Source organism: Streptomyces sp. NBC_00996 (genome assembly GCF_045162675.1).
In the GTDB taxonomy this organism is placed as follows: Bacteria; Actinomycetota; Actinomycetes; order Streptomycetales; family Streptomycetaceae; genus Streptomyces.
This window is the reverse complement of record NZ_CP108723.1, coordinates 173,015-228,987: the sequence shown is the minus strand read 5'-3', so window position 1 is coordinate 228,987 and position 55,973 is coordinate 173,015. Positions and strand designations below refer to the sequence as shown.

General features: G+C 68.5%; 53 protein-coding genes and 10 pseudogenes (2 of these 63 running past the window's edge). 25 read left to right on the top strand and 38 right to left on the bottom strand.

Annotation, left to right across the window (positions count from 1 at the left end):
- From OG390_RS01120 to OG390_RS01110, 3 genes and pseudogenes are all read left to right on the top strand, one after another.
- Window positions 1–831: pseudogene (locus OG390_RS01120) on the top strand (ISAzo13 family transposase); its annotated part reaches 126 nt to the left of the window's first position; the annotation flags it as partial.
- 87 nt (window positions 832–918) lie between these two features.
- A complete protein-coding gene (locus OG390_RS01115; RefSeq protein ID WP_406164561.1) occupies window positions 919–2,259 on the top strand; it encodes an IS4 family transposase in 1,341 nt (446 codons plus the stop codon).
- A gap of 17 nt (window positions 2,260–2,276) precedes the next feature.
- Window positions 2,277–2,552 (top strand): annotated as a pseudogene (locus OG390_RS01110) (ISAzo13-like element transposase-related protein); the annotation flags it as partial.
- Here the strand turns inward: OG390_RS01110 and OG390_RS01105 are convergent.
- A complete protein-coding gene (locus OG390_RS01105) occupies window positions 2,549–5,002 on the bottom strand; it encodes a SpoIIE family protein phosphatase (RefSeq protein WP_406164560.1) in 2,454 nt (817 codons plus the stop codon). The pseudogene OG390_RS01110 and the gene OG390_RS01105 overlap by 4 nt on opposite strands.
- A gap of 534 nt (window positions 5,003–5,536) precedes the next feature.
- Between OG390_RS01105 and OG390_RS01100 the strand changes: the two genes are divergently transcribed.
- Window positions 5,537–5,767, top strand: a complete 231-nt coding sequence (locus OG390_RS01100) for a response regulator transcription factor (RefSeq protein ID WP_406164559.1) — start codon at window positions 5,537–5,539, stop codon at window positions 5,765–5,767.
- 262 nt (window positions 5,768–6,029) lie between these two features.
- Here the strand turns inward: OG390_RS01100 and OG390_RS01095 are convergent.
- Window positions 6,030–6,172, bottom strand: a pseudogene (locus tag OG390_RS01095) (IS5/IS1182 family transposase); the annotation flags it as partial.
- Between the two features lies 1 nt (window position 6,173).
- Here OG390_RS01095 and OG390_RS01090 point away from each other — a divergent pair.
- Window positions 6,174–6,293 (top strand): annotated as a pseudogene (locus OG390_RS01090) (IS5/IS1182 family transposase); the annotation flags it as partial.
- 8 nt (window positions 6,294–6,301) lie between these two features.
- Here OG390_RS01090 and OG390_RS01085 read toward each other — a convergent pair.
- On the bottom strand, window positions 6,302–6,877 hold the full coding sequence (locus tag OG390_RS01085; protein ID WP_406177441.1) for a TetR/AcrR family transcriptional regulator: 576 nt from the start codon (window positions 6,875–6,877) through the stop codon (window positions 6,302–6,304).
- A 185-nt stretch (window positions 6,878–7,062) separates the two neighbouring features.
- Between OG390_RS01085 and OG390_RS01080 the strand changes: the two genes are divergently transcribed.
- Window positions 7,063–8,211 (top strand): FAD-dependent oxidoreductase, encoded by a 1,149-nt coding sequence (locus tag OG390_RS01080; protein ID WP_406164558.1) that lies wholly within the window; start codon window positions 7,063–7,065, stop codon window positions 8,209–8,211.
- A 400-nt stretch (window positions 8,212–8,611) separates the two neighbouring features.
- Here the strand turns inward: OG390_RS01080 and OG390_RS01075 are convergent, their stop codons facing one another.
- On the bottom strand, window positions 8,612–10,120 hold the full coding sequence (locus OG390_RS01075; protein ID WP_406164557.1) for a MauE/DoxX family redox-associated membrane protein: 1,509 nt from the start codon (window positions 10,118–10,120) through the stop codon (window positions 8,612–8,614).
- A 190-nt stretch (window positions 10,121–10,310) separates the two neighbouring features.
- On the opposite strand from OG390_RS01075, the gene OG390_RS01070 reads away from it, so the two are divergent.
- Window positions 10,311–10,439 (top strand): hypothetical protein, encoded by a 129-nt coding sequence (locus OG390_RS01070; protein ID WP_406164556.1) that lies wholly within the window; start codon window positions 10,311–10,313, stop codon window positions 10,437–10,439.
- A gap of 149 nt (window positions 10,440–10,588) precedes the next feature.
- Window positions 10,589–10,801 carry a hypothetical protein gene (locus tag OG390_RS01065; protein ID WP_406164555.1) on the top strand — a complete coding sequence of 71 codons (213 nt, stop codon included), beginning with the start codon at window positions 10,589–10,591 and terminating at the stop codon, window positions 10,799–10,801.
- A 153-nt stretch (window positions 10,802–10,954) separates the two neighbouring features.
- Here OG390_RS01065 and OG390_RS01060 read toward each other — a convergent pair.
- A pseudogene (locus OG390_RS01060) lies at window positions 10,955–11,628 on the bottom strand (lactate utilization protein C).
- Window positions 11,629–12,353: 725 nt separating this feature from the next.
- On the opposite strand from OG390_RS01060, the pseudogene OG390_RS01055 reads away from it, so the two are divergent.
- Window positions 12,354–12,548: pseudogene (locus tag OG390_RS01055) on the top strand (transposase); the annotation flags it as partial.
- A gap of 98 nt (window positions 12,549–12,646) precedes the next feature.
- On the opposite strand, the gene OG390_RS01050 reads toward OG390_RS01055, so the two are convergent.
- Entirely contained in the window at window positions 12,647–13,270 is a 624-nt protein-coding gene (locus OG390_RS01050) for a BlaI/MecI/CopY family transcriptional regulator (protein WP_406164554.1), read from the bottom strand.
- A gap of 586 nt (window positions 13,271–13,856) precedes the next feature.
- Entirely contained in the window at window positions 13,857–14,435 is a 579-nt protein-coding gene (locus tag OG390_RS01045; protein WP_406164553.1) for a lamin tail domain-containing protein, read from the bottom strand.
- Window positions 14,436–15,093: 658 nt separating this feature from the next.
- On the opposite strand from OG390_RS01045, the gene OG390_RS01040 reads away from it, so the two are divergent.
- The gene (locus OG390_RS01040; RefSeq protein ID WP_406164552.1) at window positions 15,094–15,291 is read left to right on the top strand and encodes a hypothetical protein; all 198 of its coding nucleotides are present in this window, start codon (window positions 15,094–15,096) and stop codon (window positions 15,289–15,291) included.
- Between the two features lie 81 nt (window positions 15,292–15,372).
- Here OG390_RS01040 and OG390_RS01035 read toward each other — a convergent pair whose 3' ends face one another.
- Window positions 15,373–15,699: a hypothetical protein gene (locus OG390_RS01035; protein ID WP_406164551.1), complete on the bottom strand. Its 327-nt coding sequence runs from the start codon at window positions 15,697–15,699 to the stop codon at window positions 15,373–15,375.
- A gap of 305 nt (window positions 15,700–16,004) precedes the next feature.
- Window positions 16,005–16,910: pseudogene (locus OG390_RS01030) on the bottom strand (IS256 family transposase); the annotation flags it as partial.
- Between the two features lie 398 nt (window positions 16,911–17,308).
- On the opposite strand from OG390_RS01030, the pseudogene OG390_RS01025 reads away from it, so the two are divergent.
- Window positions 17,309–18,558, top strand: a pseudogene (locus tag OG390_RS01025) (IS110 family transposase).
- Between the two features lie 34 nt (window positions 18,559–18,592).
- On the opposite strand, the pseudogene OG390_RS01020 reads toward OG390_RS01025, so the two are convergent.
- The 3 genes and pseudogenes from OG390_RS01020 to OG390_RS01010 all read right to left on the bottom strand — a co-directional run.
- Window positions 18,593–18,892, bottom strand: a pseudogene (locus OG390_RS01020) (transposase); the annotation flags it as partial.
- 362 nt (window positions 18,893–19,254) lie between these two features.
- Window positions 19,255–22,002 (bottom strand): protein kinase domain-containing protein, encoded by a 2,748-nt coding sequence (locus OG390_RS01015; RefSeq protein ID WP_406164550.1) that lies wholly within the window; start codon window positions 22,000–22,002, stop codon window positions 19,255–19,257.
- Window positions 22,003–22,155: 153 nt separating this feature from the next.
- Window positions 22,156–22,602, bottom strand: a complete 447-nt coding sequence (locus OG390_RS01010; RefSeq protein WP_406164549.1) for a hypothetical protein — start codon at window positions 22,600–22,602, stop codon at window positions 22,156–22,158.
- Window positions 22,603–22,675: 73 nt separating this feature from the next.
- On the opposite strand from OG390_RS01010, the gene OG390_RS01005 reads away from it, so the two are divergent.
- A complete protein-coding gene (locus OG390_RS01005; protein ID WP_406164548.1) occupies window positions 22,676–23,227 on the top strand; it encodes an AAA family ATPase in 552 nt (183 codons plus the stop codon).
- Window positions 23,228–23,423: 196 nt separating this feature from the next.
- On the opposite strand, the gene OG390_RS01000 is transcribed toward OG390_RS01005, so the two are convergent.
- The 3 genes from OG390_RS01000 to OG390_RS00990 form a co-directional block, all read right to left on the bottom strand.
- Complete coding sequence (locus OG390_RS01000) at window positions 23,424–23,891, bottom strand: hypothetical protein (RefSeq protein WP_406164547.1); 468 nt, start codon at window positions 23,889–23,891, stop codon at window positions 23,424–23,426.
- A gap of 736 nt (window positions 23,892–24,627) precedes the next feature.
- The gene (locus OG390_RS00995; RefSeq protein ID WP_406164546.1) at window positions 24,628–25,650 is read right to left on the bottom strand and encodes a DUF6215 domain-containing protein; all 1,023 of its coding nucleotides are present in this window, start codon (window positions 25,648–25,650) and stop codon (window positions 24,628–24,630) included.
- A gap of 880 nt (window positions 25,651–26,530) precedes the next feature.
- The gene (locus OG390_RS00990; RefSeq protein WP_406164545.1) at window positions 26,531–26,968 is read right to left on the bottom strand and encodes a hypothetical protein; all 438 of its coding nucleotides are present in this window, start codon (window positions 26,966–26,968) and stop codon (window positions 26,531–26,533) included.
- Window positions 26,969–27,300: 332 nt separating this feature from the next.
- Between OG390_RS00990 and OG390_RS00985 the strand changes: the two genes are divergently transcribed.
- Both OG390_RS00985 and OG390_RS00980 read left to right on the top strand, forming a co-directional pair.
- Entirely contained in the window at window positions 27,301–28,158 is an 858-nt protein-coding gene (locus OG390_RS00985) for a DUF6417 family protein (RefSeq protein ID WP_406164544.1), read from the top strand.
- Window positions 28,159–28,168: 10 nt separating this feature from the next.
- On the top strand, window positions 28,169–28,525 hold the full coding sequence (locus tag OG390_RS00980) for a hypothetical protein (protein WP_406164543.1): 357 nt from the start codon (window positions 28,169–28,171) through the stop codon (window positions 28,523–28,525).
- Between the two features lie 533 nt (window positions 28,526–29,058).
- Here the strand turns inward: OG390_RS00980 and OG390_RS00975 are convergent.
- The gene (locus OG390_RS00975) at window positions 29,059–29,280 is read right to left on the bottom strand and encodes a hypothetical protein (protein WP_406164542.1); all 222 of its coding nucleotides are present in this window, start codon (window positions 29,278–29,280) and stop codon (window positions 29,059–29,061) included.
- A 165-nt stretch (window positions 29,281–29,445) separates the two neighbouring features.
- Here OG390_RS00975 and OG390_RS00970 point away from each other — a divergent pair, with 165 nt between their 5' ends.
- Window positions 29,446–30,276 carry a hypothetical protein gene (locus OG390_RS00970; RefSeq protein WP_406164541.1) on the top strand — a complete coding sequence of 277 codons (831 nt, stop codon included), beginning with the start codon at window positions 29,446–29,448 and terminating at the stop codon, window positions 30,274–30,276.
- A 204-nt stretch (window positions 30,277–30,480) separates the two neighbouring features.
- Here the strand turns inward: OG390_RS00970 and OG390_RS00965 are convergent, their stop codons facing one another.
- Together OG390_RS00965 and OG390_RS00960 are read right to left on the bottom strand one after the other, a co-directional pair.
- Window positions 30,481–30,939 (bottom strand): hypothetical protein, encoded by a 459-nt coding sequence (locus OG390_RS00965; RefSeq protein WP_406164540.1) that lies wholly within the window; start codon window positions 30,937–30,939, stop codon window positions 30,481–30,483.
- Between the two features lie 241 nt (window positions 30,940–31,180).
- Complete coding sequence (locus OG390_RS00960) at window positions 31,181–31,975, bottom strand: protein NO VEIN domain-containing protein (protein ID WP_406164539.1); 795 nt, start codon at window positions 31,973–31,975, stop codon at window positions 31,181–31,183.
- 256 nt (window positions 31,976–32,231) lie between these two features.
- Here OG390_RS00960 and OG390_RS00955 point away from each other — a divergent pair, with 256 nt between their 5' ends.
- On the top strand, window positions 32,232–33,062 hold the full coding sequence (locus OG390_RS00955) for an IS5 family transposase (protein WP_406164538.1): 831 nt from the start codon (window positions 32,232–32,234) through the stop codon (window positions 33,060–33,062).
- Here OG390_RS00955 and OG390_RS00950 read toward each other — a convergent pair.
- The gene (locus OG390_RS00950) at window positions 32,980–33,546 is read right to left on the bottom strand and encodes a hypothetical protein (RefSeq protein ID WP_406164537.1); all 567 of its coding nucleotides are present in this window, start codon (window positions 33,544–33,546) and stop codon (window positions 32,980–32,982) included. The genes OG390_RS00955 and OG390_RS00950 overlap by 83 nt on opposite strands.
- A 791-nt stretch (window positions 33,547–34,337) precedes the next feature.
- On the opposite strand from OG390_RS00950, the gene OG390_RS00945 reads away from it, so the two are divergent.
- Window positions 34,338–35,255, top strand: a complete 918-nt coding sequence (locus OG390_RS00945) for an IS5 family transposase (protein ID WP_406164417.1) — start codon at window positions 34,338–34,340, stop codon at window positions 35,253–35,255.
- Here the strand turns inward: OG390_RS00945 and OG390_RS00940 are convergent.
- Window positions 35,212–35,748: a hypothetical protein gene (locus tag OG390_RS00940; RefSeq protein ID WP_406164418.1), complete on the bottom strand. Its 537-nt coding sequence runs from the start codon at window positions 35,746–35,748 to the stop codon at window positions 35,212–35,214. The genes OG390_RS00945 and OG390_RS00940 overlap by 44 nt on opposite strands.
- A gap of 237 nt (window positions 35,749–35,985) precedes the next feature.
- Between OG390_RS00940 and OG390_RS00935 the strand changes: the two genes are divergently transcribed.
- The 4 genes from OG390_RS00935 to OG390_RS00920 all read left to right on the top strand — a co-directional run bounded on the left by OG390_RS00935 (window position 35,986) and on the right by OG390_RS00920 (window position 38,348).
- Complete coding sequence (locus OG390_RS00935; protein WP_406164536.1) at window positions 35,986–36,522, top strand: hypothetical protein; 537 nt, start codon at window positions 35,986–35,988, stop codon at window positions 36,520–36,522.
- Window positions 36,523–36,668: 146 nt separating this feature from the next.
- Complete coding sequence (locus tag OG390_RS00930) at window positions 36,669–37,121, top strand: hypothetical protein (RefSeq protein WP_406164535.1); 453 nt, start codon at window positions 36,669–36,671, stop codon at window positions 37,119–37,121.
- Between the two features lie 32 nt (window positions 37,122–37,153).
- Entirely contained in the window at window positions 37,154–37,933 is a 780-nt protein-coding gene (locus tag OG390_RS00925; protein WP_406164534.1) for a hypothetical protein, read from the top strand.
- Entirely contained in the window at window positions 37,911–38,348 is a 438-nt protein-coding gene (locus OG390_RS00920) for a tetratricopeptide repeat protein (RefSeq protein WP_406164533.1), read from the top strand. Before OG390_RS00925 ends, OG390_RS00920 begins: the two co-directional genes overlap by 23 nt.
- A 774-nt stretch (window positions 38,349–39,122) precedes the next feature.
- Here the strand turns inward: OG390_RS00920 and OG390_RS00915 are convergent.
- The 7 genes from OG390_RS00915 to OG390_RS00885 form a co-directional block, all read right to left on the bottom strand.
- On the bottom strand, window positions 39,123–39,482 hold the full coding sequence (locus OG390_RS00915) for an ArsR/SmtB family transcription factor (RefSeq protein ID WP_406164532.1): 360 nt from the start codon (window positions 39,480–39,482) through the stop codon (window positions 39,123–39,125).
- 208 nt (window positions 39,483–39,690) lie between these two features.
- The gene (locus OG390_RS00910; protein WP_406164531.1) at window positions 39,691–40,065 is read right to left on the bottom strand and encodes a hypothetical protein; all 375 of its coding nucleotides are present in this window, start codon (window positions 40,063–40,065) and stop codon (window positions 39,691–39,693) included.
- 527 nt (window positions 40,066–40,592) lie between these two features.
- The gene (locus OG390_RS00905) at window positions 40,593–40,751 is read right to left on the bottom strand and encodes a hypothetical protein (RefSeq protein ID WP_406164530.1); all 159 of its coding nucleotides are present in this window, start codon (window positions 40,749–40,751) and stop codon (window positions 40,593–40,595) included.
- A 293-nt stretch (window positions 40,752–41,044) separates the two neighbouring features.
- Window positions 41,045–43,396 carry an IS110 family transposase gene (locus OG390_RS00900; RefSeq protein WP_406164529.1) on the bottom strand — a complete coding sequence of 784 codons (2,352 nt, stop codon included), beginning with the start codon at window positions 43,394–43,396 and terminating at the stop codon, window positions 41,045–41,047.
- 51 nt (window positions 43,397–43,447) lie between these two features.
- Window positions 43,448–43,750 carry a hypothetical protein gene (locus OG390_RS00895; protein WP_406164528.1) on the bottom strand — a complete coding sequence of 101 codons (303 nt, stop codon included), beginning with the start codon at window positions 43,748–43,750 and terminating at the stop codon, window positions 43,448–43,450.
- Window positions 43,747–44,031 (bottom strand): tyrosine-type recombinase/integrase, encoded by a 285-nt coding sequence (locus OG390_RS00890; protein WP_406164527.1) that lies wholly within the window; start codon window positions 44,029–44,031, stop codon window positions 43,747–43,749. The genes OG390_RS00895 and OG390_RS00890 overlap by 4 nt, the downstream gene beginning before the upstream one ends.
- A 135-nt stretch (window positions 44,032–44,166) precedes the next feature.
- Complete coding sequence (locus tag OG390_RS00885; RefSeq protein WP_406164526.1) at window positions 44,167–44,796, bottom strand: hypothetical protein; 630 nt, start codon at window positions 44,794–44,796, stop codon at window positions 44,167–44,169.
- Window positions 44,797–45,058: 262 nt separating this feature from the next.
- On the opposite strand from OG390_RS00885, the gene OG390_RS00880 reads away from it, so the two are divergent.
- From OG390_RS00880 to OG390_RS00870, 3 genes are read left to right on the top strand one after another with little or no spacing between them, the layout of a single operon-like run.
- Window positions 45,059–45,415, top strand: coding sequence for a DUF6192 family protein (locus OG390_RS00880; RefSeq protein WP_406164525.1), 357 nt, complete (start codon window positions 45,059–45,061; stop codon window positions 45,413–45,415).
- Window positions 45,416–45,422: 7 nt separating this feature from the next.
- The gene (locus OG390_RS00875) at window positions 45,423–45,833 is read left to right on the top strand and encodes a RacP protein (protein WP_406164524.1); all 411 of its coding nucleotides are present in this window, start codon (window positions 45,423–45,425) and stop codon (window positions 45,831–45,833) included.
- Window positions 45,834–45,873: 40 nt separating this feature from the next.
- Window positions 45,874–46,518: an IS5 family transposase gene (locus OG390_RS00870; protein ID WP_406164523.1), complete on the top strand. Its 645-nt coding sequence runs from the start codon at window positions 45,874–45,876 to the stop codon at window positions 46,516–46,518.
- 275 nt (window positions 46,519–46,793) lie between these two features.
- Here the strand turns inward: OG390_RS00870 and OG390_RS00865 are convergent.
- From OG390_RS00865 to OG390_RS00840, 6 genes and pseudogenes are all read right to left on the bottom strand, one after another.
- Window positions 46,794–47,036 (bottom strand): annotated as a pseudogene (locus OG390_RS00865) (hypothetical protein); the annotation flags it as partial.
- Window positions 47,037–47,043: 7 nt separating this feature from the next.
- Window positions 47,044–47,913, bottom strand: a complete 870-nt coding sequence (locus tag OG390_RS00860; protein WP_406177440.1) for an IS256 family transposase — start codon at window positions 47,911–47,913, stop codon at window positions 47,044–47,046.
- The gene (locus tag OG390_RS00855) at window positions 47,838–48,278 is read right to left on the bottom strand and encodes a hypothetical protein (protein WP_406164522.1); all 441 of its coding nucleotides are present in this window, start codon (window positions 48,276–48,278) and stop codon (window positions 47,838–47,840) included. The genes OG390_RS00860 and OG390_RS00855 overlap by 76 nt, the downstream gene beginning before the upstream one ends.
- A gap of 412 nt (window positions 48,279–48,690) precedes the next feature.
- The gene (locus tag OG390_RS00850; RefSeq protein WP_406164521.1) at window positions 48,691–49,131 is read right to left on the bottom strand and encodes a hypothetical protein; all 441 of its coding nucleotides are present in this window, start codon (window positions 49,129–49,131) and stop codon (window positions 48,691–48,693) included.
- Between the two features lie 345 nt (window positions 49,132–49,476).
- Window positions 49,477–49,911 (bottom strand): PRC-barrel domain-containing protein, encoded by a 435-nt coding sequence (locus OG390_RS00845; RefSeq protein ID WP_406164520.1) that lies wholly within the window; start codon window positions 49,909–49,911, stop codon window positions 49,477–49,479.
- Window positions 49,911–50,480, bottom strand: a complete 570-nt coding sequence (locus OG390_RS00840; RefSeq protein ID WP_406164519.1) for a PRC-barrel domain-containing protein — start codon at window positions 50,478–50,480, stop codon at window positions 49,911–49,913. Before OG390_RS00840 ends, OG390_RS00845 begins: the two co-directional genes overlap by 1 nt.
- A gap of 385 nt (window positions 50,481–50,865) precedes the next feature.
- Here OG390_RS00840 and OG390_RS00835 point away from each other — a divergent pair, with 385 nt between their 5' ends.
- The gene (locus tag OG390_RS00835; protein ID WP_406164518.1) at window positions 50,866–51,750 is read left to right on the top strand and encodes a YihY/virulence factor BrkB family protein; all 885 of its coding nucleotides are present in this window, start codon (window positions 50,866–50,868) and stop codon (window positions 51,748–51,750) included.
- Window positions 51,751–52,404: 654 nt separating this feature from the next.
- Here OG390_RS00835 and OG390_RS00830 read toward each other — a convergent pair.
- The 5 genes from OG390_RS00830 to OG390_RS00810 form a co-directional block, all read right to left on the bottom strand.
- Window positions 52,405–52,611, bottom strand: coding sequence for a DUF397 domain-containing protein (locus tag OG390_RS00830; protein ID WP_406164517.1), 207 nt, complete (start codon window positions 52,609–52,611; stop codon window positions 52,405–52,407).
- Between the two features lie 334 nt (window positions 52,612–52,945).
- The gene (locus tag OG390_RS00825) at window positions 52,946–53,731 is read right to left on the bottom strand and encodes a hypothetical protein (RefSeq protein WP_406164516.1); all 786 of its coding nucleotides are present in this window, start codon (window positions 53,729–53,731) and stop codon (window positions 52,946–52,948) included.
- Between the two features lie 106 nt (window positions 53,732–53,837).
- Window positions 53,838–54,701, bottom strand: a complete 864-nt coding sequence (locus OG390_RS00820) for a helix-turn-helix domain-containing protein (RefSeq protein ID WP_406164515.1) — start codon at window positions 54,699–54,701, stop codon at window positions 53,838–53,840.
- Between the two features lie 725 nt (window positions 54,702–55,426).
- Window positions 55,427–55,681: a DNA/RNA helicase domain-containing protein gene (locus tag OG390_RS00815; RefSeq protein ID WP_406177438.1), complete on the bottom strand. Its 255-nt coding sequence runs from the start codon at window positions 55,679–55,681 to the stop codon at window positions 55,427–55,429.
- Window positions 55,682–55,785: 104 nt separating this feature from the next.
- On the bottom strand, window positions 55,786–55,973 hold the 3' end of the coding sequence (locus OG390_RS00810) for a DUF6545 domain-containing protein (protein ID WP_406164514.1). It continues 1,072 nt past the right edge of the window; 188 of the gene's 1,260 nt are visible here — the last part of the coding sequence; the start codon falls outside the window, past its right edge; the stop codon is at window positions 55,786–55,788.

Below are 55,973 nucleotides of genomic sequence, written 5' to 3'. Positions count from 1 at the left end.
GTCCGGGCCGTCGCGCGTGCCGCAGGGGTGAGCGAGACGACGGTGCGGAAGGGGGTCTTCGAGTTGGAGGGCGGTGAGGACCCACTGCCCGATGGCCGGGTCCGCCGGGACGGCGGCGGTCGCAAGAGCGCCGAGGAACTTGACCCGCTGCTCGTTCCGGCGTTGCTGGCGCTGGTCGAGCCGGATGAGCGGGGCGATCCGATGTCGCCGCTGCGGTGGACGACCAAGTCGCTGCGGTCTCTGGCCGGGGAGCTGACGCGGCAGGGCCATGCCGCCTCGGCGCCGACCGTGGGCAGGCTGCTGCGGGAGAACGGTTTCAGTCTGCAGGCCAATGCCAAGACCCTTGAAGGGGCTCAACACCCCGACCGGGACGCGCAGTTCCGGTACATCAACGACCAGGTCAAGGACTATCAGGCGGACAGCGAGCCGGTGGTCAGTGTGGACACGAAAAAGAAGGAAGTCGTCGGGGAGTTCAAGAATGCGGGACGTCAATGGCGGCCGGCCGGTGAACGCGTGCGGGTTGACGTCCATGACTTCCCCGGTGATGCACTGGGCAAGGCCCTGCCCTACGGCATCTACGACCTGGCGGCGGACACCGGCTGGGTGAACGTCGGTACGGATCACGACACCGCAGCCTTCGCGGTCGAATCGATCCGCCGTTGGTGGAACGGGCGCGGACGTCTCGACTATCCGCAGGCCAGACGTCTGCTGATCACCGCCGATGCCGGCGGCTCCAACGGCTACCGCACCCGGGCCTTCAAGACCGAGCTGGCTGCGTTCGCGGCCCGGACCGGTCTGGCCGTCACGGTCTGCCATATGCCGCCGGGCACACAATGCCGTTGCTTGAACTCGTCAAGCAGTTCGCAGTGACGCCGGAGGGGCGCGGTCGTTGGGCCCGGCATGCATCCTTGGGTGGGGTTGTCCGATCATGTGCGACTGGGGGTGGTGACCTGGTGGGTGACTCCGGAACTGGTCGCCGAGGTGCTGGAGAAGTGCCGGGTCCGGGACAAGAAGCCCGGCGCGCTGCCGGCCGGGTTCATGGTCTACTTCACGCTTGCCCTGGCGCTGTTCCAGCAGGACTCCTATGACGATGTGGCGGAGCAACTGGTGGGCGCTAACGGGGAGTTGAGCGGGAGCATCCCGAACAAGTCCTCGTTCACGCGGGCGCGCAGGCGTCTGGGAACGCTGGTCCTGGAGGCCGTCTTCCGTGAGCTGGCCGACCCGTTGGCCCCCGTCGGCCTGGAGGGCTCCTTCTACCGCGGGATGCGGCTGGCCGCGGTGGACGGGTTCGTGCTGGACGCGCCGGACACACCGGCCAACCGGGCCGCGTTCGGTGGGCCGGTCAAGAACGGCCAGCCGGCGGGATTCCCTCAAGTGCGGGTGGTGACACTGGCCGAGTGTGGCACGCACGCGCAGATCGACGCGGCGGTGGGCGGATTCAACGGCGGTGAGCGGGAGTTGGCGATCACTCTGGCGACCTCGGCGAGCAAGATGCTCGTCATCATGGACCGGGGCCTGCCCGGGGTCGAGTTATGGAAGGCCTATCTCGGATTCGGGGCCCATCTGCTGATCCGGGCTCGCTCGCCGGTGGCGCACCGGCCGGTTGAGTATCTGCCCGACGGGACGTACCTGGGGAGGATGAACCTGGGCGGGCAGAAGGGCGCGCATCCTGGCGGGGTGCTGGTCCGGGTGATCGAGTACCGCGTCGACGGCGGCGAGGTGGTCAGGCTGTTGACTGATCTGTTGGACCCGGTTGCGTATCCGGCGGCGGAGTTGGCAGGGCTCTACCATGCCAGGTGGGAGGCGGAGTCGGCGTTCCGGCAGATCAAGACGTTCCAGCGCGGGCCGGTCGAGGTCCTGCGCTCGGGAGACCCGGATCTGGTGCGGCAGGAGGTCTGGGCGCACCTGGTCGTGCACCACTGCCTCACGCGGGTCATCATGTGTCTGGCCGACGACAACGGCATCAACCCGGACCGGGTCTCGTTCGTCAAGGTCCTCAAGCACACGCGGCGCAGCGTGGTCCGACAGCGCGCGGATACACCCAAGAAGATCAAGAAGTTCCTGGCCGTGCTGGCGGCGAAGGTGCGCCGGAAGCTCGACAACGGCGCCAGGCGCCTGCGCGAGGCGGACCGGCACCTCAAACGGCCGGACTCGAAGTACTCCTCGAAACTCTCCTACCGGATCAACACCCGAGACCGGCAACCGACACGGCGGATCACAGCCAAGGCCATCACGTTGCACACCGCGATAGTCCAGTAATCAAGCAACGGCATTGGCCGGGCACATCGAAGTGGAACAAGGTGGAGCATCGGCTGTTCTCCGCGATCACGATGAACTGGCGCGGCAGACCGCTGAGCAGCCACGAGGTCGTCGTGCAGTCCATCGCCGCGACCACCACCCGCACCGGTCTCACCGTCCACGCCGAACTCGACACCGGCGCCTATCCCACCGGTGTGAAGGTCAGCGATGCCGAGCTGAACGCAGTGCCGGTCACCGGACATGCTTGGGCTTGGCAGGGGGCGGCGCTCTGCGTGGGTGGTGTTTGTTTTTAGTTTGTGGTGAGGGTTTGTTCGGCCCAGACGGTTTTGCCGGTGGGGGCGGGGCGGGTGCCCCAGCGGTGGGCGAGTTGGCCGACGAGGAGGAGGCCGCGTCCGCCTTCGTCGTAGGTGCGGGCGCGTCGCATGTGGGGGGCGGTGTTGCTGGAGTCGAAGACTTCGCTGATGAGGGTGTTGTTTTCGTGGATGAGTCTGAGCTGGATGGGTGGGCGGCCGTAGCGGATGGCGTTGGTGACCAGTTCGCTGACGACGAGTTCGGTGATGAAGGCGGCGTCGTCGAGTCCCCAGGTGGTGAGTTGGGTGGTGGCGTATTGGCGTGCCTGGGCGACGATGGCGGGGTCGAAGGCGAGGTTCCAGGCGGCGACGCGGTCGGTGTCGAGGGCGCGGGTGCGGGCGATGAGCAGGGCGATGTCGTCGTCGGGGCGGTGGGTGAGCATGGAGGTGAGGATTCGGTCGCAGACGGTGTCGAGGGTTTGGGCGGGGCGGGCGAGGGCGGCGAACATTTTGTCCAGGGCGTCGTCGATGTCGTGGTCGCGGGCTTCGAGGAGGCCGTCGGTGTAGAGGACGAGGATGCTGTGTTCGGGCAGTTGGGTGTCGAATGTTTCGAAGGGCAGGCCGCCCAGGCCGAGCGGGGGGCCGGCGGGGACGTCGAGGAAGGAGACGGTGCCGTCGGGGGTGACCAGGGCGGGCGGGGGGTGGCCGGCGCGGGCGAGGGTGCAGTGGCGGGAGATGGGGTCGTAGACCGCGTACAGGCAGGTGGTGCCGATGCCTCCGGCGGTTTCGGTGCTGTCGCTTGTGCCGCTGCTTTCTTCGGCGGACAGGTGCAGGACGAGGTCGTCGAGGTGGGTGAGGAGTTCGTCGGGTGGCAGGTCGACGTCGGCCAGGGTGCGGACCGCGGTGCGGACCCGGCCCATGGTGGCCGAGGCGCGGATGCCGTGGCCGACGACGTCGCCGACGACCAGGGCGACGCGTGCGCCGGACAGCGGGATCACGTCGAACCAGTCGCCGCCGACGCCGGCCTGGGTGCCGGCGGGCAGGTAGCGGGTGGCGATGTCCAGGGCTTTTTGGTCGGGCAGGGTCTGCGGGAGCAGGCTGCGCTGCAGGGTCATGGTGGTGGTGTGCTGGCGGGGGGTGTGGCGGGCGGTGTGGATGCTGACGGCGGCTCTGGCGGTGAGTTCCTCGGCCAGCCACAGGTCGTCGGTCTCGAAGGGTTCGGGGCGCTGGTGGCGGGCGAACAGGGCGACGCCGAGGGTGGTGCCGGCGGCGCGCATCGGCACCACCAGTACCGAGTGGGTGCCGCTCGCGCGGATCCAGGCGGCCTGGGGGTCCGTGGCCGCCCACCGCACGAGGGCGGGATCGCTCCCCTCGTACAGGGCGCCGTGGCCCTGGGCCAGGCACTGGGCCACCGGGGAGTCTTCCGGGTAGCGGGACTGCTCTGGTGCCGCGGGCGGGGAGGGCGAGCTGTTGCCGGGCAGTGAGCGCACCGCGGTGCGGCTCATGGTCAAGGGTCCCGGCCCGGCGGGCACCGGGCCGCCGTGGTGGGGGGCGTCCAGCAGGTCGACGGCGGCGAAGTCCGCGAGGCCGGGGACGGCGACGTCGGCCAGTTCCTGTGCGGTGCGCCGGAGGTCGGAGGTGGTGCCGATGCGGGTCGAGGCGTCGTTGAGCAGCAGCATCCGCTGGCGGGCGAGGTGCTCCTGCAGCGTGTGGTGGGCCGCCAGGCACACCGTGCGCACCCGGCCGTCGGAGTCTTTCAGCGGGGCCAGCGAGGTCGACCAGCCGTGCTCCGCGCTGATGCCGGTGGGGCGGATGCAGGCCTCCATGTGCTGCGGCTCGCCGCTTTCCAGCGCCCGGCGCATCTTCGCTTCGGCCTCCTGGCTCACGGCATGCGGCGCGATGTCGACCAGGCGCAGCCCGTGCATCTGCTCCTCGCTCAGCGACAGCGCGTGCTCCATGCCGGCATTCGCCCGCACCAGCCGCAGGTCCGTATCGAAGACCGCCAGGATGCAGGGAGACTGACGGAACACCCGCTCGCTCAGCGTCTGGTCCCCGGCCGTGCGCGGTGCGCCCGCCACGGCGGACACCACCAGCCACTCGGCGACCGCCCCGCCGGCCCCGCCGGCCCCGCCGGGGCTCTGGCGGTGCGCGAGCAGGGGCCGTTGCAGCACACGGCCGTCCCGGTGGCGCAGCGCCACGGTGCCGCTGAGCCGCCGGCGCCCGGCCGCATCCCGACACACCGCCTCGCCCACGTCACCGGCGTCACCGGCGAGCAGACGCGCGGCCCGCTGCCCCACGATCTGCGAGGACGTATAGCCCAGCAGCCGCCGCGCCCCCTCACTCCACCCCGTCACGATGCCCTGCTCATCGACCCTGGCGGTGGCCGTCAAGGCCGAGCCGGGCACGGCGTTTGCCTGCGCCTGCTCACCGAAAGGGGTGGGAAGTCGCTCCATCGCCGCTCATCTCGCCCTTCGGGAACCTGCACGGCCGGGGCCCTCCACACAAGCATGATCCCGCCCGGCACCGAGCACCAACCCGGCGCCGTCACACCGCCCCCCCCGCCCCGGTCCGGCACAGGACAGGCCCCAGGACGCGGCCGGCGGGGGCAGAGACAAACGGGCGATGCGGCGCCCGTCAGCGGTCTGCAGTGCCTTGGGAGCCGGTGATATCCCGCCTTGGCCACGTACTCGGCAGGGGGAGATAGTGATGCCAACTCCGAGGGCCGGCCGCCCTGTTGCAGGGCTGCGAGGACGGTGATGGGGGAGGGGGAGACCATCTTTGCAGCCGGTACGGCTCGTGCCGGTGAGCGCGCGTCCGGCGTGGGCGCGGATGTGGCCTGTGACACGCCTGTGACAGTCGGCGGACACCGTCATGACGTCGCCCCGGCAGTCTTTTCGAAACGGACAAATCGCAGCAATCGGGCATTTGTTCCCTGCTTCCGAGGGTGTGAGCAGTGATGACCGAGACGATCCGTCGGAGGAAATCCCATGAGCCTCACCCTCACCGCACCGCAGACCCAGGCCCCCGCACCTGCGCTGGCCCCGCGTGAACGGGAGACGCTGCGCCATATCGCCGCCGGGCGCACCTACCTGCAGGCAGCCCGCCAGATGGGGCTGTCCAAGCACACCGTCGACGCCTACCTCCGCCGTATCCGGGCCAAGCTCAACATCAACAGCACCGCCGAACTCACCCGGCTGGCCATCTCCCTGGGCCTGTGACGGACCTGTCCCGCCGCCCCCGGCCGGGGAGAGCGGGCCGGAGGGCGGTCCGGCGCCCGTGCACCTGCCCGGCACGCCCCGCGCGGCGCCGCCGCTGCTGACCGGGCCGGGCCGAGTTCCCCTTCCTCGGCCCGGCCCCCTCAGCAGCGGCACGCCCAAGACGCCGTTCCTTATGGCGTGATCGTTAGTTAAACCGTGCATGACGGATCTGGTTGAGCGGTGAGTGCCGGACGAGTTATGGGTGCTGTTCCGGCACGTGGTGGCTCAGCGACAGGGGCAGTCCGTTCAGGTCTGCGCTCAGGTGGATTTTCGATCCCGGCTTGCCACGGTCGGTCGGATTCGGTCCGGTCGGCGGCCCCCTCTTGCCGCCCGCACGCTGACGGAGTCGATCGCGCACCGCGACCACATCTCCGGTGCCAACGTGCACGACGGTCTCGGTCTGAAGCCGCTGGTCCGCGGGATCCCGCTCATCCGTACCCGGCGCGGTCCGCGTCGCCGACGTCCCGCCAGGCTCCATGCAGACAAGGTGTGCGCTCAGGCGCTGGGGTTGATGCTGTTCCAGCCGCGTCCGAGGAGGTCGAAGGCACGGCTCACCCTCTCATGGCGGTCGGCGTGGCCTCGGGCGGTGCGGGGTGCTTCCAGGACGAAATGGGCGAGTGCCGCGCAGTGCGGATCGTCGGCGGGAACTCCGGTTGCCTCGGCGATGGCGTGCGCGAGCGCGGTTTCGTGGCGCAGCCACATGTTCTGGGCGTAGTCGCGCAGGGCGGGGGTGCTCTCCACGAGTGCGGCGAAGGCCGCGAAGTCCGCCTCGCCGTCCGCAGCCTCGACCCGGTAACGGAGGGCGTGCTCGCGCAGGGCGGTCAGGACGGACTGGCCTTGGTGCCGCTCGCGCACGGCGGCCAGCAGCCGCGATTCCTGTTCCGCGTCCTCGTCGAAGACGAGCGCCTCTTTCACGGGGAAGTGCTTGAACAGCGTGGTGGTGGACACGTCCGCGGCATCAGCGATGTCCCGGATGCCGACTTGGTCGTAGCCACGTTCGAGGAAGAGGCACAGCGCGGCATCGGCCAGGGACTGCCGGGTGGCGGCCTTCTTGCGTTCGCGGCGCCCCATCGGTTCGTGCCCCGCAGTTGTCTCGTTCACGCCTCAACCCTACTCTTTTGGTTGCACAACTTCAAAAGTTGAGTTGTTGCACTTTTGGGCTGGGGGTGCTCTTCTGGAAGCGCCGGCCGTCGGCGCGGCCCGACCGAGGGCCGGCCCTTCCTCCTGTTGAGCGCACCCATGAGCGGAGCATCACCATGTACGCCTCCACCGCACCCCGCATCGCGATCATCGGCGCCGGCCTCGGCGGCCTGACCTGCGCCCGCATCCTCCAGCAGCACGGCATCGCCGCCACTGTCCACGACCTGGACGCCTCCGATACGGCCCGCAACCAGGGCGGCACCCTCGACATGCACCCCGACTCCGGCCGGCACGCCCTGCGCGAAGCCGGACTGCTGGACAAGTTCCTGGCGTTGGCCCGCCCCGAAGGCCGGCAGATGCGCCTGGTCGGCCGCGACGGACGCGTCCTGTTCGACGCCGTCCCGCCAGAGGCCGACACGGACGGCAACCCGGAAATCGACCGGGGCCAGTTGCGCGACCTCCTGCTGAACTCCCTCACGCCGGACACCGTCCGCTGGAGCCACAAACTCACGCACGCCGAACCCGTCACCGACGGCGTCCACCGACTGCACTTCGCCGACGGCACCACGACCGAGGCCGATCTCGTCGTCGGAGCCGACGGCGCCTGGTCGAAAGTCCGCCGCCTGCTCTCCGACGCGATGCCCCTCTACACCGGTGTCACGTTCGTCGAAACCGGCCTCGACAACGCGGACACCCGCCACCGCGCACTCGCCTCACTCACCGGCGACGGCACGATGATGGCCCTCGACAACAACCACGGCTTCGTCGCCCAGCGCAACAGCCACCAGCACATACGCGTCTACATCGGCATACGCACCGACGAGCACTGGCACCACAACGCCGGCGTCGACCTGTCCGATGACCGCGCCGTTCGCGAAGCACTCCTCAAGGAGTTCACCGGCTGGAACTCCGACCTGCTCGGCTTCATCACCGACACCGACAGCGGGTATATCAACCGGCCCCTGTACTCCCTGCCGGTGCCCCACACCTGGCAGCACAAGCCCGGCATCACCCTCCTGGGCGACGCCGCGCACCTGATGTCCCCCTTCTCCGGCATGGGCGCCAACCTCGCCATGCTCGACGGCGCCGACCTCGCCCGGGCCCTCATCACCCACAGCACCACCGACGAGGCCGTCCGCGCCTACGAGGCCCTGATGCTGCCCCGCTCCACGGAAGCAGCCGAAGGCGCCGCCGAGGGAATCGACAGCGCCTTCGCACCCGACAGCGCCACCCAAGTCCTCGACCACATGACGCAGAACCACTGACATTGACACTCGTACGCAGGTTCCGGTGGTCGTGGCTCTACCACTGGCTGACGTCCTGTTGGGCTGTCTACCCGTGGTGCCGTCCGGCTGACGGGGCCCGTTCTCATGGCTCCGGCCGGTGGAACATGACCTGATAGGCCTCCTCACCGGTGAGGCCGAGACATGGCCGTGCTGCCGTCTGTGCAGGGCCGGGGGACACCTCACAAGGCCAGGCGGGCGGCTGCGGCTATAGATGGCCGTCGGGTTCCTGGGCGCCCGCCGTTCCCCGAAGAACGTCTGCGCCCTGGTCGGCGAAGGCCTTGGCGGCGGCTTCCTCCCGGGCGTTCTTGGCGTGAGCTTCCGCGACGGCTCGGGCAGCACCCAGAACGCCTTGACGCTCGGGGAAACGTTCGGCACACACCTACCGCTGGGGGGAACCGCTGGGACACGACTCGGGGAACGTGACAGGATGACCAATGCTCTTCATGGCGCTCTTGTACTCGGCGACGCCTGGCAACTGCTTGGTTGCCGCTGACCAGATCACCGTGGTGCAGGTCTTGGTGTCGCAGTTGCCGCCGAACGTCAAGAAATTCTCGCTCTCCACCGACTGGCAACGGCACAGGGCCTGACGGGGGTTGTGGGGATCGATCTCGCAGACCACATCCAGGCAGTTCGCCCATCGGGCGCGGGTGGTGCAGGTCATGGTATGCGTCCGGCTGGTGGTGTTCTGCACCGAGAACGTGGAAACCAGCCTGTCCTGCGCCGGCGCGCGCTCGGCACACGAGGCGAACCCGAACGAGTAGCCGTCCTGGACCACGCAGTGGCAGATGACGATGCCCGGATCGTTCGGTGACGGCTCGCACGCGGCTGAGGTGCACAGTGCGTAACGCTGATCGCACAGCCATCCGCGGCCCGCCGCGAGCTGTTTCGGCGGCCGCTTGGAGGGGGTGATGCCGCTGACGCCGCGGCCCACCGCGCAGGCCGAGGCGAGAGCAGGAACCAGCGTGGCCGACGCGAACAACACCGCCCGCCGTGCGATCGTCGACCTGTCAAGGGGCTGGAGGGCCTTGGAGACGAGGTCGCTGATCTCCGCCGCGCCGACCGCTGGCACGGCCGCGATGATCCGCTCGGCGTCGATCAGCACCGCGCTGGGCGTGGCCGTGACCCCGTAGGCCGCAAGCACATGGCGGTCAGGGTCCGCCAGCAGCCGTCGCAGCCCGGCTTCGCCCGCTCCGACGAGGGGCACCGGGCGGGCGCCCCCGCTCACGACGGCAATGGTCACGCGCTCGTCGTGATCCTGCTGCCACCGGGCCACCTGCGGGAGCAGTGAACTGCAGGCGCCGCACGCGCGATCGCTGAAAACAAGGAGAAGCGGACGGCCCCCCACCAGCAAGTCCCTCATGGTCCACGTCCGCCCTGCTTCATCCGGCAGCGAGAAGTCGGGTGCCGGCATGCCCGGCCGCACCTTCCCGCCTTGTTTCGCCCATAGGGTGATCCAGAGCGCCGACACGATGGCTGCGAGTCCCGCGAAGAGCCAGGGGAGGTGTCCGCCGGCGGCGACGAATCCCGCGAGGGTGGCGAGGAGCACGTTGCGGGCGACGGTCGACCACCCGACCGGAGCGGCGTGCAGCCGTCCGAAACAGTGACAGGCGGGGGCCCGCCCGCGTGACACGTTCAGCGCGATGACCCCGCTGAAAACGATCAACAACACAAGCGCCCCCAGTGCACCGTCGCGCGCCGACGGACGTACCACGAGAGCCAGAGCGATGACGAACTCGCCCATCACGAGGAGCCGTCCGAGGGGCACCGCGGCCCGGGTGGGCACCCCGAAGTCGACCATGGTGCGACGCAACCCGTCGCGGTCGGTCAGCTTGGCGACCGCCGCGACCCCGAAGACCGCGGCAAGCGCAATCGCCGCCGCCAGGGCCATACCGTCCACCACAACACCTCCCTCTCGGCTGCTACGGCAGGGGACGCGAGGACCCGCGGTACGGGTCGCGCCGCATCGCCTGCGACTCACTCGTACCGACATCCGGGCAGAACAGCCCTCCACCCCTGCAACACCCCCCAGAAGGACGAGCCATGCGGTTCGGAAGGCCCGCGGGCGCAAGGCGACGGCGATGACCCTTGTGTGCCCCTGCAACGGAGCACCTCCGGCTGAGGCGCCATCCGCTTTCCTCACCGCTTGGCAGGGCGCCCCGTCCGAGGTCGCGGACCTGCTCTCGTACTACCTGGGCGCCGACACCTGAGCACTCCGCCGGAAGTCCGGTGCGTGACGGCCGCACCGGACCTGCTCAGCGAGCCGCCCGCACCGGCGCCACCCCTCGCGCGGCGCCGCATCCAACAGCCCCCGCGTATCAGGGTGTTCGGGCGTGCTGAGCACCCAGTCGGTTGACCCGTGCTCGACCACGCGACCCCGCCGCATGACGATGACCTCGTCCGTGACCTGCTGGGCGACCGCCAGGTCATGGGTGATGAACACGTACGACACGGTGAGCTGCTCGCGCAGATCCGCGAGGGGGCGGCGCCGCGGGTCAACCTGTCCATGGCGTTCCGTCCCCACGCGCGCGGCCATGAGGCGATGGCCGGTTTGGCGGAGGACCACTTGTAGCAGGATGCGTCAGGCCGGTGCGGTTCGACGAGGAAAGCCTCGTCGGCCGCATCGGGCCGCGCATCTTGAGCAGCGACACCGTATGGACACGGAGGTGCTGTCGCCTCGGTGGCGCACTTGACGATGAGCCTGAAACGTCATGGCGAACTCTCGTCACGCGGTGATCAGCACCACGTGCAGGATACGGGGCCCGTGCACCCCCTCGACCCGGTCCAGCTCGATGTCGCTGGTCGCGGACGGTCCTGAGATTCACGTCAGCCGGTGTGAGGGATCGAGGCGAGAGAGAGCTTGCGGGACCGAAGGCGACGATCTGGTCCGGGCCCTGTATGACGCAGATGTGCAGGTCCGGGACGAGGGTGAAAGCCCGGCGGCCCTGACCCGGGCCGCCGTCCAGGACGATCGTGCCGGTCTCCGCGATGGCCAGCGCGCGGGTGGTGATCACGGCGTCGGTGGAGTCGAGGTCGTACGGCGTCAGGGCCGCGCCGGTGGAGGCATCCTGGTCGGTGCGCTGTTCCACGGCCGAGTCGGGCAGCCAGTTGCCAGAAGGGCCGGGTGGAACGACGACAGTGCGGGAGCCGTGCTGGGTCAGCAACGTCGCGATGAGGGAGGGGAGTTCGCTCTCGACGGCGCGGTGCACGACCGCTCTGTAGTCGGCCATGTTCTCGTGGAGCAGGTCGAGGACAGCTTCCGAGCTGTCGGCAGTGTGGGTTGTGGAGTAGGCGCGGGTGGCCGCTGGCACCGGGGGTGCATCGGCGAGGGCGGTAGCGTACGCGGGCCAGGATCTGCTCGGGCGACGAGGACCTCGTGCTGGAAACGGGAGCGGTCATGAGCGGTTCTTCTTCCACCAATGACGGAAGGTCTCGGCGGGCCTCTCGGGTGGCTCGCGACTGTTCGTCCACTTGCTCGCGCCCAGACCGGGGAGCTTCTTCAGGTGCAGGTTGCGCGTCTTCGACGCGACGCGTTCGCCCGCGGCGAGGACACCTCTTTGCGTCCGATCCGGACGGGGTCATGTCTTTGGGGAGCACTGTCACGGTCCAGTCGTTCTTCGCCGTCCATGGCGGTGTACTTCATCCGGTTCTGCTGTGTCCGAGCCGGTTCCTTGAACTGGCCGTATACGCCGGCGAAGTCGATTTCCGAATACGGGGCATCGCCGGAGACGGGAAGGCAGGAGGCGCCAACGGACGTGAGGTTCTTGCCCCGGCTGGCTATGCACCCATCGTCGGCGCCGATTTTTACGGTGAGGTCGGTGCCGTGCCTGTAGCGGTCGTTGGCCAGCGTCGGGAGTAGTTCAAGCTTGTATGCGGCCGGGGGAAGGAGTTGTCCGGCGGGATGTCGGGGCGGGTGAGCCCATACGCGGTGACCCCCGCGGCGCAGGCCGCCACCAGCACACCGGTCACGATGGCCGCGTTCCGGCGGGTGCGCTTCTTCCTCTGTGCGGGTGGGGAGCCGTGATGTCCAAAGGGCTGCTCAGGCCCGCGCGCCTGAGTGGTCTGCACGGGGGAAACCGGCGGTGCCGCGGCGGCGTTGGCCACCGTCGTCGTGCGGGGCATGCTCGACGAACCCGCGGCATGAGCGCCGCGACCGTGCCCGCCTCGCCCACGCGCAGCGGGCGCTTGCCCGCAAAGCCAGGGGAGAGGGGGCCAATCGAGCCAAGGCCCGGCGCCGGGTCGCCAGGATCCATGCCCGGATCGGCGACCGCCGCAGGGATCATCTGCACAAGCTGAGCACTCGACTCGTGCGTGAAAACTGTGATCGGGCCCGCATCCGCACGGCGGCCGGGTGCTTGGCACCGTCCCCGTCCCCGTGCCCGTCCCGGCGGCGGTGCGAGGGCACGGGTGGGGGAGTTCAGTCGGCTACTGCCTCCTGCTGCGGCTCGGCTGCGGCAGGCTTTTCCGCGGCCGTCGCGGTGTAGTAGACGGATGAGCCCTGCTTGGTGCGGTGGGCGTGGCTCTTGGCGACCAGGTTTTCCAGGGTGGTGCGCACGACGGTGGTCTTGATGTTGCGGTCGGGGTGGGCCTGGGTGAGTGCGGCGCAGATTTCGGCGGCGGAACGCGGCTCGCTCTGTTGTCCGAGGTGGTCGCGGATCAGGTCGACGAGGGTCGGCTTGGCGGCTGTCGTGGATGCCTGCGCGGGCGAGGCGCCGGTGCCGGTCTTTTTGGGCGCCTTCTTCTTCGTACCCGTGGCGGCGGCCTTCTTCGGCTTGCTCTGCCTGGGTGCGGCGGATGCCTGGTGCGGCACGGCCGGCGCGGCTGTGGTGTCCGTCTTGGTGGCGGGGCGCGCGTCGCCGAGTGCCTGCTGCATGTTCACCAGCACGGTGTGGTCGTGCTGCAGGGCACCCAACTGCTCCTGCAGGGCCTCGATGTCCGCAGCGATACGTTCCTGCTCCTTGGTATTGCTCTCAAGGTCGCCCGTCACCTGGGCGAGGTACTGCGAGGTCAACTCGGTGGTGTGGGTCTGGCTTTCAGACATGACGTGGGCCTTTCTTTTGTGGTCCGCGGGCACGGCGGTGAAAGCAGGGGTGTGTCCGCGAACGGATGGAGCCGGATGGAGAGTGTGTCTTGTCGGTGATGGCCGGTCCACCCGCAGGACACAACTGCACGCGGGTCAGGACTCGCCGGCCCCGGTGAACGCGGCGATGAAGGACTGTCAGGCGATGCTGTTGACCGAGCGGGGCAGGCCCCCGGGTGGTGAGATGGATCAGCAAAGGCCACGCATGCGAGGTGAGAACTGTCGTGCCCTCTCGGGCCTCGGGCGGGCGGCGGTCGACGACACACACTCATGCACGCCAGGACACGCTCCCACACAGTCAATGAGCAGCAGCTGCCGACCTCACGTGCGCCGCCCGTATGTGGTGCGGGGACAGGGCCCGTTCCGGCATGAGAGGCCACCGGCGAGGGGCGCCTGTCGTTGTCATGCCGGCGTGTTCTCGCCTTTCGGCCGGTCCGAACAAATGGGCGTGCCCCAGGCAGTGGCCTGGGGCACGCCCCTCGTGGACGCGGGCAAGTGGCTACTTCATCGCCTGGGCCTGCCCGTGGCCGTGGCGGCCGTGGTGGCCCTAACGCCCCTCGTGACGGCTCTCGCGCCCTTCGAGACGGCCCTCGCGCTCGTCGTGGCCGCGGCGGTCGTTGCTCCAGGAGGGGGCGTGGCGGTCGTTGCCCCGGGAGGGGGCGTGGCGGTCGTTGCCCCAGGAGGCGGTGTCGATGATGCGGCCGTGGTCGTTGGCGAGAGTGGCGGTGTCGGAGTGGCGGTCCCACACCGAGGTGCGGCGGTCCTGGTAGAGGTCGGTGCCGCTGTCGCGGCCGACGCCGGTGTGGACGCGGACGGTGGAGCGGCCCTCCAGGCGGTAGTGGCGGAAGGTGTAGGTGCGGCCGTCCTCGTCGGACAGCGTCCAGCCGTCGAGGTTCACGCTGCGGTGGGAGGTGTTGGTGACGTCGACCCACTCCATGTTCAACGAGCGGTTGCTGCGGTTGTCGTGGCCAAGGGAGTGCTGCACGTCGCTGATCTCCACCTGCGCGCGGTGCAGGCGCGTGCCGTTGTCGGCGGAGGCCGATGCCGCGGCGGCGCCGGCCAGGGCGCCGGCCGTCAGGACGGCAGCGGCCAGGCGGCGGGCGGTGACAGACAGGGAAGCGGACAAGGTTGCCCCTCGTTTCGTTGCGGCAGACCCGTGTCCCGGCACGTGCGTGCCGCGGGTCCGGTGTGCCGGGTCCCGGCCGGGTGGCCGAGTGCCCGCAATCTGCCGCCCCCGCCTGCCGATGTGGACGAGGCGTGAAGGGTGTTACGAATTGCCCATATTTCTGTCACTCTCGGTTGTAACGTCCATGTATGTAGTGAACGTACCAGCCGGGGCGCCGACGACCTGCCTCGACCGCTTCAGCACTGACCGCACCCCTCCCTCCGCCCGCACGCGCCACCCCACCACCGGCCACCTGCACACCCGAAAGTGCGTAACAACACCGAAGTCCCGGCGAGGCGTTCACGCCCTCGGGGCTGCCCACGGCACCCGCTCCTGCGCGGCCCGATGCTGCGGGCACGCAGCGCGCGCCCGCCAGCTTTCGCCTCGCTCGGCCGGCTCGACCCGTCGGCCGCGGCCGACGTCGTCGGTCTCCTGCTCGACCTCCTCCGCTGAGCCGACGCGGCGGCTCTACGCTCCGCCCCGTGGGACAGACCACCGCACAGAAGGCCGCGAAAGCCGGCGGGCTGACCTGGTCCTAACAGCCCCACCCCCGGCCGACACCACCACCACGGCGGCGGCGACGGCGCCGGCGAACCCGGCCGCGGACGACGACCAGGCGGTGGGGCTGCGCACAGCTCACGGACACCACCTGCCGGACATCACCCTCGCCGCCCTGCGCTACGCCCGTGCCAACGACCCCAGCTTCCCGGCCTCGGTCGCCAGGCGTGGCGTCGAACTCCTCTACCGCGTCGGCAACCGCAAGTGCTGGGCACGCAACCGACCCCGCGCCACCGTCGGCACCACCGACCTGGACTGACCAGCCCGGCCACTGGAGTTCGCAGCCTGGGCCCTGTCCGATCCGGCCACCACGATGACCCCGACCCGGAGAACGCTCGGCTCACCAGGCCCTCCACCACTGGAAGGAGCACCGCACCACGACGAAGACGGCGACGCTCCCGGACCTGCTCCGCCTCGCCGACCCCGTGCTGGCGTCCCGACTCTGCGGAGTGCGCGGGATCCCCTTGCTCGGCCATGCCCAGATGAAAAGACCGCTGGTGTGGTTGGCGAAGGCGACGACGTGGTTGGCCAGTTCCTCGCTGGCCTTCTCTTCCGAGCCGTAGTGGGCCTGTTGGTAGTCCAGGTCCTGGCCTTCGGCGGCGTCTTGGTTGCCGATCAGGTCGGTGAGCAGCAACAGCACCGCGTCCCTGATTGAGCAGATGTTCAAGGAAGACCAGCGAGATCATCCGCGATGACCTCTACGAGCTTCAGGAGGACCGCGCGGTGAAGAGGGCCGGCGGGGATGAGCACGTTGCTCGACGCTTCGAAGAACTCCTCGACTTGGTCGACGCCTGACGCGGCAGCCCTCCTGCGGTGTCGGCTTCGATAACGCGTCGTACTCCGATGTCTCGTCAGCGCCTTCGCTCATGCCGCTCGGCCTGTTCGCCGCCCGGGATGCCGGCGCGGGCTAAAGAACGTGCGGCAGCCCAAGCCGGGTGTGTCAATTTAACGGCTGATCTTGGTTGTTGAGGTTCAGTTGTTGGCCGGGGTGAGCCGGCCTTCGAAGGCGATCTGGAAGGCGTTCAGTGGTGCCTTCCAGCGCATGGTCCACCTCTTGCGGCCCTTGCCGGTCGGGTCGAGGCTCATCAGCGCCATGTAGACGCACTTGAGGGCAGCGGTCTCCGACGGGAAGTGGCCGCGAGCGCGAACGGCCTTGCGTATCCGCACGTTGACGCTCTCAATCGCGTTCGTGCTGCAGATGACCTTGCGGATCTCGACGTCGAAGGAGAGGAAGGGCACGAACTCGGCCCAGGCGTCCGACCACAGCTTCACGATCGCCGGATACTTCCGGCCCCATGCCTCCTGGAACTCCAGGAACCGCTCAGTCGCCGCGTCCTCGCTGGGGGCGGTGTAGACGGGCTTGAGCGCTTTGGCGACCTTGTCCCAGTCCTGGCGGGCTGCGTAACGGAAGCTGTTCCGGAGCAGGTGAACGACACAGGTTTGAACAATCGTGCGAGGCCAGACGGTCTCCACCGCCTCGGGCAGGCCCTTGAGCCCGTCGCAGACCAGCATCAGCACGTCGTCCAGGCCGCGGTTCTTCAGCTCGGTGAAGATGTGCAGCCAGTACTTCGCGCCCTCACCGCCGTCCCCGGCCCAGATGCCGAGGATGTCGCGGGTGCCCTCGGCCGTGACGGCCATGACAACGTAGATCGGCCTGTTCGCGACCTGGCCATCCCGGATCTTGACGTTGATGGCATCCACGAACAGGACCGGATAGACGCGGTCCAGCGGACGGTTCTGCCATTCGGCCATGCCCTCCATGACCTTGTCGGTGATCGTGGAGATGGTCTGCTTGGACACCTCGGCCCCATACACCTCGGCCAGATGTGCGGAGATCTCTCCGTGCGTGAGTCCCTTCGCGGACAGCGACAGCACCATCTAATAGCTCACTGGTGGACCTGAGCCAGAGGTGGCAAGGGCCCACCACCCCCGCGTGATGCAGGCCTGCCGCCGTTCCGGGATGAGATCCCTCATGGTCAGACCGGCCGCGTCCACGGTGGCGTCGCCTGGCGGAGGCCTAAGGACCATTCGGGACGAGATCCCCGAGACGAGACAGGCCCCGTCCGGCGCCGCCGGCCACAACAGCTTTCATGTCCTCAGCCCGCCGGCAGGGGCCGACCTCTCAGAAGATCGCGAGCCATGAGCTCTCCAGCAGACCGAGGTCCCTGCCGGTCGCTGGAGACACGAACGGCTCATGAGATGGCGTGCCTGGAGCACTTCTATTAGAGCGCCGCGTGCTCCGCAGGGAGTTGACCTGCGCATACGAGCCCTGACTGATTCAAGGAGACACGGTGACCCGCTTGTTCTGCGGCATCGACTGGGCGGAGAGCCACCACGACATAGCCCTCGTTGACCACGATGGTGACCAGGTTGCCAAGCTGCGGATCAGCGATGACTACCCGGGGCTCTGCGCCCTGCTGGAGTTGCTGGCCCGCCACGGCGACAGCCCTGACGCTCCGATCCCCGTCGCCATCGAGACGCCGCGCGGCCTGCTGGTCGCAGCCCTGCGCGCGACCGGCCGGAAGGTCTACGCGATCAATCCTCTCGCGGCGGCACGCTACCGGGACCGCGGCAGCGTCTCCCGCGCGAAGTCGGACGCCGCAGACGCCCGAATCCTGGCCAACATCTTGCGGACCGACATCAAGGCCCACCGCCCGCTGCCTGCCGACAGCGAGCTCGGACAGGCCGTGGCCGTGCTCGCCCGCGCCCACCAGGACGCGATCTGGGACAAGGGCCAACTCGTCAACCGACTCCGCTCCCACCTGCGCGAATACTTCCCGGCTGCCCTGCTGGCCTTCCACGGCAGCGGCAAGCTCGGCCTCGACTCCGCGTATGCACGTGCGATCCTCACCTCCGCGCCGACCCCGGCCGCAGCCGCCAAGTTCACCCGCGGCCAGCTCCGCGCACTGCTCAACCGGGCGGGCCGGCTCCGCCGCTCAGTCGACGAGGAAGTCGAGCGTCTGCGGGAACTGTTCCGCTCGGAGCAGATGCGCCAACTGCCGCTGGTTGAAAAGGCGATGGGAAACCAGACCACGGCCCTGCTGCGGCAGCTCGACGCCGCCTGTACAAGCGGCGACGTCCTCTCCAACGCCACCGAGGAGGCGTTCCTGTCCCACCCGGATGCACAGATCATCACCAGCTTGCCGGGCCTGTCGGTCATGTCCGGCGCACGCGTGCTCGCAGAGATCGGCGACGACCCCACCCGGTTCGCCGACGCCAGAGCTGTCAAGGCATACGCCGGCGCCGCGCCGGTGACCCGCGCCTCGGGCCGCAGCCACATCGTGGTGGCCCGGACCGTCAAGAACAGACGCCTGGCCGCGTGGGCTACATGTGGGCGTTCGCGGCGCTGCGTTCCTCCGAGCCACGTGCCCACTACGGCCGCCGGCGGGACGGCGGCGAACGCCATACCCGGGCCCTCCGGAATCTGTTCAACAAGCTCCTCGGCTGCCTCTACCACTGCATCCGGAACCGCACCCTCTACGACGCCGAGAAGGCTTTCCCGGAACGTCTCACCCTCGCCGCATGACCGCCGAACTTGACCCGCCAACGACATGAGATGTCTCGTCCACCCCGGTCAGCCGGCGCTGCCGCTTCTTGACTATCTGCGGCTCGAAGGTCCCGGCCACGTCCCGGGGCACCTTGACCTCGACCGGGCCGACATCGGTCAGCACTGTCTTGGCGCGGGTGCCGTTGCGGGAGTTGCCGTTGTTCTTCCCGGCCGGATCGTGCTTTTCATAGCCGACGTGATCGGTGATCTCGCCTTCCAGGGCCGACTCCAGCACCCGCTTGGTCAGCTGCTGCAACAGCCCACCCTCGCCAGTCAGTTGCAGGCCCTCACCGCGAGCCCGGTCAACCAGCATCGCGATCAACTGCTCGTCCGACGTGGCCGCACCGACCGACTCGACCACGGGCTCTTGCTCGATCGTCATCTCACTCACTTGGCGTCTCCATGATCAACAGATCCGCCGTTGATTAGACACTCCCGGCGAGGCGGGCGTGGGGCTCGGCCCGCGTCTGCCGTAGGACCGGACGAGTCAACTGCTGCGCAGACCAGCCGGTTCAGCCCGGAGCTTCTGACAGCGGCGAAACGGCAGTGTCTGCTGGTCGCTCGACGGCGGCACACTGTGATCTGCACTTGGGGAGGAGACGAGAGCGTGCGCGGCAGTGACGAGGCGACGCGTGGAATCTTGACGGCGCGGTGTGCCACTTGATGCTCAGGAAGTTACCCAGGAATGATCCAGCACTGGACGGTGCTGCCCTTGACGCAGGCTGCCCGGAGGCTGCCGTCGGCCAGGTACGCCAGGGCCATGATGGTACCGGTGTGGCCAGTTCGGTGATCGCTGACGAGTTGGCCGGAGTCCACACGCCACCGCCTTACGGTGCCGTCGTCGCTAGCTGCGGCGAGGAGAGCGCCGTTGGGCGAGAAGGCCACGGCACAGATACCGTTGGGATGACCAGTGAGAACGTCGCCGCTGTCACTACCGGAGAACGGATCCCACAGCGCCACTCCGTGAAGGCCCCCGGTGGCTAGGGTTTTGCCGTCGGGTGAGAACGTCACTGCGCGGACGCCGTCGTCCTTACCCAGGTAGCGGTCACTGACGGACTGGCGGGTGCTCATGTTCCACATCCTCAGGCTCCCGTCAACGCCAGCGGCTAGGTGGATGCGGTCCGGCGAGAAGGCCACCGCGGAGAAGCCTGAGCGGAACCGCTCGTGCAGGGACAGCGTGTATGGGAACTGGTGTGGTCCCGCCTGCCACATATCCACCAACCATTCGTAGCCGGAGGGGGCTCCGACCTCGAAGTTGATACGTTCGCGGCTGGTGACTGCGGTCAGGTAGGCGCCGTCGGGGGAGAAGGCCACCACGCGGATGCGCGTGCGGTATCTCGGAGCTCGCGTGGGGGATTGACCGCCGAACTGGCGGACGGGTTGGCCGGTGGCCAGATTCCACAGCTGCACGGGTCCCTGCTCGCTGCTGGCGGCGAGGAAAGCGCCGTCGGGCGAGAGTGCCGCCGCCTGGACCCGACCGTTGTCGTAGGCCAGCGGCGCAAGCGGTACCGGTCGCGTGCTGGAGAACGCAGTTGTGCCCGCATGGAGCGACGTCGCTGCGTGTGAGGGCGGTGTTGCAGCCTTCGCGGAATGCGCTGCTTCGTACAGGCCTACCCGTCCGTCCAGCTTGCCAACTGCAAGGAAGGCACCGCAGCATGAAACGGCCACCGCCGTGACATGGTCTTGGTGGACGCTGACTGGGACGGGGAAAGGCTGGCTGATCAGTCGGCGATGGGCGGGATCCCACACCCGCACCGTCTTGTCCTCGGTGGCAGTGGCCAGGAGGGCACAGTCGGGTGAGAACGCCACCTGCATGTGAGACCAGTGGCCTTCGACTATCTCTCGCCACTGCGGCGATGCCTCACCAGGGTTTCTGCCAGCCGTGGTGAGGAGGACCCCCTCAGGTGAGAAGGCTACTGCCCATGCCCTTTTGACGCGCACATCTCGGTCGTCAGCAGGAGCGTCGACCCGCTGGCAGGTGGTCACGTCCCACAACTGCTCTGTGAAACTGTCGGTGGTGGCCAGCAGGGTGCCATCAGGCGAGAACGCAGCTTGAACGGTGGGGCGATTGGTGGGCAGGTTGCCGACGAGTTGTCCGGCGGGCACGTCCCACAGCCATATCTCGTTGTCACCGCCCGTGGCCAGGAGAGAGCCACCAGACGATATCACCATCGACTTGATGGCGGTCTCTGTGTGGAGCTGACCGGTCTGTCGACGCGCTGCCGGGTCCCAGAACCGGACGTTGCCGTTGTGGCCGGCGGTGGCCATGACAGCGCCGTCGGGCGAGAACGCCACGGCGACGCCAGGGAAAGGCTCGCCGACCTGGCGTGTGACCGGGTCCCACAGCCGGATCTCGTTGCCGCCCACTGTGGCCAGCAGGGAGCCGTCAGGCGAAAACGCCATGCCCATAACGCCCCCGGTGTGGCAGGGCGTCGGCCTCCCCGTCATGCGGTAGCGGAGCATGGAAGGGGGGCGAAGGGGAGATTGGTCTCGTCCTCTGCTGGGGGATGGTGTCTGGGGTAAAGAGCCTGCACCGGGCTGGGATGTCGATGGCCCGGGAGCGAAGGACGCTACCGACGGCGGAGTACGGGGGAGCGGGGTGGAGGTGTGGGCGTGTACGAGCTCGGCTACCTGCTCCGGCATCCAGCCGGGTCCGGCGAGCCACTCCGCGGCGGTCACCTCGCTCTGGCCACCGCCGCCAGCGCCGACGAACTGCTCGAGCAGATAAGCGACAGTAGGCCGCTGGCCAGGGGACTTGGCGAGGCAGGCAGCCACCAGCCTGTGCAGGCCAGCAGGCAAGACGTCCAGGGTGGGAGGCTCGTAGGCGGCACGGTGATTCACGGCAGCCGGGGGCCAATCACCGAACGGACCGGTACCAGTGGCGGTGTAGGCCAGCACTGCACCCAGAGCGAAGACGTCGCTGGCGGGTCCGACCGGCTGGCCAAGGAGCTGTTCAGGGGACATGAAACCGGGAGTGCCAGGAGCCTCTCCCGTACGGGTCAGGCCGCTGGCATCGCTGGCCAACGAAATACCGAAGTCGATGACGCGAGGGCCGTCGGCTGCCAGAAGAATGTTGGAAGGCTTCAGGTCCCGGTGGACAATTCCGGCAGTATGGATGGCTTCCAAGGCCTCGGCCAGCCCGGCGCCGAGGGCGAAGACGTGCGCGGCGGGCCACGGGCCGTGTCCAGCCACAGCGTCGCCGAGCGAGACGCCAGGGACATAGACTGTGGCCAGCCAGGCGAGCGAGCTGGCTGGATCGGCGTCAACCACACCAGCGGTGAAAGCCCCGTTGACTCTCCGGGCGGCGGCGATCTCCCGGGCGAATCGGCGTCGGAAACCGTCGTCGCAAGCCAACTCGGGACGGACCGTCTTCACGGCCACAGGACGTCCGCCGGGCGACCGTCCCAAATAGACCTGGCCCATACCTCCGGCTCCGAGCCGGGCCAGGATCCGATAGCGCCCTACCTGCTGTGGATCCCCGGCCTCTAAGGGTTTGAACGCAGCCACCGAACCCCCTGCCAACGGCTAGCGTCGTAGATGCCGCATCATTCCTGATAAACCCCTACTTACTCAACCTTACGAAGGAGTACTCCAGAGACACCCGCGCAGGTTTGATGATCTGCGAACCTTAAATGCGACGAAGTGCGTCGGCCACTCACCCGCCCGCACCGCGCCGGCGCCGCGCCGCTGCAAGCGGTGCTGGAGCCGTTCGAAGGCGAGCCCTTCTCCTTCCCACACGACCAGTTCGCCGTCGACCGCCGTCGCATCAGGGAGCCGCGCGGCTCCGTCCACGATCTCCGAGAATGCCGACGGCATCTGCGTGCCGCGCCGCGAGCGCAGCTCCACGCGGCCCGCATCGACGGAGAGCAGCGCCCGGTATCCGTCCTTCTCCAGAATTTGATGTGTCTCATGAGACAGGTTGGCGGTTGGCTTCGACAACGAGACCTGGCCCCGCTTGACACTGAGATTCGGCCCAACTTGGCGATCTTTCGGGCATGGCCTGGCAGTGGAGTTTTGCTCCATCCAAGCCTCGCGGCATGCTGATCCGACATGCTGGGCCGCACGGGGATATGGCAACGGGGCTGGGAGGATCACGTTGATCGTCTGGGTGAACGGTGGGTTCGGCAGCGGGAAGACCACGCTGGTGGACGAGCTGCGTCCGCGTTGGCCCGAGGCGCTCGTCTATGACCCGGAAATGGTCGGCTATGTCCTGCGGGAGATCGTGGAAGTGCCGACCGGTGATTTCCAGGATCTCAGGCTGTGGCGGCGGGAGGTTGCCAGCTTGGCAGTGGGTCTGGTTGAGGAGTACCACCGCCCGCTCCTGGTCCCCATGACCCTGGTCGACCCCGGGTATGCCGGTGAGATCTTCAGCGCGCTGAAGGACGCGGGCATCGACGTTCACCACTTCTTCCTCAAGGTCCCCCGAGAGGTCCTGGAGAAGCGGATCGACGGCCGGAACTTCACCCCGGATAACCCTGAGCAGGACGAGCGGATCCGGCGCTGGTGCAAGGACAGGATCGAACCGTGCATGGCCGCGGCCGACACCCTGCCCAGCGACACCGTGGTCCTGGATGGCGAGTTGACCCAGCAGGAGTTGGCCAATCAGGTACTGGTTCGGGTCCAAGCCGGTGGGCCATCCGGCGCCTGATCGGCGTGGTGGCCTGAGACCAGACGCCGTTGTGCTGGAGTTTCGCTGCCTCGACGCCTCGATAAGTGTTGCCTCCAACAACCTCAGACCAGACAGTCTCATTCTCGAGCGGCCTGAGTGCGGCCCAGGGGGATGACGACTGCTGACCGGTTGGCGGCCCGTTCGCGAAGTGCGGCGTTCTCCGCGAGGAGTGCGGTTACGCGCTCTCGTCCGCCTCGTCCTCGTCGGGTCCAGGGTTCATCTTGTCCCAGACGTAGGCGGCGCCGATAGCGGTGGGGCCGACGACGAGCATGGCGGCGCCCGCGTCCTCGACGAACTCCATGACGGCGTTGCTGTCGATCTGGGCCTGCAATAGGAGCAGGAAGAAGGCCGTGATGATGAACCCGATGAACAGCTTCTTCTGGGCTGCCCGGGACAGTCCGACGGGCTGGGTGGAGGCGAAGGTGCGGGCTGAGTCGGCGAGGCTGTCGAGCATCTCGTTGGGCACGTGGCCCGCCAGTTCCGCCGTGTCGACGTGTGCTGTGGCCTCGTCGACGGCGCGGCGGGCCCATTCGCGTTGCTCGGCCGGCAGGGCATCGAAGGGAGAAGTGAGTGCGGCGTCGATGTTGAGACGGGAGACATCCAGGCGGAATCCGGTGTTGACGTCGGCGTAGCAGGTCCGCATCGCTTCGGCGAAGGGGGCGAGGGCCTGGGCGAGCCGGTTGGGAATGTCGAGGCCGTGAGCTGGGCGAGCTGCTCTTGTAGGACCTCGTTGAAGAGGCGGAGCGCCTCGTGCAGCGGGGCCATCTGCGTGGCCGTTGAAGCGGCGAGTTGGCGGGTGAGGTTCTGCCTGGCGGGACTGTTGGCTATGGACTCGCTGATGCGGCGGGCTAGGTCCTGGTTGGGATCGGGTTGTTCGTCGGACACGGTGCTCATCCTCGCCGATAGCCGTCCGGCTAGGCGCGGATCTCTAGCAACTTCGTGGTCCAACACCAAGGGGGTACGCGCGAGCGCACCGCCCGTCGTTTTCTTCGGACGGTGCTCTCACCGCCTCAAGGATCAAATCCAGCGCGGTTCGATTCATCCCCAAGCCCGCATGAGACATCACGGAGTGTCTGGAGAACCGTCCCATTTCGGCTCCGCTGCCCACCTGGCGGGCAGAGCGGGGCAGTCCACGGCGATGGTGAGCATCGGCTCGGGCAAGGACCACGTCATGCGGTTATGCCTTCCAGCCGGGCACCGGCAGGCGGGCAAACCAGTCACTCGGCCGCAGGTCACCGCAGGTTGGGACTAGCAGTGCCCCTTCGCCGCCGGGGGCGCCGGGCCAAGGAGATCGCGGCCCGCATCCCGTCACAAGACGGATGCCGTCGCCGGCGGCGCGACTGGACCAACCTTTTCGCGGCCGAAATGTTCTCGGCGTCTCATCGGACAGGCCGTTCGGGGATCGTGGGAAGAACCTTCTCAGCGATGTCGAGGAGAACGCTGTCGTCCGGGAGGGCTCCGGACGTGCTCCACACGGTAATGTCGCAGTAGCCGCCCCGGTCATGACGGTCGAGGGCCACGGACAGTGTCCTGGCCAGGGGACCTTGTTCGACCGGTCCGCCGGATCCGCCACTCCCGAGATTGATCTCGAGCTTCATGGTGTGATCCGAGGAGAAGACCGCGGGCCGACCGAGAACCGTAAGCGTCTTGATGTCCTTCTCATCCCCGAACTTCATCAGCTTCACGTACTGGTCAGTCGACAGCTCGTTGTAAGTGGCCGAGACATTCACGGTGTACGTGTCGAACGTGACCTCGGCCTCGGGCTGGGCGACTTTCCCATCGGTCAGGGGAGCGGTGTTGCTGGTGCCGGAAGCAGTGGTCGCGGTCTCTCCAGGTGTTCCGAGGAGCTTGGCCAGGTCTGGCCGATTGAGCGCCTTGCACAGCTCTTCACCGGTCACAGGCTGGGGCGTCTGCTTGTAGGCCTTCGGCAGCTCCTCGTGTTCTCCGGCCGAACACGAGGCGGGCTGCGGGGTGTTGTCGTCGGACGGCATCACGCGTGGGGCCACCCACAGCGCGGCCGCGAGTGCCCCGATCACGGCCACGGCCGCGACGGCCTGGCCCCAGGCGTTGGGCTCCTTTTTCGGAGTGTCCGGGCCGGGACGCGGCCCATCTCCGACCTGGGTCTGGGCCTGGGCCTGGGTCTGGGTCTGGGCGGCAGCATTGACCGCCGCCCCGTCTGCGGAGGCCGCCGGGTTCGGGTTCCGGCGTGCGTGCAGGGCCCGGACCACCGCGTAGACGCGTATTGCGGTGAACACGAGGAACACCACGCCGAGACCGGCCGCGAGCCGATCGTGATCGCGGACGGCGAGATACATGATGCGTACGCCGAGAACGGATCCGACCGCGATGAGCAGGGGCTCGCGGACCCGGAACGGCAGGAGACGGAGGAGGAAACCGAGCATCCGGCGATCTCATCAGGACAAGACCATATTCGCCGTGGTGGAAGCCACAGTTCCGGGCACGTGCGGGGCCTGCCGAAGCAAAAGCCGCCAAGCCGACGATCCCGAGATCGCTATCGGGATGGCAGCGGGTGCATGCGCTTGGACGAAGCGCGGGCCGAGCAGGACGAACTCGCCGTGGCCGAGCGGGTGCTGAGTCGGCTGCAGGAGCAGGCGGACGGCTGAGGAAGCGTCGGCGTCGGTGGTGGGGCAGGTTCACGCGTTCGCGCTGTAGGTGCACGCAGATGCTTGCGCCGCTCGCGGTCCGGCGCCGCGCCGTGCCCCCGTACTTCGATGGACACGGCCAGGCGGTCCGCCGCGCAAAGCGATGAGCGCCCCGTGCTCACAGGCCCATGTAGATCCCGACCTCGGCCCTGCAGTAGTCCCGCAACGCCCCCGCGCGCTCTCTTCCTGGACGGAGAAACGCTGCATAGCACTCCGGTCATGCCGTTCCAGAGCATCGGCATAGCCAGACGCGTCGGTCGAGTCGGTCTTAAGAAGCCTGGCGAGCTTCGTATCGCTGGTAGCACGTGCAGCATCGCGGATCCCGCGCCTGCCCGCACGCTGTGCGCATCGACTCGTGCCTGGCCTGAGACTCCTGCTGGTCGTGGTGTTGCCACCACAACCAGCCCGGGATCGCGGCGGCCACGGCCAAGGCGATCGTGTTCGCGAGGAGGTCCTTTGTCTTGGCGGCTATCTTGGCCCACGGCAGCGCCCCAAGCCCCAGACGGCGTACTGCGGCGTAGAAATGGTTGTGCTGGACGCTGTGAGCACCGGTCTGTACCGCCGTCGGCCCGCGAACTCGGTGCGCTCTGCCCCCTCTTCACCAGGCAAACCCGGTCTTTCAGCGGTCATGCGCCCGGCCCGAAGTGATTGTCCTGGCGGTTGTGGCTACCGGTCTGAACGCCGTGGGCCCGTGGAAGGTGTTGCTTGCAAGGGTCCCTCCGCCCGCCTGGCCGGGGACGGAGTGCCGCGCGGCCAGCGCCCGGAGTTCCGTGATCGCCTGCTCGCGCTCGGCACCCTCCAGGCGCTCCAGGAGCGCCTCGAAATGGGCCTGCCAGGCGGCCTCTTGGCGGAGCTGTGCCCTCGCCTCGCGGGCCGGCGTGAGTGCGTCGCCGGTCCGGTCCAACCGCTGCAGCTCGGCGCGCTCACGCTCCGGGTTCCCCCGAGCCAGCAGGCGTGTCACGGTCTGGCGGACATCTGCCCACGCATCGGTGCCTGCCGCCTGTACCACCGCAGTTCCCTCGGCCGCGGCCAGCGCTGTCAACGTCTCCGAGAGCATCCTCTGCCCCCCTTCACACATCGGTAGCTGCCAGCCAAAACGGTTGCCCCAACTCCCGTAGCTCACAGGGGAGTTGCGTGATCAGGCGCGAGGTCAGCCGTCACAGCAACGGCAGGGGGCGGTGGTCGGCCCGACCACCGCCCCCACCACGTACCTCATAGCCCCCGTCCACGGCTGGTCACAGGCCTGCGCAGTGATACGCACGTACCGGGGACAGTGTGGTGCGCATCGGTGCTGCGCCGGCGGAGCATCACCCCGAGTGTGCAGCTGCGCCATGTCGGTCGTATGCGCAATTGCCGTGATTGGTGCTGCGGGAGGGCGTTGCGCTGGGCATGGACGACTACGAGCACATCGACCTGGACGCCGTGGACTTCGCTCCCGTTGAGTACACCACCGAGCGGCTGGCCCTTTTGACGCTGGAGGAAGCACACGACGCGCTGCGCCTGCTGCTCACGGCTGCCCAGGAGACAGAGGGTCCCGTGTCGGCGAAGGCGGGCCCCCGGCCGGCGCGTGAAATCGCCGCCGGGATCCCCCACCGTGCCGATGCCTCACGGTACCGGGACGGCTCAGGCCCTCGCAGGCTGCGGGAGAGCACCCCAATCCATCGCGGTTGCGCCGAACGTCGCGAAGCCAAAGGTCACTGTGCCGCCTCTGAACGCCGCGAAGCCGAAGCCGCCCTCGCCGCCGCTGAATTCCGTGTGACCCTGCCGCCGTTGAACTCCGCGCCCAGGAAGGTGAGCGTGCCGCTGCTGAACTCCACGCCGTCGAAGCCCCCCCTGGTCCCAGCGCGGGCCGGTTGCGTGCCCACCGCTCAAAGTCGCCGACGCGGTAGAGAAGTTCGGCCCCCCCTCTCCCGCCGAGGCCGGGAAGGTCGGGTCGCCGGCGCGGGCGTAGCACTGCGCGGCAAGACTGATCTCCGGCAGGAAGTGTTCGTGGGCCTACACAACGAGAGTCTGTCGTTCGGATCTTCGCTGGGCCCGCGACGCCTGGCACCGAACCTCGTTGCGTTGTCGTCGGTCGCCGACGCTCCGTGTCGACTCCCGTCCCGCGCCTCGCCCTCCTGCTGGGAGGCTGTGCTCTCTGCCGCGCCCGGGATGATCGCATGCTGTACGTTCCAACTCTGTCCACCGTTTGCGGGAGCGCACGCATTCGGTCCCGCTCGCCATGATGCCGCACGGTTTCCGGTCTGAGGGGGATTACGTGTCAACTCGCATGCCGACGGCGCTTGCTGTGGGATCGTTCGTATTGGTCGCGGGATGTTCGGGCGGCAGCGGTGACGCCAAGAGCGACGCGCCACCCACCAGCGCGGAGTCGGCACCGACTGCCTCGCAGCCCACGTACACCAAGTTCGCCGACTTCCCGGGCAAGGACTTCGTGACGACCGAACCGGGGCTGCCGCTTGGTGTGCGGGTGAAACCTGTGGACACCAGTTGGACACCCGAATTGGCAGGTAAGTCGGCTGACCTCAGGAAGCACTATGTCGCCGTCTATGTTGCCGTGACCGGGGAGCTTCCCGACCGCGGGGTGGACGACGCCAGCTCAAATATCTTCGGCTGAAGTTCAAGTCGACGGAGCAGCCGTGCGATATCGGGGAGAGCGGCTACTGCTACGCCGAGGCGTACCCCAGCAGTGAGCTCGCTGAGCTTGAGGATGTCCAGGAGGACGCGGGCGGCGAGTGGCGCAACTACAGCTGGAGCGAATCCTTCCTCGGGAGCAACGTCGAGCAAGGCGCGACCAAGGTCGGCGTGGTCGGGTTCAGCCTGCCGGACACAGAGAAGGCCACGTCGTTCGAGCTGTGCGGTCCCACGAAGGAAGCTGAGGTGGACACCGACGATTTCGCCTGTGTCCCGATCAAGGCTCCTGACCGGACCTAGGGTCTTTCAACGCCCCACAGCAGGAAGAAAAGAGAAGTGGGTGGGTGGGGCAGGTCCCGGGCAGCGGGCGAGGGGATCGGGCGTCCTGGGTGCCCGCGCGCGACGCCAGGCAGACCAGCTGCCCGGCCCGTATGTTGGTCTGCGCAGCCCTGCTGCACGACAATCAACCGATCTTTCCGGTGTTGGCCGAACCGATCGGGCGGCCGGTGGTCGTCTTCACGGTCCGAAGAAGGGGCACAGGGCCGCGCGGGCCGACGCCCCGAGCCGCGGCGCAATCTCGACGACGCGGATCTGCGGCCCTTGCCCTGCGGCCCTTGCCCTGCGGCCCTTGCCCTGCGGCCCTTGCCCTGCGGGCCGGTCCTCGTCCGTTCCCGGACCGTCCTGGCCGAACGGGCAGTTCATTACGGGCTGTTCGAGCAGCGCGGCCGTGACACCCACGACCACCCGGGCGAGTCGTCCCGGGGCTCGCGCGGGTGACCGCTGCGGCGCGGGAATGGTGTGTGCGCCGGTGGTGCGCGCCCCTTGTGCTCCCGCCGATGGAAGGGATCTTCGCTGCTGTGGGGGCGTGTGCGGGTGTGGATGTCAGCATCGTCGGTTATGACGATGGCGCATCCGGCCGGCCTTGCGGCGTTCAAGCCCGACACCTGTGGCGGTGGCCCACTCGACTGGAGCCCGATCGCGTCGGCGGGAGCGCTGAGCGCGTTCTGCGGGATCTTCGCGGGTTTCGTGTTCGCGGGAATCGTGGTGGTGATCGGGGAGAAGAACCCGGCGGGAGGCGATGGGCATGCCTCCCGTGGGCTGCGACTGCTGCTGCCGTGCTTCTTCGGTCTGGCAGTGGCCTCCTATCTGTATTCGCTGATTTCGGGGGAGTTGGTGTGCCTGCGCGCGCTGACCGAGCAACTGTTCGCAGGGGCGATCCTGGCTGCCGATGCGATTGTGGTGATCGTCGCCCTGGCCTGGCTGCTGCCGGCGTTCCGGCGCAATCAGCACGGTGAGGTTTCCTTCTTCCGCGGACTGATCCTGTTCGCGGCCCAGTTCTCGATGCTGATGCTGATCGTCTCGTCGGTCGGTTTCACCAACGGGGTGCTGCTTCACCGGGCGGCCGGGTGGTCCGACGCCATGGTGTGGCTCAGCGGTCTCGCCCTGATGCTGCTGGTATGGGCGTGCTGGCACCGGGCGCCTGCGCCGGCGCCGCAAGCCGCCGGACCCGACTGGCGTGACGAGGTCTTCCTGAACAAGCGGGCGACCGTCAGTGCGTGGACCACGCTCGCACTTGGCGGACTCCTCGCCGTGGCCAGCGCCGCCACCGTCGGTCTGCCGTACGACTGGTGGGACGCGATGGACGCCCCTGTGGTCTACATCCTGGGGGAGAGCGCCCTGCTGGTTCCTGGAGTCATGGTCGCGGTCGCGATGCGCGCTCTGCCGCGCGCATGACTGCCTCCGCACGCACAGGTCGGCGTGCCACGCAGCGCAGCGGTGTGGGTCCGCCGCCTGCCGCAGGACCTGACGGCGGTTGTCGTGGGAGTCCACCTCGCGGTTCGGCGGGGGCGCGTACGCGGCTCCAGCAGCGCGGCGTACAACGGGCGCTGCTCGACGTCGCCTTCCAGTCAGGACGCGGCCGTCACCTGCATCGAGGTGTCAGCACAACCTGGCAAGGTCTGGCCACCAGTTCGAGTGCTCACTGACCACCGTGCGCAAAGCGGGGCTGTGGTTCACCACATACCGGCAGAAGGAAACCCAGTCCTCGGTCGACTCGTTCTGGGGGATGCGTCGTGTCGCCTGAATCCCGCTGTCCAGCACGTCGGCGAACAGCAACACACGTTCACGCTCCACGCCACGCCGGGGACAGGGTCTGCCCTCGTAGAAGTACGCTCTCATGTCTGGGTAGTCCAGCATCTTGAAGTGGATGTCCCGAAGGCTCGGCAGGGCAGGATCCAGCGACCGAGTCCCCGCCATGTTGTTGGCCGTCCGTACCTGCTCGGACACGGCTCTCGTCTGGAGAGCCAAGAACACCAACGACACAATCAGCCCTGCAAGCCCACCGATTGCCGTCACCGTGGTTATCACGAGGCCCCCTCCGTCGTGAACCTGAAGCATGACCCGATGCCAGCCAGTCGCACCGCTCTGACGGCCTGGGCCAGGGACCTGGAACCCCTAGCCACGTACGTGAGAGAGGCGAGGCGGCCGTGGCCCTGCCCGTCACTGTCAGGAACCAGGCAGCGGAGCCCCGGCTGCTGGCCCTCGTCCAACCGCTCGTCTCCTTGCGGCTGTTGGGCTCCGGGGCAGAAGGTCTGTGCCCCAGGCATGCCGATGCCGGGGACCGGCTACGGGTACATCGTCACTCAATTGCACGCGGGCGGTATTCGTACAGCATCGGCTGGGTTCCTGCCACAACCTGGGCGCCTGTCAGCACGGTGATCGTCGGCCGCGTGCCGAGCGCATCGGTCACTGCAGCCAGGCGCCAGCAGGAATCGGCGGCGGCCGTGTACTCGTTGGCCGTCAAAAGGAAGGCTGCCTTCGAGCCGGAGATCCCCTTGACCTCGACGTGCAGTTCACCATGGTCGGGCGCCGTGCAGGTGACGTTCCAGCCACATTTACGATCTGACACGTCGGTGACCGCGAAGCCCAAGTCACGATAGTGCGCCATCACCCGCTCCATGGCCGCGCGTTCGACTATATGATTGGCAAGGGGATCGCCAAAACCTGCACCGGTGGAGCCAACAATGATCGCTGAGGGCGCATCGCCGGGATACTCGGGCCACGGGCCGACCCGTCTCTCCACCGCAGACACCTCTTCGGGACTGAGGTATATCGGATTGCTCATCTGCGGTGCCCGGAACAGTTCCATACCCGCCAATTCAGGTATCGCCCTCAGTTCGTTCGCCGCGATCGGGGTCGACAGGATGTCGACGTCCAGATCGACGGCCCACTCCAAGCGATCTGCTCGTTCCTCGTCCAGCCAGTAATCCGACGCGTTGTCGGCATCGACCCGAAGGTACGCCGGGCCCGTGACATGCCCGATCCCCCACACACCAGGTGTCCGAGTGGCCGTTGCCGGACCGCCTACCCACAGAACGACACGCTGGCCCGGTGCCATCACGTCAGTACGGTAGTTCTTAGTGCGTTGTGGCAAACCGGATTTCGTTCGAGGTGTGCGGCGCGGGTGGTCATCTGGACAGAGGTACGGGTGCGGCCGTGGGCATGAAAGAACGGGCCCCTTGGTAGTGACGCGGTTACGACACCAGCACGACCAAGGAAGCCCGTTGCCTGATCAGTTGAGCAGTATCTCTGTGCCTGCGTCCACCGCGGTCACCCCTGGGTGTGACTGCTACGTGCCCCGGTTCGGTTCGATCGCTCCGGGACGGCGGGCGCGGTGCTATCCGAGTGACATGACGGATGCGGAGTGGGCCGAGGTCCGCTCGGCGATGCCGGTGCCGGCCTGGCTGCTCAAGCGGGGCGGGCGTCCGGAGGCGTATTGCCACCGCGAGATGCTCGACGCTGTGCGCTACCCGGTCGACAACGGCGTGAGGTGGATGGCCCTGCCGGTCGATTTCCCGTACTGGCGGGCGGTCTATGACTTCTTCCGCCGCTGGCGGACCTATGACTACGTGCGTGAACTGTACGAACGCCTGCGATGTTCGGCGAGGGCACGCGCAGGCCGCAACGCCGAGCCCAGTGCGGGAATCATCGACAGTCAGTCGGTGGACGCCTCCGAGACCGTCGGCGAGGACAGTCGCGGATACGACGGCGGCAAGTCACGTGACGGGCGCAAGCGTCACATCCTGACCGATTCCGAGGGCCTGCTCCTGGAGGTGACCGTGACCACGGCCGATGTGCACGACTCCAAGGCCGCCCCCACGCTGCTGGAGACGTTCATGGACCAGCCGGGCCGGCTGTTGAAGCTGGTGTGGGTCGACAGTGCCTACCAGGGTCCGGCGCTGGCGAAGGCGTTCGCCCGTCACGGAGTCCGGATCGAGGTCGTGCGCCGATCCGACGGGCAACGCGGATTTGTCGTCCTGGCCCGCAGGTGGGTGGTGGAGCGCACGCTGAGCTGGCTGGCCCGCTCACGCCGCCTCAACCGCGACCACGAACGCCGCCCCGACCACCACGCCCAGATGGTGTGGTGGGCCGTCGTGATCAGGCTGTCCCGGCGCCTGGCCGCAGACGCTCCGCGCTGGCCGGAGAAACGCCTCGGCCGACTGCTCCGGGCGCGGGCATGAACCGTCCGTCCTCCGCCCGCACCAGCCAGCCCCGCTTCTCCAGCACGTAGGCACGGTGACGGATCTTCTCCACCTCGTTCTTGATCTCCGCTTCCCGGCCCACCGCCCGCGTCAACTCCACCCCGTTCACCGGCCCCGAAGCAGCCACCACCGCGGCGAACACCTCCCGGTACAGGCCGCTGAGCACCTCCTCGCCCAGGCCCGACCGCCACACCGGCGGCCTCTCGCCATGCCCCGCGCCGGGGCCGCTCGATCTCACGGCAGCAGCCATCTCACCACCAGACGGCACGGAAACCGGCGTATTCACCGGGCTCTCCCCGGCCAGCACCGACACGAGCTCCTCACGCCCCACCCGGGCCCGCTCGACCCGCTCCCGCGCGGCATCCACCTCCGCCTGAGCCTGCTCCAGAACCTCCGTCCAGGACTCCAGATCCTGCCTCGCCCGCGCCTCACGCCGTTCCATCAGCCCCAGCACCGACGGCATCGCACCCTCCTCGATCAACAGCAAGCCGTCCGCTGCCTGCCCCTACCCCGTCGCGATCATGCCCCGCACACGAAGAAGCCCCTGCTCATCGAACAGGGACTCCCTTTGCCACAACGCACTTAGCGACGAGCCAGTCCCACACTTTGTCCTCGCCGTCGTGGACCTGTCGAGGCAGGTCGTAGACGTCTGGATTGCAGCGCAACACCCAACCGCCGAGGTTCGCGGCAGTAATCCGCGGAGTCCTTGCCGCAGCCCCCTGCATGGATCGAGCCCCTTTGTTGCGCATCAGCGATGTTGGTCTCGGCAGCGCTATGAGAAACGAGAACGTTCAGGAGGCTACCGGAGCGGTTGGCCGCGTTGACCCTCCAGCGCCGTGTCCAGCGCCGTGTCCAGCGCCAGCCCGGTGCAGGAGGGCGGAACCGGGTCCGTTCTGCTACCCGCGTCGCGCGGCAGCGGCTGCACCATCGCCGCTACCGGCCATGAGCCCCCTCAGCGCACAAGCTCCTGTTCCTCCCCGACGCGCTGCCGCCTGCCTCTTGACGGAGCTTCCGCGCTGACGGGGGCGGGCAGCAGGTGCTGGCTCACGTGTGGAAGCACGGAAGTCTCTCGGGTCTTACGGGCGCGGATGGCGGCCTCGGGAAAGGCTTAGAAGCTGTTGTCTTTTCGATCTTGAGTGGTGTCCGTCGAACGGGAGTCTCGATCGGGTGATTGCGGCCGGTGCCGGGCATGGGAACAGGGCCTCTTGGTAGCTCGGAGGGTGTCTACGCCAACTCGCCTGCCAGGAGGCCCTGTTGTTGCAGTTGTATGCCACCGCGGAGACGGAGTCCACTTCGGTCACTCTCGCGTGTGACTGTCTGGCTCACCGGTTCGGGAACGCCGCCGACACCCCGATGCGTGAGCGGCGGTATCCGACGGACATGACGGACGCGGAGTGGGCCCGGGTCCTGCCACTGCTGCCGGTGCCGGGCTGGATGCGTGGCCGGGGCGGCCGGCCGGAGGCGTATTGCCACCGGGCCATGCTCGATGCGATCCGGTATCTCGTGGACAACGGGATCAAGTGGCGGGCGATGCCCGTCGACTTCCCGCCGTGGGACCGCATCTACGCATTCTTCCGCCGCTGGCGTGACAACGCCCTGGTCAAGGAGTTCCACGACCGGTTGCGCGCGAGGGTCCGCGAGGAGTTGGGGCGGGACGCGCAGCCGACGGCCGGTGTGATCGACTCGCAGTCCGTCAAGGCGGACGCCGTCGTCGGCGCGGACAGCCGCGGCTTCGACGGCGGCAAGCTCGTCAACGGCCGCAAGCGGCACGTCGTGGTCGACACCCTCGGCCTGCTGCTGGGCGTGATGGTCACCGCCGCGGATGTCGGCGACCGCACCGCTGCCCAGGTCCTGCTTGAGCAGGTGGCCGAGTCACACCATCGCCTGGCTCTTGTCTGGGCCGACGGCGGCTACACCGGCAGCCTCGTCGAGTACTGCCTGGCCACGTTCGCCCTGGTCCTGGCGATCGTCAAACGCAGCGACGACCAGAAGGGGTTCGTGGTGCTGCCCAAGCGGTGGATCGTCGAGCGCCTCTTCGCCCACCTGATGCGAAGCCGCCGCCTGGTGCGCGACTTCGAGCGGCGCACCACCAGCGCGGAGGCGATGGTCTACTGGTCGATGACCCTGCTCATGACCCGTCGCCTGGTCCGGTCACGCCTGCCGCGAGGGTGAACCGGCCCGGCTGCTGCTCGGCCAGCCAGCCGCGGGCCACCAGCCGTTTCGCCTTCGACCGCAGAGCCTCCACCCGCGCCGGCACCACGTCCATGCCGAACAAGACGGCCATCTCCTGGCAGGTCAGCGGTCCTTGATGGAGCCGGGCCCGGTCCGCGAGTGTCCTGAGGATGCGCTGGTAGTCCACCGACAGCGCCGACCAGGCCAGCCCCTGGCGCCACACCGGCACCTGCGACTTCGGCTTCGCCGCATCCCCAGGCGCCGACTGCACCTGCGCATCCCGCGGACCCGGGGTGACCTCCGCCTCGGCGGTGGCGCCGTCGTCCGGAGCCAGCACCGTATCGACCCGCCTGCGAGCGATCGCCCACTCCTGCCATTCCAGCTCGGCCGCAGCCAGCTCGGCCTGGATGCGGTCGGCCTCCTCCCGCAGCCCGTCGACTCGACGCCGAGCGGCGAGTTCGTGCTGTTCCAGCAGTCCAACAACCGACGGCATCCGCGACCTCCCGGGGAACGACGACCCGACAGGCCACCACTCCCACGGAACCACCACTCCTATCCCCGACCAGCGCAAACGCGTCCATCACGTCCGGAAAGACAACAGCTTCTTAGGCGGCAGCGCTCTTGCGTTGGCGCGGCAGTGCCGGGACCGCGATGGCGGCGACCCCGTGCAACGGCCGCTCGCTTGACGGAACCAGGGACAACGGCGGCGCGTGTCTGATGGAGTGACGTGGTGAAGGCACTGGTGTGGTGCGTGCCCCAGTTCCGGACTGATCTCTCAGGTGAGAGGGCGAGGATGCTGTCGGAGGCAATGACTGCGCTGGCCGCGGCGGGAGGCACTGCGGTGGTGCAGGCCGCAGGCACAGACGCATGGACAGGGATGCGCCAGCAGGTGGCCCATTGGTTCAGCCGGGGAAATCCGCAGCGCGAGAACGCCGAGCTGGAGCGCCTCGATCAGACCGCGGGCGAGCTGGAGGCGGCCCGGCCGACCGAGGTGGAGCGGGTGCGCATCCGTCAGGAGGCAGCGTGGCAGTGCCGGATCGAGGCCCTGCTGGAAAGTTTTGAGGACATCGAGCGGGCCCGGGTCGCGGATGAGCTGCGCATCGTGTTGGCCCAACAGACCTCCCACCGTAGCGTGTCAGCCGGCCAGAGCGGGCTGGCCGTGGGCGGAAACGTGAACGTCCGGGCCGACCACGGGTCCGCCGCCGCCGTGACCATGGGGAATGTGACACTGGGAAACCCTTCCCAGCCGGGTCCGCACCAGGACTGAGCGCACCCGGAGCCGCCCCGGCCGCGCCGCCTCACAACATCAGCGGCATCTTCGCCGACCACGGCAGCATCGCCGTCGGCTACGCCGAGCAAGTCCACCACCACGCCCCGCCCCGCACACCGGCCGCCTGGCCGCACCAGGTCGGCGTGCTCCCGCCCCGCGCCTTGTCATTCCAGCACCGGTCCGAGGCCGACCAGTTGCGGACGGCGGTCGACAGCGGGGGCACTGCGGTGCTCAGCCAGGTACTGACCGGGACCGGCGGGGTCGGCAAGACCCAGCTGGCTGCCGACTACGCCCGCACCGCCTGGGACAGCGGCGGGGTCGACGTACTGGTGTGGATCAGCGCGAGCAGCCGCTCAGCGATCACGGCCGGCTACGCGCAGGCCGGCGTAGAGGTCCTTGCCGCCGACCCCAGCGACCCGGAGCAGGCCGCGCGGGCGTTCCTGGCCTGGCTGGAGCCCAAAGCCGGCCAGAAGCCGTGCAGGTGGCTGGTCGTACTGGACGACGTCGCGGACCCTGCCGATATGCGGGCTGGTGGCCTCCCGCCAGCCCGCACGGCCGTGTCCTGGTCACCACGCGCCGCTGCGAGGCCGCCTTGACCGGAGCAGGCCGACGCCGGGTGACCGTGGGCTTGTTCACCCCCCACGAACCCGTCGCCTACTTCACCGCCGTACTCGCCGCGCACGACCGCCACGAGCCAGTCGACCAGATCAACAGCCTCGCCGCCCACCTGGGATACCTGCCCCTCGCCTTGGCCCAGGCCGCCGCCTACATCATCGACGTGGAACTGACCTGTGCCTCCTACGGGGGGCTGTTGGCCGACCGGATCAGGAAGTTGGCCGACTTGCTGCCGGAGCCCGGCGCACTGCCCGACGACCAGACCGCCACCGTGGCCGCCACCTGGTCCCTGGCCATCGAACGCGCCAACCAGATCCGTCCGGCGGGCCTGGCCGGCCCCATGCTCCAGCTGGCCGCCCTGCTCGACCCCAACGGCATCCCCGCTGCGGTCCTTACCAGACAGCCTGCCCTGGCGCACCTCGCCGAGCACCGCACCCCCACCGGCACAGGCGACACCCATCAGCTGGCCCCGGTCTCAGCCGAGGACGCCGTGCTCGCACTGCGGGCCCTGCACCGGCTCAGCCTTGTCGACCACACCCCGGAAGCCCCCCACCAGGCCGTCCGCGTCCACCAGCTCATCCAGCGTGCCACCCGTGACACGCTCACCCCCGAGCAGTGCGAGCGGCTCGCCCTCATCGCCGCCGACGCCCTGAGCGTCGCCTGGCCCGCCATCGAACGCGACACCGCCCTCGCCCAGGCCCTGCGCGCCAACACCACCACCCTCACCCGCACCGCAGAAGACGCCCTGTACCGGCCTGCCCCCCCACGCGGTGCTCTTCCGAACCGGCAATAGCCTCGGCGAGAGCGGCCAGGCCGCCGCCGCCCGCGACCACTACCAGCACCTGGCCAGCACCACCCGCCACCGCCTGGGCGCGGACCACCCCGACACTTTGAACGCTCGCTCTCACGTCGCTTACTGGCGTGGGGTGGCGGGGGATGCGGCGCGGGCGGCCGCGGCGTTTGAGCAGATACTGGCCGACTGCGAGCGGGTGCGGGGCCCGGACCACGTGGATACCCTGACCGCCCGTAAGGACCTTGCCCGGTGGTATGGGGTAGCGGGGGATGCGGTCGGCGCGGCCGCGGCGTACGAGGAACTGCTGCCCGACTGCGAGCGGGTGCTGGGCCCGGACCACCCCTATACCCTGGCCGCCCTCGCCCGCTTCCGGGGCAAGGCGGGGCGTGCTGCTGTTGATCTATCGACCGACTGATGAGCAAGATCCGTAAGTGCTGGGGCCACGGCTCGATCGACGCCGGATCATGCCCGTAAAACGGTGTCAAAAGGTCAGTTCGAGCAGTTGCGCGGCATGGCCGTATACGGCGGTGACGCGCGCACCCTGATCGTGAAGGCCATCGACGCACTGCGCTGAGCCCAGACATGACGAGGAGGCGCGACGTCCAAGCCCACACCTGTGAAGCCGCGTGACGCACTGTTCCACTCCGGACGCCAACGGCGCCCGCATGTCGGGAGCCCTCGGCAGGTGTCAGACCCGCGCGCGAGTCTCGTCACCGTCTTCCACGACGGCCGGCCGAAGGCGGCGTGCTGTTTGTGGCCGACCGGCGGCTCAACCGCCGGGCCTGCTCAAGGCCTCTCAGGTCAGTGCCCCGGCACCAGCTGCCCGAGAGTGAAGACAGAACCCGTACGGGTGTGAGATTGGACTGGGCCTCGCCCTTCAGAGATGAGTCAGTGGGGCGCATGAGAAAGTGCCGGCCCTGCGGAGCAGGGGGCGCGCCTTGGCCTTCGTCGACCCGTAACGGGGGCACTTCCTGTGCCGGTCCCGCAGCCTGTTGAAGCAGTGGGGTTCAAGGCTGGACCGAAAGCAGGAGCCAGGTGCCCTCGCCCGCTACCCGTAACTGCCTTGAGGCGGCAGCGCCGAGACAAGCCCCTGGGCGGATCCCGCGCACCACCAGGTGACGGCGGCACCGCAGCGGGCTGATGGATCTTGACTCGGTCTCGGAGTCCGGCAGCCTGGGCGGTGCCGCCGTCACCTGGTGGTGTGCAGGGGTTGGGGCGGAGCGTCGGCCTGCTGGAGCTCGGTGAGGAGCTGGTTCTGGCCGGTGAGGAGCTCGGTGAGGATACGGCGGGCGGCACGCAGGAGTTCGGCGACGTCTCCCCCGGCGAGCGCGTAGCGGACGGTGGAGCCCTCCCGAATGGACACGACGATGCCGGAGCGCCGCAGGACGGCCAGCTGTTGCGACAGGCTGGACGGCTCGATCTCGATGTCGGCCAGCAGGTCCCGTACGGACACCGGCCCGTGCTGGAGGAGTTCCAGCACCCTGATGCGTACGGGGTGACCGAGCATGCGGAAGAACTCCGCCTTGACCTGGTAGAGGGGGGCCTGCATGGATGCTCGCTCCTGGTCGGATGGGTGGGATTGTGGCCGCCGCGATGCGGCGGCATCCGAGGACACCGCCGCACCACAGACCGCCCTCGGATGCCGATCCTTCACGTCTCGGGCCCGGCAGGAACGCACATTGGCACCATGCTGATGTGGTGACTTGAAGAAGTCTTCACATGATGGGCAGGCGTGGCCACCGGCGTCCTCGGGCGGGCTAGATCTCGATCGCCTCCTCCACACGCTTGAGTTGGTGGCGGGCCATCGCCAGGTTCGATCGGGCCTTGTCGAGGACGAGGTAGAGGAACAGCCCGTTGCCGGTACGACCGGTTACCAGGCGGATCAGGTGGTATTGGCGGTCCAGCGTGATCAGGATGTCCTCGATCCGGCCCTTGAGACCCAACTGCTCCATGGTGCGGACCTTGGCCCGGATGACATCCGTGTTGCCGGCCGCGGCGACGGTCAGGTCCAGGTCCTTGCTCCCGCCGAGCGTGCCCAGCGCCATTCCGCTGGTGTAGTCGACGACGGCGGCTCCCAGGGCTCCCTCGACCCCGGCCATCATCTCCTTCAGCGACACTTCCACACTCGCCACAGCGCCTCCCTATTGCATGCCGTTGACTGCGCGGGCCGGTGCTGGCGACCCGCCTCGGTGTCCGGACCGTATGCACGCCGCCATCACGTCCGGAGGAACTCTTTGGGACTGACCTGTGACGACCGAACAACGGCGCGACCGGACCGTTCGATGGACCGGAAGTGCCGTGACCGGCCAAGAAGTTGACGCCGGAACCTCGGTCCGTGGCCCGTCGGGGGCGTAGGGCGCGTGTTGTGGTACGAGCCTGGTGGCCTGTCAGGATCTGACGCCTGCTGACGAGCGGCGGGGGATGAGGCGTGGGGGAAGAGCACGGTAGCGGTGGGAGATCCGGATCAACGTCGTACAGCGGCGCGCTGTGGGCGAGGAACACCATGGGGTCCCCCCCCGCAAGATGGGGGCAGAATTCCGCGGCCGTGTGCGCGTGCGCGGCGCACACCGGCGGCTGATGCGTGAGGACCTGCGCCTGGTCCGGGTCCTGCTGACCCGGCCCGGCGCGTACACGCCCTCCCGTGAGAGTCGATCGCGTATTACCGGTGACGGGGGGCGTCGTAGTGCGCGAACAGCGCCAGCTGGTCTCGGATCCAGGGGTTGAACGCCAGCAGCTGGCCCTGTAGCCAGGGGTCGGAGCGGTGCTTGGCGACCTGGCCGCCGTCCGGGCTGGTGGTCGTGGTGTCCGCGGTCGCCACGACCCGGGCGGGAGTGGGCCCGCCATCGGGAAGAGCGGCCAAGCGCGGTGAAGGAAATCACCTGAATGTCGAGGAATAGGTGGGCGATGCCCTGACCCTCGATCCACCGCGTGACGGGCGCCCTTTGAAGAGGGAGACGAGAAGAGGTGCCTGCTGACCTGGGATGATGGGAGTTCTCACGCTTCCAACAGGCCCAACCAGCAAGGCACCTGGCCGGAAAATCCCGGTAGTTGAGGGCAGGCAGAGGTCTGCTCCGTGCTTGCGGTGCTCGCGACAGGCTCTGGCTCGTGCGTTCAGGCGGGGTTGGGGATCAGGGTGACGGTGTTGCCGAGGCGTTCGAGCTGGTGCACGAGTTCGTGGGTACGGCGGTCGGGGTCGGTGCGCTTCTCGTGCCAGTCGGCGCCGAGGTCGTGGTAGCGGGCGTCGGGATCGGCGATCAGCTGCCAGACGATCTCGATGATGTTGCGGGCCAGCGCGGTTTGGGCCTTCTTCTTGGGCTTACGTTTGACAAGGCGCCGGTAGCGGGCGCCCAGGAAGCTGCGACTCTTGCCGGCGGTGACGGCCGCGTTCCCCAGGGCGCGCCGCAGCCAGGGGTTGCCGTGCCCGGTGCCGGTGGCGGTGTTCTTCGCCCCGGACTGCACGGTGCGCGGGGTGAGCTTGGCCCGGGAGGCAAGGTGCGCGGGGGTGGGAAAGACGCTCATGTCGAATCCGGTCTCGGCCAGGATGTTCTGCGCGGTGACGACGCCGACGCCGGGGATCTCGGTCAGGCGCTCCAGCAGCGACAGGCACTCACCGCCGCCAGGAGCGGGCCCGGGGGCCCGGGTGGGGTCCGGCTCGGCGATGGCTGCCTCGATGTGCCCGCTCAGGTCCGCGATCTGGGCATCCAGGCGGTCGATGTCCTCCGGGTACAGGCCGATCAGGTAGCCATGGTGGGCATCGAAGCGCCCCCTCAGCGCATCCCTCAGGTCCTCGTGCTTGGCCTGCAGACGCCCGCGGGCCAGACCGGCCAGGTCACGCGGGTTGCGTTCCCCGGCGATCAGCGCCTGAAGCATCGCCCGCCCCGAGACGCCGAAGATGTCGGACGCCACGCAGGACAGCTTGATCTGCGCGTCTTCCAGGACCTTCTCCACACGGTCCTTGAAGGCGGTGCGGTCAGCGGTCAGCACCGCGCGGGCACGGGTGAGGTCACGCAGCCCACGCACCGGCGCGGGCGGGACGAAGGAACGCCGCAGCATGCCGCGGTCGGCCAGCTTGGCCAGCCAGACCGCGTCCAGCTTGTCCGTCTTCGGGCGTCCGGGGACGTTCCTGACACTGCGGGCGTTGACCAGCCAGCACGAAAGGCCGCGGTCCTCCAGCAGGTAATAGAACGGCCGCCAGTAGTCCGAGGTGGATTCCATCACCACCAACTCGATGCCCTGACACACCAGGTGATCGGCCAGCTCCAGAATCGCACCGGTCGTCGCACCGGTCTTACGGATCTCCTGCCGCTTGCGCACCCTGCCACCGGGCACCCGCGTGCACACCATCGCCGAGGCCTCGGCAATGTCCAAGGCGGCAACCCGCGCCACCAGTTCACCACCGGGATCCAGCTCCGAGAACTCGATCTGATCACCCATCACTGTGCTCCCTCCTGCGTCCACCGCCCATCCTGGGCGCTGACGAGCGGGAGCCGCCCGGGGGCCGTAGGAGGATGCCGAATCTGGCCCTCCGACAGTGGCGACTTGCGCTGCGGCCAGCAGTTTCTTCTGTGTGCTGTGATGGGCTTCGGTGGTGTCCACCAGTTCGGGGAGTCGGGGCAGCCGTCCTCGTACCCGCTGGTGCATCTTGGCCCGGACTTTCTTCTTAACCTTGGTGAACCCGCCGGTGTCGGCCTTGCGGACGGGGCTGGGGACCGCCCAGGCCGCCCAGCTCGGGTCCTCCAGCGCCCACTGCTGGATGTCCAGGTAGAAGGCCCGGACTCCGGTCAGCACAGCGGTCCGGGTCTGGCGGGGAATGGGCTCCTTGCCCTCCCGGGTGATGAATCTGATCCGTTCCTTCCATGCCTCGGCGACCTCTGCGGGCAGGTCCAGGGTGTCGATGCCTGGGTGGTGTTTCTCGATGTCGGCCCAGAAGGCGCCAACCAGTCGGCTCGCCAAGTGCTGGAGCGAGGTGTAGTCGAGGCTGGGGCGCCGTTCCTCCAGGTAGCGGACCAGCACATCGCGCACCGGTCGGCACTGGATGCTGTACCGGTCCACCATGGCCGCCGTGGACAACTGTCCGCGTGCCACGGTCCGGCGCAATGGCAACGCCGCAGACAGCAGGCCGACGTCGCACATCAGGTCCCAGGCGGCGTGAAGCCCTGCGGGTGCCTTGGCGAAGGCTCTCCTGCTCCACTCGTGGTAGGCGATCAGGTGCTCGGCGGTGAGCCGGTCCAGATCGCGGCCAGTCCGGAAGGCGACCTTCACCAGGCAGTTCTCGGCCGTGCTCAGGTGGCTGGGGATCATTCCCCGGGCGAGGCCGGCCTGGCGGACCTTGTCGAACAGCTCGTTGCCGAACTCCTGCTTGGCGTGGCGGTAGAGCCCAGAAGTCCGGTAGCTCTGCAGGAATTCGTAGCTCGGCCGCACGACCCTGGCCAGGAGCAGGCAGCCCAGACCGTCCGTCGTCACTGCCCGTCGGGGCGCATAGGCAGACCCGTATTCGGCCGTGACGAGGTCGATTCAGTCCCAGTCCAGACCGCTGTCGACGCCGGAGACGAGCCACCGTTCCTGCCAGCCGTCCCCGGGGAAGGACAACAGCCAGTGGAGGATTCGGGCGGCCCCACGAGACCGATCCGCGCGCTTGCTCCGGCTGCGCCTGCTCGTCGCCGGAGGAAAGGTCGCCTGGGACGGCAACAGCTCCAGAACGCCCTCGACCGAGAGAGCATCGAACGGACCGCGGTCGGCAGCAAGCACCCGCTGGTGGTCAAGGACGTCTCGCGGCGAAGGGACGGAATCCGCTGGTCTGGCGGTGGTCGCAGTCATCGCGGAAGTCCTGCGAACAACACGGCCAGGTCGTCGGCCTCGTAACCGACGGCGACCGGTGGCGGGGCCTGCTGAGCCCGGAGTTCACGCTCGGCCAGGTGCTCGGCGACACGACGGATCACCTGTGCCTCGTCTTCCAAGAGGTACGCGTCCGCGGTGGTGCTCAGGTGCGCGTGACCGAGGATGGTCTGCACATCAAGCAGGGTCAGGTTCTTGTCCCGGCTCATGCGCAGAGCGGCGGTGTGCCTGAGGTCGTGCATCGTGTAGTTGGTGCCGAGCACCGCGTTGAAGCGGCGGAAGACGGCGCGCAGGGCCTCGTAGTTGAACGGTTGGCGATGCAGTCCTTCCTCGCGGTCGCGTCGTCGGATGGTCCACCAGGTCGGTTCGTTCGGGTCGAGCGGGCCGAGTTCGGCCAGCTAGAGGCGGAGCCAGACGAAGGCGTCCGGGCTGGCCGGCAGCCACTGCGCGTCGTCGCTGCCCTTGCGGCTGACTCGTACCAGCTGGTCTCCCCAGTCCAGGTCGACGCCGCGGATGCCGAGGACCTCGCTGGCCCGGGCGGCGTTGCTGATGTCCAGGGAGAGGATCGCGCGGTCGCGGTTGGAGCGCAGGGCGGCGAAGAGGTCGTTCCAGCGTTCGTCGGGGATCTCTCGGGGCCTGCTCTTGGGGATCTTGGGGTTGTAGCGGATCCGCCCCTCGGGCCGGAAGGGTTCCAGCGGGTTGTGGTGGGCGTGCGGCCGGCTGCCTCTGCGGTCGAGCGGGACGGGGTTGACCAGCGGACCTTGACCGGTCTCGATCCAGAACTCGTAGAAGCCGCGGATGACCGCGTTGCTGTGCCGGATCGTCCGGGGCTGGTACTGGTCTCCCGGGTTCTGCTTCCGGGTGATCGGATTGACCGTGCCCGCCGTGGCCGCCGACTTCGTACGTGGCGAGTTCCGCGGCTTGGTCGTGCGCATGAGCCACAGCACCAGATCCCGGACCTCCGCCGAGGACGCCCTGTTCCACTCGACCTGGACGACGTGCAGCCACCGCCACCACGGCAGGAGCACATACGCGTAACTGCGAACCGAGCCTGGCCGGTTTCGGGCGACGAAGTCCCGTAGGAACTGTCGTACGGGGCGACCGGCACCCCGTCGGGATCCACCACGAGCCACGGCATCACGCCATCCGACGGGACCACCTTGCCCCACCGCGGCGGACGGATTGAACCGAGATCCCGCTCGACCTCATCCAACGACCCCACACAGACCTCCTCCTGTACTGCGTGAGGTCTACCGGTCAGCCCCTCCTCGACACACCCGATGCCCCGGCGTGTCGCCTGGTAGTCCGGTCAACAGAGACACCGCTCGGCACGCCGTGAATGAGGCGCAGTTCGACCACTTCCGTCAGCAGGTCCAGTTCGTGCACGAGGAGGCCGCCCCGCAGTTGCAGCGCATAGAGCACAGCGCGCAGTTCATGGACTTGGTGGCGGCCTGCGCGCAGTTCGTCGCGACGGCCGGGCGGATCGTGCCGAATCTGCGCGGTGAGCGCTACGACGACGGTGAACGCGAGACGATCGGGCGGGGGCTTTCGCGGGTACGGGCCGTAGCCGACTGGATCGAGAACGCCGTCACCCGCGGCGAGGCCGACCTCGACGCAGCTCCTGAAGCTGCTGAAGGGCTCGGGTGAATAGGCGATGGGGCGGGGTGTCACCGCTCACGTCCACGCCGAAGCGATCCTCGGCGCCCTGCTGGAAGCCCGTCCCGCCGGCCTGACCATCAGCCAGCTGATGACCGCCACCGAACGCACCCGCGCCCAGGCCCACACTGGCCTCGCGCATCTGCGCAAGGTCGCGGCCGCGAAGGGACTGCCGCCCGTGACCTGGGACAAGCGTTGGGGATACCGCATGCTGGACGGTGCCCCGGATGTCTGGATCGGCTACGAGCGGGCGTTCTTCGAGACCGTCCACCACCGAGTGGAGAACTTCATCGCCGGGACCCTCCTCCCGCACCAGAAGAAGACCCCCGAGGACCCCTACATCCGCACTGTCATGGCGCAGATGGGCGCGATCGAGTCCACCCTTCAGCTCCTGGCCAAGCTGGAGTGAACCGAAACACGGAAGGCAACGGGCCGCGACCACCCCGCAGTTGACCCCCTCCCACCGGTCGCGGCCCCACACCGTCATGCTGCTGCCCCGCTACCGCTACCCCTCCGACACCACCGATGTCGAGTGGGCCCTGCTCAAGGGCCTTCTCCAGGTTCCCGCCTGCCAGACCCCCAAGGGCGGCTGCCCGGAGAACTGGCCTCGCCGCCGCGTGGTCGACGCGATCAGGTACATCACCGACAACGGGGGCAAATGGCGCGCGCTGCCCGCGGACTTCGGCATCCCGTGGCGCACTGTGTTCGGCTACTTCGCCCGCTGGGCGAAGGCCGGTGTCCTCAAGCAGATCCTTGACCAGCTCCGTCGACGGCTACGGCCACGCCGTCGGCGCTGCGCCTGGCCGGTCCGGGTGATCGTCGACTCCCAGTCCGTCAAGGGCGCGGAAACCGTGTCGAACGCGACGCGAGGATACGACGCGAACAAGCACATCAACGGCAGGAAGCGGCACCTACTTGTTGATCAAGACGGCTTGCTCGTCGACCTGCTTGTCACACCGGCCGACGTCCAGGACCGTGATGCGGCCCGCGTCCTGCTCACCCGCCTCCATGTCGAACACTCCGAGATCGTCCTGATATGGGCGGACAACGGTTACGGCGGCGAGGAGTTCAGCACCTGGGCCAAGACGCATTAGGCATCACGATCAAGGTCGTTGCCCGGCCCAAGGACGCGAAGGGGTTCGTTTTGTTGCCGAAGCGGTGGGTGGTGGAGCGGTCGAATTCGTGGACGATGCGGGCCCGGCGCAACGCGAGGGACTACGAGCGGCTGATGTCTCACGCCGAAGCCCACATCCAGTGGGCGTTCATCACCCTCATGACCCGCCGCCTGGCCCGCCCCCGCCGCCAGACCGAGGAGCTGCCGGCCAGCCTCGCAGCCGCCTGAGACCAACACGCCGCCGTTGCCGTTCGAAACGGCGACCATCGACGCCCCGAGCCGCGGTGCCAGCTCGATATTCGCCTCCTCTTCCCAGGTTGTGGCCCAGACCAGGTCGCACGGCAGCGCCGCGAGCCGCGGCCCGGCCTGTGGGACGAGCCGCGCCAGGTGCGAGTCCGATGCGGTGCCCTCCGGCTCGCGCTGCGAGCCATCACCGAACGGCAGGAGCGGCCCGTCGACGTCCAAGAAGAGCAGTGGACGGTTCCCATGCGCGGTCATGCTGCGCTCACTTCGGGGCGCTCGACGAGTAGCCGTTTCGGAACGTGGCGCCGTTGCGGACGAGGGCGACGAGGTGGGGTGCGGTGATCGCGCGCCAGCGTGCCTGGGCGGACTCGGCGAGCTTGAACACTATGGCCAGGGCGGCAGCGGGGCTGTCGGCGCCGCGGGTGACCCGGGTCCTCAACTTGACGGTGCTGAAGGTGGATCGGGTTCGTCGTCCTGAGGTGCACCCAGTGTTCGGCGGGGAAGTCGTAGAACGCCAGGAGTTCATCGGTCTCGTCGCTGACCTTCTCACCGCTTTCGGCCACTTCGCGCCGTAGGTGCGCTCGAACTCCTTGACGGCCTTCTGGGCGTGGTCGCGGTCTTCGGTGTTGTAGATCTCCTGCAGTGCCTTCTTCGCGCCGGGCTGGGCCGACTTCGGCAGAGCGTTGACCACGTTGCGGGTTTTGTGAACCCAGCACCTTTGGTGCCTGGCCTGCGGAAACACCTCCGCCAGGGCCCGCCACAGGCCCATCGCGCCGTCACCGACCACGAGCTCGGGATCCCGCATGCCGCGCCGTCGGCAGTCACGCAGCAGGTCGGCCCAGGACTCGGTGGACTCGCGCGGTCCTTCGGCGAGCGCGATGAGCTCCTTGCGGCCGTCGGTGCGCACGCCCATGAGGACCAGGACGCAGGAGCGGGCCTGGCCGAGGCGGACCTTGGGGTGGACGCCGTCGGCCCACACGTAGACGTAGTCGGATTCCCACAGGTCCCGGTCCTGGAAGGCGGCGTGGTCGTCGCTCCACTGCTTGGTCAGACGGGTCACGGTGGCCGGCGAGAGCCCTGCAGAGCTGCCGAGGAACTGCTCGAGTGCGGGAACGAAGTCGCCGGAGGACAGTCCGTGCAGGTAGAGCAGGGGAAGGACCTCACTGATCTTCGGGGACTTTCGGCACCGGGGGCCAGGATCTGCGACGAGAACCGCTTACGTTCGCCCGTCTCGGCATCGACGCGCTTGTCGTTCACGCGCGGTGCCTTGACCGGGATCGGCCCGGCGGCCGTGGTCACGGTGCGCTCGGCGTGGTGGCCGTTGCGGACCACCAGACAGCGGCCGGTCTCGTCTCGCTGGTCGGCCAACTCGGCTATGTATTGGTTGACTTCGGCCTCCAGGGCCGCGGCGAGCATCCGCCGGGCGTCCTCGCGGACGATGTTGTCCATCAGGGAGCCGGTCTCGGTGGTTCCGTCGTTGTTGACTACGCTGAGCACGGGCGTGCCTTCCCGACCCGCGCGCCAACGCGGGCCTACTCGATGACCAGAAGTCGATCACTCGGGAAGGTACGCCCTCCGCGTTGTGCGAGGCATCCCTCCCGAGGTCGATCCACAGGTCTCGAGCATTGCTCACTCCCATCCCTCCAAAGGAGCTGCGCCCATCCTCTTTCCGCACCCATGAGGGCTGGGGCTGTCAAGGTCGTACACGACCGTCCCGGCGTGCGGGAGACGCGTGCGCCGGGTGGTTGGTGCTGGTGGGCGGGGTGTCCTGGCCGTGGTCCCCCGGTGTGTGATCATGCGGAGAGGACTCGCATGCGCCCATTCGATCCCGCCCGCGAGGGCGCGCTACTTGGCCCTCTGTGCATCGCGGTTGGCCGTAGCGGCTGACGAGCGCACTCCTCAGCTGCCGTCATCGACGGACGGGGTGTCCAAACAGGCGCCATCGGTGGCGGGATCTGTGGCCTTGACCAGGGGTGCCACCGGTCGGACTGCTCTCCTGCGTGGGAGCCGTGTCGGTTCGTGCGGTTTCCCGCTGGACGATCAGGTCGTCGCGGTCCCGGCTGATCGCCGCGGTCCTGCGCTGGGACTCACTGAGTCCACGCCGTGCGGCCTGGGCGCGGCGCGCGGCGCGACGGGAACCGGTCAAGAGCAGGCTCAGCCCGAGCATGGCCGCTGCCCCGACCACGATGCCGGACAGGAACAGTGTTCCTGTGGAACCGGTGACGTGGTAGCCGAACACCGTGAAGTCACCCGGGGTGAGAGCGTGCGCGCTGCCGGCGTTACCCAGCAGACCGGCCACACCCACGACCACGGCGGCGACGAGGATGATGAGGCCGAGTACGACGAACATGGCGCATCCTCCGGATGCCTGTGCGTATACCTTCAGTGAACGCCCCTGTCGGAGTTGCGTCCAGCCGTGTATGGAAGAACTCGGGCGCGGACGACGATGCAGACGACGTCGGGGTGCTGGCCTGCGGAGACGTCGCGCTCAAATTGGCCAAATGAAGCGCGCAGTGGCCAAGTAGCGCGCTCGGTCACAGCAACCGGAGATCCCCCGCCAAATCCCGCGTTCCCAAGGTGGGAACCCGCCTCGGCGCGAACGTCGTCGGACGCGAACCGGCCGTCGGACTCACTGACCCGCGAGAGGGGATTCCGTCACCTGGCGAGCCTCATTTCGTCGGTAACCCCGGGTGGCTCAGGGGGTGCGGACGACGACGGCGTAGGAGCCGACACCGATGAGGTGCGTGCCGGGAATGCTGCCGCCGGCGGTGAGCAGGGCGGACACGCCGCCGGTGCGGGGGTCGAAGTCGATGTCCTGGAGGGTTCCGGCTTCCTCGCCGTGGTCGGTGAGGACGCGTTTGCCGGGCAGGTCCCGCGAGGCGGCGGTGAGCGGGGCGAGTTCTTCGTCGGCGTCCCGCAGGGCGCCCCGGCCGGGGGCCATGACCGCGTCCGGTCCGACGGCGTGAATGTCCGGCCAGGCCAGATAGGAGCCAGCGCCGCTGGTCTTGGCCAGGCGTAGGGCGGCCACCCGGGACGCCGCGGGGTCGATGACGATGCCGTCGACGGTGCCGATGGCGGTGGCGTCGGCCTTGCTCATCACCGTGAGCCCGGACAGTTCGCTGAGCAGCATCACGCCTCCGCCAGGCGGGCCCGGAACGCCTGCATCATCTCGGTGAAGCCGGGGAGGTCCTCAGCGACGAACTCGGCCGCGAGCGCAGGGACGACCAGGGCCTCACCAGAGACGGCGATGGCCTGGGACAGCGGGATGAACACGGTGCGCTCGTGGTGGCCCAGGGCCTCGGTGGAGGCGATCGCGTAGCCGACCGCCGCCGCGGAGGACCGGGTCACTTCGATGACCACGTCGGTAATCCGGCCCAGGTCGGTGCCGGTGTCGGTGAGCACGCGTGAGCCCAGCACGTTGCCGCCCCCGGTCTCGGACCGGTCGGCGACCTGAGCGCGATCCTCGAACACGTCCTCGTCGCGGATCATCACGGCGCGGCTGCCCAGTCCTGTGACCCCGGGCCAGGGCAGTGCCCGCTTCAGCGGTCCCGAGAACAGTCCGACGCCGCTGAGGGTGAACCCCACGACCCGTCCGCCGGGGCCTTCGAAGACGGTGTCCTTGACCTGCGCGACGGCTTCCCCGGCGAGGGTCACCACCGGCCGTCTGGCGATCTCGGTCGCCAGCATCAGCGCGGTCATTTCGCGCCCCGCTTCCCCGCCCGCCCCCGAGGTACCGCTATGGCGCCGCCCCGCCGCCGCCTCGCCTGCGTCCACAGCGTGGACGCGATCAAGACTATCGCTGCCGCCATGACGACCACGACCCACACCCACCAGTCCACCGTGCACCTCCGCTCGAACCGGGGGCTGTCTGCGTCCAGTGTCCTGCGGGCCCGGTCCACTGTCCATCGTTCCGCCCGGCGCACCGCGCCCCGAAACTCCCTGCTGACGGCCGCCTTCGGCGCCCGTACCCTGGCCCCGTCCGCCCAGCATCCGCAGCCCTCATCCCAACCGCCCCGCCCGTGCCCCCGGACCGACCGCGCGCCGGCCCGGGGGTGTCACGTTGCGTTCACCGACGGGACAGCGTGTGACCACCGACCAGCAGGCGACACCCCCCACTCCCCACCCCGGCCCGGCCGCACCGGCAGGCTGGCGCGACTGGTGGGCCGCGCTGCGCAGAACACCGACGGCCCTGTGGAACGAGGACGCGACCGATTGGGCCGCCGCACTGACCTACTACGCGGTCCTCACCATCTTCCCCACCCTGCTGGTCACCCTCTCGCTGATCGGGATCACCGGCACCCCGGCAACCGCGCACCTCGCCGACCAGGTGGCCGCAATCGTCCCCGCGCGCTCCCGCCCCGCCATCCTGCGCGCCCTGAACAGCATGGCCGACCAGCAGACCCCCGCACGGCTGCTGGCTGCCTTCGGCACCGTGGCCGCCCTGTGGTCGGCCTCCAGCTACCTGAGCGTCTTCCGCCGCGCCCTGCACGCCATGAACGGCGTCACAGACCGCCGCCCGCTGTGGAAGAAGGCCCCCCTCACCGTACTCACCGCGCTCGTCCTGCTGACGCTGCTCGTCTCCAGCGTCCTGGCCCTGGTCCTCACCGGCGACGCGGCCCGCACCGCCGGCCGGATCCTGGGAGTGGACGGCGCCGGCGTCACCGCGTGGAACATCGGGAAATGGCCACTGCTGGCCTGCCTGGTCACCGTCCTGGTCCTGGTGCTGTTCCGCTCCGGCCAGGCCACCGCCTACGGGCTGCGCCACCGCGCCGTCGGCGGCCTGCTCGCCGTCGTCCTGTGGCTCCTCGCGTCCGCCGGCTTCACCCTCTACACCAGCTACGCCGCCTACGACCGCCTCTACGGATCCCTCGCGGGCATCGTCGTCTTCCTCGTCTGGCTGTGGATCTCCAACCTCGCCCTCCTCGCCGGAGCACAGTTCAACGCCGAACTCGCCACACTCCGCCGCTGACCGGCCCCGCTCCGCCCGAGCCGGCATCGCCGCAGCCCTGACCTGCCACCGCCACCTCACCCGGACGGACGGGCGAAACCGCTCGGTGTGAAGTGGCTCCGACGGCGCTGACCCACACGCGCAGGGGCGCGACACACGATCCGCTCCGAGCGGTCCTGCACCTCATCCAGGTCTGCCCATGCGACGATCCGCCGCTGACTGTCAGTCAGCAAGCCCTCGACCGGGCCGAGATCGTCGGAAGACACGTAACTGCCCGGACGTTCTGGTCGTGCCGTGGGCCCCGCGCCTTCTGCAGTGCGGCGGCGTCCGCGCGGCGGCCGGCCGGGTGGGGATGAGGAGGCGTGAGGCTGCACGGCCAGGGGGCGGGGAAGGCGGGCGCGTCCAGCGGTGGGGCGCCGGCGCCGGAAGCGTGAAGTGCCGTCAGCTGTCGCGGGGTTGATGTCCGCTGCGTCTCGTGGCGGTTGTTGCCGGTGGGACCTGGGAGCGGTGCCGCACCGAGGTGTCGACCGGACGTGCTGCGGCAGGTGTCTTGCCGGGCCGGGGCCAGCTTTGCGGCGTTGCGGTTCGCGTCCTCGTGCAGGTCTCAGGGACTGGGTGACAGTGCTTTTCTGTCCGGCTGCCGGGTGGGAACAGCGGCTGCTCGAAAGAGGTTTGTCAGGGTGCGAGACGGCCGTCCCTGACGGCACGGACAAATATGCTCCAGGCCGGGGCGGACACATGCGCCAGCAGGAGAGAGGAAGTTGTCGAATCGCGAATGAGGATTTCGCCTCCGAGAAACCTCACCTCAAGACAATTTCCCTGAGCCCCTCCGCTGTGTGTGCTTTTTCGCCAGGGTGTTCCGCCCTTGCCAGACGCTTTCACTCAGCACCTCCCGTGTCGGACGCGGACAGTTGTCGATCCTGGAAGATCGTCTTCCGCTGTTGCGAAGCGCGCTTTCCCTGGACCCGCAGAAGATTCAAATCGCTTAAGTATCCGCAGCACGGTGCCCGTGGGCCAGACGCGGAGCATCAGCCGCGGGACTGATGAATCATGATGTGTAGTGACTTAAGCGTCCCTTTGGGTGCTCCTGTCTGTCTTTTGACTGAAAACCGATCGCCTCGGCGCGTGAAGGGATGCGGTGCATGAGGGGAGAAGGTGCAGGGTCCGTGCCGTGGGAACCGGGGGAGTGCGCCACGGTGGTGTTCGGCGTGCCGGGTCAGTCCATCCCCCATTCGTGGCGCAGTGCCGCTTGAGCCTTCTTGAGTGTGCGGGTGAGGTGGTCTGCGGCGCGCGCCTGCTCCCCGGCCTGGGCGAACAGGGCATGCCACAGGTGCAGGGAGCGCGGTTGGGTCGGGTTGTTGAGCTCGGCGAGTGTCGGCAGGAGGTGGGCGCTGACGGCGTCCAGGCCGGCGGCGAGGCTGGTCAATGCCGCAGGCAGTCGTCCGGGCGCGTAGGTGGCGTACTGCTCTGCAGCCTTCTTCAGCTGGATGAGGTCGGCCGTCTCGGGATCCGCGGTGTGGAGTCTGCGCCGGCGTATCTCGTACTCGATCCGGCCCACCGAGACGAGGAGATCGTCGATCCGTTGGTAGTGGGCCGTCCAGGCGGTCCGATTGGCGATCTTCCTGTCCCGCAGCTCCCGTTCTGCGTGGTGGGCTATCCGCCGGGTCTCGGCATCGGCGCGGTCCTGCCGCCTGTCGCGCCGGCTGTGGACGAGCGACGTGCGGGCCGTCAGAAGAGTGACGCCCGCGCTGACACCAGCGGCCGCCAGGCTCGACACCAGGGCGAGATACCACGGCAGGGTGCCGGCCGCCTGGGGCTCGGAGCTGTCGGTCACGGCGACGGCGGGACTGCTCTGGGAGATGAGCAGCACCGCGGCCAGCGCGACGACCGCACTGGCCCTGAGGGTGCCCCGTGCCCCGGGCGGACCGCCGCGGAACGGGGCTGTTCGGGGGCGGGTGGATCGCAACGTGGGACCGCGCGTCCCCTGAGCGCTAGACTGCACGACGAACCCTCCTGTCTGAGTTGTATGCAACGGTTGGAGCGGTTTGCGATGGGGAGCCCTCGGCGGTGCTTGCCGGCTAGGCCGAGACGGCTCCCTTTCGTCTTTCTCACGTCATTGCGAAGGTGGCGGTCACCCTCTCGATGAACTCCGGCGAAATGTCTACGGCGTAGTCCCCTTCGACGATCCAGAAGTCCTGCAGATAGTCCGAGGGCTTCCTCTGGTCCGTCATCGGCGCCTTCTCACTGAGAATCAGGCTGCCGTCCGGGTTTTCCAGGTAGGCGACGATGTCATCATTCGCATCGGAGAACTCGAAGATGACGTAGGGCGAGCGGAAGCGCGGATAGATGCCCCGGGAGAACGGCACCACCATGATGTTCACGTGCGGGAGTTCGTTCAGTTCCAGCAGGCGCTGAAGCTGCGCGTGCATCACGGCCTCGTTGCCCACGACGCGGCGTGTGGCAGTCTCGTCCAGGACGAAGAAGAACTGCCGGTCCCGGCTCTCCAGGGCCCGCTTCTGACGCTCCATCCGCAGATTGACCCACATGTCCTGCTGGCCGTCGGAGTCATCGATGAGTACCTGGGCGTACTCCCGGGTCTGCAGCAGCCCGGGGATCAGGTTGGACTCGAAGTTGCGGATGATGGAGGCTGAGGTCTCGTACCCCAGGTACGACGAGAAGCTCGACGTCATCGTCCTGCTGTAGCGCGCCCACCAGGGCTGCTTCCGGGACGTCAGGACCATCTCGGTCAACTCGTCGATCTGCTGCTGGTCGGTGATCTCATAGAACTGCAGGAGAGCCCTGAGATCGGTGACGGAGATCCCCACATCACCGGCTTCCATCCGGATGACCTTCGAGATGGACCAGACCAGGGCGTCGACCACGTCCTTCTGGGTCTTCCCGGCGGCCTCACGGATCGCGCGGAGCCTGCGACTCAGTCTCCGCTTCGCGAATTGCGGATCTTGGTCGGCCACGATGCTTCCTCTCCATCTGACTACAGGTGGGCAGCGACCTCTCCATCAGTACGGCATCTGCATGCGACTCGCAATCTGCGACCAGCGATACGATAGCCAGTCAGATGCTTTCAGCCGTCTGCTAGTTCGTCATCTGCTACCTGTCACTCAACCATAGGGCACGAACCGTTCCGGCCGAAACACCGCCCATCAATCAGATACAGGCGGTGAAAAGAAGCATCACCGGGGCGTGAGGCGTCACCACATGCGCCACCACATGCGCCACGGGGAAAACGAGACCGCGCACCCCACCGCCGGCAGTAACCCGGCCGGACCATCAGGCCCCGGCACTGCCGTGCAGACCACACAGCCACCGCCCTGCATACACCCGCCCCTGCTGCAGCAGCGACTCCCCACGCACGTGTCCTCGATCCACCCAGGGCACGCCCCCCGGCCCGCTGAGGCCGCAACACGGCGAGCGTGGGGTCGCGGGGCCCCAGACACTCACAGAGGGGGAGTGCGTTCGCCGGGGGGCGAGAACGGGACGTGCGCTTCGTGGACTTCCGCCCCTGCTACTACCGCACCACAGCCCGCAGTGGCTGACCGGGACGCGGCCGGGTCTCCGCGCGGGACGCGCGCCCATACACCCGCAGTCCCCTTCTTCGGCCAGGAGACACCGGACCGCACCGGCCACGGCTTGCCATGACGCCCCCGCCCTTGCCTCACCCGTACGGGGGGTGGCCCATTCAGCGCAGGAGATGGGTGAGGAAGTCGTGGGTGGGCCGGTGGGTGGCGTGGATGCGGGTGGCGTGGGTGCCGCGGGTGAGCAGGACCCGGTAGGTGTTCAGGGCGAGGGGCAGATATTCCTCGGGCGCCAGAAGGCGCAGGTCCGGGTCGTGGCTCTGGCCGGGGTGCGCAATCCAGCGGCTGTTCGTCCAGGTGAGGTCGGGGCCGATGATGACCCCGCAGTGGCGGTGCTCGAGTCCCTGGGCGCTGTAGATGCAGCCGATCTGCTGATGGCCGCCGGTGTGCGTGGCCCACAGCTGGTTGTGGACACGTTTCGCGGTAACTGTGACCGGGACCCGCGCCTTGGTGTCTTCAGCGCCTAATTCGCGCGGGTGGCGGCTTGCGTCTCCTCGGTGAGGGTGACGGCGGCGGACACCAGCGGATGGGCCAGGTGCCGGGCCACCCGTACGAGGTGCTGACGCTCGTCGGTGGGCTCGATGTCCGTACCCGGCAGCCGGGCGAGGCGGAGCTCCGGCGGAAGGTGCGGCAGACCGCGGCTGCGGGCCC

What these genes read in the sequence shown, in the direction of transcription:
- OG390_RS01105 (WP_406164560.1), bottom strand. Translation starts at nt 5,002, where the DNA reads ATGGAGCGACTTCCCACCCCTTTCGGTGAGCAGGCGCAGGCAAACGCC.
- OG390_RS01100 (WP_406164559.1), top strand. Translation starts at nt 5,537, where the DNA reads ATGAGCCTCACCCTCACCGCACCGCAGACCCAGGCCCCCGCACCTGCG.
- OG390_RS01085 (WP_406177441.1), bottom strand. Translation starts at nt 6,877, where the DNA reads ATGGGGCGCCGCGAACGCAAGAAGGCCGCCACCCGGCAGTCCCTGGCC.
- OG390_RS01080 (WP_406164558.1), top strand. Translation starts at nt 7,063, where the DNA reads ATGTACGCCTCCACCGCACCCCGCATCGCGATCATCGGCGCCGGCCTC.
- OG390_RS01075 (WP_406164557.1), bottom strand. Translation starts at nt 10,120, where the DNA reads ATGGCCCTGGCGGCGGCGATTGCGCTTGCCGCGGTCTTCGGGGTCGCG.
- OG390_RS01070 (WP_406164556.1), top strand. Translation starts at nt 10,311, where the DNA reads ATGACCCTTGTGTGCCCCTGCAACGGAGCACCTCCGGCTGAGGCGCCA.
- OG390_RS01050 (WP_406164554.1), bottom strand. Translation starts at nt 13,270, where the DNA reads ATGTCTGAAAGCCAGACCCACACCACCGAGTTGACCTCGCAGTACCTC.
- OG390_RS01015 (WP_406164550.1), bottom strand. Translation starts at nt 22,002, where the DNA reads ATGGGCCAGGTCTATTTGGGACGGTCGCCCGGCGGACGTCCTGTGGCC.
- OG390_RS01010 (WP_406164549.1), bottom strand. Translation starts at nt 22,602, where the DNA reads ATGGAGCAAAACTCCACTGCCAGGCCATGCCCGAAAGATCGCCAAGTT.
- OG390_RS01000 (WP_406164547.1), bottom strand. Translation starts at nt 23,891, where the DNA reads ATGCGGACCTGCTACGCCGACGTCAACACCGGATTCCGCCTGGATGTC.
- OG390_RS00995 (WP_406164546.1), bottom strand. Translation starts at nt 25,650, where the DNA reads ATGCTCGGTTTCCTCCTCCGTCTCCTGCCGTTCCGGGTCCGCGAGCCC.
- OG390_RS00990 (WP_406164545.1), bottom strand. Translation starts at nt 26,968, where the DNA reads ATGCTCTCGGAGACGTTGACAGCGCTGGCCGCGGCCGAGGGAACTGCG.
- OG390_RS00985 (WP_406164544.1), top strand. Translation starts at nt 27,301, where the DNA reads ATGGACGACTACGAGCACATCGACCTGGACGCCGTGGACTTCGCTCCC.
- OG390_RS00970 (WP_406164541.1), top strand. Translation starts at nt 29,446, where the DNA reads ATGGCGCATCCGGCCGGCCTTGCGGCGTTCAAGCCCGACACCTGTGGC.
- OG390_RS00965 (WP_406164540.1), bottom strand. Translation starts at nt 30,939, where the DNA reads ATGCTTCAGGTTCACGACGGAGGGGGCCTCGTGATAACCACGGTGACG.
- OG390_RS00955 (WP_406164538.1), top strand. Translation starts at nt 32,232, where the DNA reads ATGACGGATGCGGAGTGGGCCGAGGTCCGCTCGGCGATGCCGGTGCCG.
- OG390_RS00950 (WP_406164537.1), bottom strand. Translation starts at nt 33,546, where the DNA reads ATGCCGTCGGTGCTGGGGCTGATGGAACGGCGTGAGGCGCGGGCGAGG.
- OG390_RS00940 (WP_406164418.1), bottom strand. Translation starts at nt 35,748, where the DNA reads ATGCCGTCGGTTGTTGGACTGCTGGAACAGCACGAACTCGCCGCTCGG.
- OG390_RS00915 (WP_406164532.1), bottom strand. Translation starts at nt 39,482, where the DNA reads ATGCAGGCCCCCCTCTACCAGGTCAAGGCGGAGTTCTTCCGCATGCTC.
- OG390_RS00895 (WP_406164528.1), bottom strand. Translation starts at nt 43,750, where the DNA reads ATGACTGCGACCACCGCCAGACCAGCGGATTCCGTCCCTTCGCCGCGA.
- OG390_RS00875 (WP_406164524.1), top strand. Translation starts at nt 45,423, where the DNA reads ATGGGGCGGGGTGTCACCGCTCACGTCCACGCCGAAGCGATCCTCGGC.
- OG390_RS00850 (WP_406164521.1), bottom strand. Translation starts at nt 49,131, where the DNA reads ATGTTCGTCGTACTCGGCCTCATCATCCTCGTCGCCGCCGTGGTCGTG.
- OG390_RS00845 (WP_406164520.1), bottom strand. Translation starts at nt 49,911, where the DNA reads ATGCTGCTCAGCGAACTGTCCGGGCTCACGGTGATGAGCAAGGCCGAC.
- OG390_RS00840 (WP_406164519.1), bottom strand. Translation starts at nt 50,480, where the DNA reads ATGACCGCGCTGATGCTGGCGACCGAGATCGCCAGACGGCCGGTGGTG.